The sequence below is a fragment of the Ectobacillus ponti genome (assembly GCF_024294785.1).
In the GTDB taxonomy this organism is placed as follows: Bacteria; Bacillota; Bacilli; order Bacillales; family Bacillaceae_G; genus Ectobacillus; species Ectobacillus ponti.
In genome coordinates, this window is sequence record NZ_JANCLT010000005.1 from 287866 (window position 1) to 345223 (window position 57358).

General features: G+C 50.3%; 56 protein-coding genes and 1 pseudogene (2 of these 57 running past the window's edge). 39 read left to right on the plus strand and 18 right to left on the minus strand.

All coding sequences use genetic code 11. From position 1 onward, the window contains the following. Both NK662_RS12075 and fbp read left to right on the plus strand, forming a co-directional pair. A protein-coding gene (locus NK662_RS12075) for an MFS transporter (RefSeq protein ID WP_254759186.1) crosses the window boundary here: on the plus strand, positions 1–689 show its 3' portion. The gene continues 493 nt to the left of window position 1, outside the view; 689 of the gene's 1182 nt are visible here — the last part of the coding sequence; its start codon lies off the left edge, out of view; its stop codon occupies positions 687–689. 239 nt (positions 690–928) lie between these two features. Then, positions 929–2860, plus strand: a complete 1932-nt coding sequence (fbp, locus tag NK662_RS12080) for a fructose-1,6-bisphosphatase (RefSeq protein ID WP_254759187.1) — start codon at positions 929–931, stop codon at positions 2858–2860. Positions 2861–3378: 518 nt separating this feature from the next. Here the strand turns inward: fbp and NK662_RS12085 are convergent. Further along, positions 3379–3675: a spore coat protein gene (locus NK662_RS12085; RefSeq protein WP_254759188.1), complete on the minus strand. Its 297-nt coding sequence runs from the start codon at positions 3673–3675 to the stop codon at positions 3379–3381. Then, positions 3672–3878 (minus strand): hypothetical protein, encoded by a 207-nt coding sequence (locus NK662_RS12090; protein WP_254759189.1) that lies wholly within the window; start codon positions 3876–3878, stop codon positions 3672–3674. The genes NK662_RS12085 and NK662_RS12090 overlap by 4 nt, the downstream gene beginning before the upstream one ends. A 170-nt stretch (positions 3879–4048) precedes the next feature. Between NK662_RS12090 and NK662_RS12095 the strand changes: the two genes are divergently transcribed. From NK662_RS12095 to NK662_RS12105, 3 genes are read left to right on the plus strand one after another with little or no spacing between them, the layout of a single operon-like run. After that, positions 4049–4255: a spore coat protein gene (locus tag NK662_RS12095; protein ID WP_254759190.1), complete on the plus strand. Its 207-nt coding sequence runs from the start codon at positions 4049–4051 to the stop codon at positions 4253–4255. 18 nt (positions 4256–4273) lie between these two features. Continuing rightward, a complete protein-coding gene (locus tag NK662_RS12100; RefSeq protein WP_254759191.1) occupies positions 4274–4636 on the plus strand; it encodes a spore coat protein in 363 nt (120 codons plus the stop codon). Positions 4637–4649: 13 nt separating this feature from the next. Continuing rightward, positions 4650–5786 carry a zinc-dependent alcohol dehydrogenase gene (locus NK662_RS12105; RefSeq protein ID WP_254759192.1) on the plus strand — a complete coding sequence of 379 codons (1137 nt, stop codon included), beginning with the start codon at positions 4650–4652 and terminating at the stop codon, positions 5784–5786. A gap of 56 nt (positions 5787–5842) precedes the next feature. Here the strand turns inward: NK662_RS12105 and NK662_RS12110 are convergent, their stop codons facing one another. Next, positions 5843–7024: a murein hydrolase activator EnvC family protein gene (locus NK662_RS12110; protein ID WP_254759193.1), complete on the minus strand. Its 1182-nt coding sequence runs from the start codon at positions 7022–7024 to the stop codon at positions 5843–5845. A 313-nt stretch (positions 7025–7337) separates the two neighbouring features. On the opposite strand from NK662_RS12110, the gene NK662_RS12115 reads away from it, so the two are divergent. From NK662_RS12115 to NK662_RS24400, 3 genes and pseudogenes are all read left to right on the plus strand, one after another. Beyond that, entirely contained in the window at positions 7338–9332 is a 1995-nt protein-coding gene (locus NK662_RS12115; protein WP_254759194.1) for an alpha-amylase family glycosyl hydrolase, read from the plus strand. A gap of 431 nt (positions 9333–9763) precedes the next feature. Beyond that, a complete protein-coding gene (locus NK662_RS12120) occupies positions 9764–10024 on the plus strand; it encodes a TetR-like C-terminal domain-containing protein (protein ID WP_254759195.1) in 261 nt (86 codons plus the stop codon). Positions 10025–10039: 15 nt separating this feature from the next. Further along, positions 10040–10168, plus strand: a pseudogene (locus NK662_RS24400) (TetR-like C-terminal domain-containing protein); the annotation flags it as partial. Between the two features lie 129 nt (positions 10169–10297). Here the strand turns inward: NK662_RS24400 and NK662_RS12125 are convergent. Then, positions 10298–10462 (minus strand): hypothetical protein, encoded by a 165-nt coding sequence (locus NK662_RS12125; RefSeq protein ID WP_254759196.1) that lies wholly within the window; start codon positions 10460–10462, stop codon positions 10298–10300. A gap of 35 nt (positions 10463–10497) precedes the next feature. Between NK662_RS12125 and NK662_RS12130 the strand changes: the two genes are divergently transcribed. The 3 genes from NK662_RS12130 (at position 10498) to NK662_RS12140 (ending at position 13585) form a co-directional block, all read left to right on the plus strand. Further along, entirely contained in the window at positions 10498–12069 is a 1572-nt protein-coding gene (locus NK662_RS12130; protein WP_254759197.1) for a fatty acid--CoA ligase, read from the plus strand. A gap of 262 nt (positions 12070–12331) precedes the next feature. Then, positions 12332–12526, plus strand: coding sequence for a hypothetical protein (locus NK662_RS12135; protein ID WP_254759198.1), 195 nt, complete (start codon positions 12332–12334; stop codon positions 12524–12526). Positions 12527–12682: 156 nt separating this feature from the next. Further along, entirely contained in the window at positions 12683–13585 is a 903-nt protein-coding gene (locus NK662_RS12140) for a nitroreductase family protein (protein WP_254759199.1), read from the plus strand. A 57-nt stretch (positions 13586–13642) separates the two neighbouring features. Here NK662_RS12140 and NK662_RS12145 read toward each other — a convergent pair whose 3' ends face one another. Beyond that, positions 13643–13879, minus strand: a complete 237-nt coding sequence (locus NK662_RS12145) for a hypothetical protein (RefSeq protein ID WP_438503614.1) — start codon at positions 13877–13879, stop codon at positions 13643–13645. A gap of 2 nt (positions 13880–13881) precedes the next feature. After that, positions 13882–14139 carry a hypothetical protein gene (locus tag NK662_RS12150; RefSeq protein WP_254759200.1) on the minus strand — a complete coding sequence of 86 codons (258 nt, stop codon included), beginning with the start codon at positions 14137–14139 and terminating at the stop codon, positions 13882–13884. A 75-nt stretch (positions 14140–14214) separates the two neighbouring features. Here NK662_RS12150 and NK662_RS12155 point away from each other — a divergent pair, with 75 nt between their 5' ends. After that, the gene (locus NK662_RS12155) at positions 14215–14787 is read left to right on the plus strand and encodes an Hsp20/alpha crystallin family protein (protein ID WP_254759201.1); all 573 of its coding nucleotides are present in this window, start codon (positions 14215–14217) and stop codon (positions 14785–14787) included. A gap of 2 nt (positions 14788–14789) precedes the next feature. On the opposite strand, the gene NK662_RS12160 is transcribed toward NK662_RS12155, so the two are convergent. Next, the gene (locus NK662_RS12160) at positions 14790–15014 is read right to left on the minus strand and encodes a hypothetical protein (protein ID WP_254759202.1); all 225 of its coding nucleotides are present in this window, start codon (positions 15012–15014) and stop codon (positions 14790–14792) included. A gap of 107 nt (positions 15015–15121) precedes the next feature. On the opposite strand from NK662_RS12160, the gene NK662_RS12165 reads away from it, so the two are divergent. Continuing rightward, positions 15122–15523, plus strand: coding sequence for a hypothetical protein (locus NK662_RS12165; protein WP_254759203.1), 402 nt, complete (start codon positions 15122–15124; stop codon positions 15521–15523). Here NK662_RS12165 and NK662_RS12170 read toward each other — a convergent pair. Next, positions 15520–16227, minus strand: coding sequence for a YetF domain-containing protein (locus NK662_RS12170; protein WP_254759204.1), 708 nt, complete (start codon positions 16225–16227; stop codon positions 15520–15522). The genes NK662_RS12165 and NK662_RS12170 overlap by 4 nt on opposite strands. 258 nt (positions 16228–16485) lie before the next feature. Here NK662_RS12170 and NK662_RS12175 point away from each other — a divergent pair, with 258 nt between their 5' ends. Beyond that, positions 16486–17607 carry an MGDG synthase family glycosyltransferase gene (locus NK662_RS12175; RefSeq protein ID WP_254759205.1) on the plus strand — a complete coding sequence of 374 codons (1122 nt, stop codon included), beginning with the start codon at positions 16486–16488 and terminating at the stop codon, positions 17605–17607. A gap of 309 nt (positions 17608–17916) precedes the next feature. Here NK662_RS12175 and NK662_RS12180 read toward each other — a convergent pair whose 3' ends face one another. The 3 genes from NK662_RS12180 to NK662_RS12190 all read right to left on the minus strand — a co-directional run bounded on the left by NK662_RS12180 (position 17917) and on the right by NK662_RS12190 (position 23700). Then, positions 17917–19317, minus strand: a complete 1401-nt coding sequence (locus NK662_RS12180; protein ID WP_254759206.1) for a HAMP domain-containing sensor histidine kinase — start codon at positions 19315–19317, stop codon at positions 17917–17919. Next, on the minus strand, positions 19314–19988 hold the full coding sequence (locus tag NK662_RS12185) for a response regulator transcription factor (RefSeq protein ID WP_254759207.1): 675 nt from the start codon (positions 19986–19988) through the stop codon (positions 19314–19316). The genes NK662_RS12180 and NK662_RS12185 overlap by 4 nt, the downstream gene beginning before the upstream one ends. 196 nt (positions 19989–20184) lie before the next feature. Further along, on the minus strand, positions 20185–23700 hold the full coding sequence (locus tag NK662_RS12190; protein WP_254759208.1) for an efflux RND transporter permease subunit: 3516 nt from the start codon (positions 23698–23700) through the stop codon (positions 20185–20187). A gap of 209 nt (positions 23701–23909) precedes the next feature. Here NK662_RS12190 and NK662_RS12195 point away from each other — a divergent pair, with 209 nt between their 5' ends. Continuing rightward, complete coding sequence (locus tag NK662_RS12195) at positions 23910–24752, plus strand: TetR/AcrR family transcriptional regulator (RefSeq protein ID WP_254759209.1); 843 nt, start codon at positions 23910–23912, stop codon at positions 24750–24752. 38 nt (positions 24753–24790) lie between these two features. On the opposite strand, the gene NK662_RS12200 is transcribed toward NK662_RS12195, so the two are convergent. Then, the gene (locus tag NK662_RS12200; protein WP_254759210.1) at positions 24791–25456 is read right to left on the minus strand and encodes a hypothetical protein; all 666 of its coding nucleotides are present in this window, start codon (positions 25454–25456) and stop codon (positions 24791–24793) included. A 703-nt stretch (positions 25457–26159) separates the two neighbouring features. Here NK662_RS12200 and NK662_RS12205 point away from each other — a divergent pair. The 4 genes from NK662_RS12205 (at position 26160) to gntK (NK662_RS12220) (ending at position 31258) form a co-directional block, all read left to right on the plus strand. Then, positions 26160–27542, plus strand: coding sequence for a L,D-transpeptidase family protein (locus NK662_RS12205; RefSeq protein WP_254759211.1), 1383 nt, complete (start codon positions 26160–26162; stop codon positions 27540–27542). A 157-nt stretch (positions 27543–27699) separates the two neighbouring features. Then, the gene (locus NK662_RS12210) at positions 27700–27927 is read left to right on the plus strand and encodes a hypothetical protein (RefSeq protein WP_254759212.1); all 228 of its coding nucleotides are present in this window, start codon (positions 27700–27702) and stop codon (positions 27925–27927) included. A 310-nt stretch (positions 27928–28237) separates the two neighbouring features. Continuing rightward, the gene (locus tag NK662_RS12215) at positions 28238–29557 is read left to right on the plus strand and encodes a GntT/GntP/DsdX family permease (RefSeq protein WP_254759213.1); all 1320 of its coding nucleotides are present in this window, start codon (positions 28238–28240) and stop codon (positions 29555–29557) included. 159 nt (positions 29558–29716) lie between these two features. Then, on the plus strand, positions 29717–31258 hold the full coding sequence (gene gntK, locus NK662_RS12220; RefSeq protein WP_254759214.1) for a gluconokinase: 1542 nt from the start codon (positions 29717–29719) through the stop codon (positions 31256–31258). Positions 31259–31266: 8 nt separating this feature from the next. On the opposite strand, the gene NK662_RS12225 is transcribed toward gntK (NK662_RS12220), so the two are convergent. Next, entirely contained in the window at positions 31267–32082 is an 816-nt protein-coding gene (locus NK662_RS12225) for a MurR/RpiR family transcriptional regulator (protein ID WP_254759215.1), read from the minus strand. Between the two features lie 138 nt (positions 32083–32220). Between NK662_RS12225 and gntK (NK662_RS12230) the strand changes: the two genes are divergently transcribed. From gntK (NK662_RS12230) to NK662_RS12240, 3 genes are all read left to right on the plus strand, one after another. Then, positions 32221–33753 carry a gluconokinase gene (gntK, locus tag NK662_RS12230; protein WP_254759216.1) on the plus strand — a complete coding sequence of 511 codons (1533 nt, stop codon included), beginning with the start codon at positions 32221–32223 and terminating at the stop codon, positions 33751–33753. A 146-nt stretch (positions 33754–33899) separates the two neighbouring features. Beyond that, positions 33900–34343 carry a YfmQ family protein gene (locus tag NK662_RS12235; protein WP_254759217.1) on the plus strand — a complete coding sequence of 148 codons (444 nt, stop codon included), beginning with the start codon at positions 33900–33902 and terminating at the stop codon, positions 34341–34343. A gap of 143 nt (positions 34344–34486) precedes the next feature. Then, positions 34487–35362: an NAD(P)-dependent oxidoreductase gene (locus NK662_RS12240; RefSeq protein WP_254759218.1), complete on the plus strand. Its 876-nt coding sequence runs from the start codon at positions 34487–34489 to the stop codon at positions 35360–35362. Between the two features lie 143 nt (positions 35363–35505). Here the strand turns inward: NK662_RS12240 and NK662_RS12245 are convergent, their stop codons facing one another. Beyond that, on the minus strand, positions 35506–36159 hold the full coding sequence (locus NK662_RS12245; RefSeq protein ID WP_254759219.1) for a DJ-1/PfpI family protein: 654 nt from the start codon (positions 36157–36159) through the stop codon (positions 35506–35508). 375 nt (positions 36160–36534) lie between these two features. Here NK662_RS12245 and NK662_RS12250 point away from each other — a divergent pair, with 375 nt between their 5' ends. From NK662_RS12250 to NK662_RS12260, 3 genes are all read left to right on the plus strand, one after another. After that, entirely contained in the window at positions 36535–37824 is a 1290-nt protein-coding gene (locus NK662_RS12250) for an Nramp family divalent metal transporter (protein ID WP_438503615.1), read from the plus strand. Between the two features lie 136 nt (positions 37825–37960). Beyond that, complete coding sequence (locus NK662_RS12255; protein ID WP_254759220.1) at positions 37961–39061, plus strand: NAD(P)H-dependent flavin oxidoreductase; 1101 nt, start codon at positions 37961–37963, stop codon at positions 39059–39061. 200 nt (positions 39062–39261) lie between these two features. Further along, complete coding sequence (locus NK662_RS12260; RefSeq protein WP_254759221.1) at positions 39262–41244, plus strand: penicillin-binding transpeptidase domain-containing protein; 1983 nt, start codon at positions 39262–39264, stop codon at positions 41242–41244. 41 nt (positions 41245–41285) lie between these two features. Here the strand turns inward: NK662_RS12260 and NK662_RS12265 are convergent, their stop codons facing one another. Next, positions 41286–42401: an NAD(P)/FAD-dependent oxidoreductase gene (locus NK662_RS12265; protein WP_279664407.1), complete on the minus strand. Its 1116-nt coding sequence runs from the start codon at positions 42399–42401 to the stop codon at positions 41286–41288. Between the two features lie 289 nt (positions 42402–42690). On the opposite strand from NK662_RS12265, the gene purT reads away from it, so the two are divergent. Further along, positions 42691–43875 carry a phosphoribosylglycinamide formyltransferase 2 gene (gene purT / locus NK662_RS12270; protein ID WP_254759223.1) on the plus strand — a complete coding sequence of 395 codons (1185 nt, stop codon included), beginning with the start codon at positions 42691–42693 and terminating at the stop codon, positions 43873–43875. 183 nt (positions 43876–44058) lie between these two features. After that, on the plus strand, positions 44059–44925 hold the full coding sequence (locus NK662_RS12275; RefSeq protein ID WP_254759224.1) for an EamA family transporter: 867 nt from the start codon (positions 44059–44061) through the stop codon (positions 44923–44925). Positions 44926–45067: 142 nt separating this feature from the next. Here NK662_RS12275 and NK662_RS12280 read toward each other — a convergent pair whose 3' ends face one another. The 3 genes from NK662_RS12280 to NK662_RS23750 form a co-directional block, all read right to left on the minus strand. Further along, complete coding sequence (locus NK662_RS12280; protein ID WP_254759225.1) at positions 45068–45307, minus strand: hypothetical protein; 240 nt, start codon at positions 45305–45307, stop codon at positions 45068–45070. Between the two features lie 28 nt (positions 45308–45335). Then, the gene (locus NK662_RS12285; RefSeq protein WP_254759226.1) at positions 45336–46538 is read right to left on the minus strand and encodes a hypothetical protein; all 1203 of its coding nucleotides are present in this window, start codon (positions 46536–46538) and stop codon (positions 45336–45338) included. 218 nt (positions 46539–46756) lie between these two features. After that, entirely contained in the window at positions 46757–47098 is a 342-nt protein-coding gene (locus NK662_RS23750) for a DUF192 domain-containing protein (protein ID WP_368736066.1), read from the minus strand. Positions 47099–47628: 530 nt separating this feature from the next. Here NK662_RS23750 and NK662_RS12290 point away from each other — a divergent pair. The 12 genes from NK662_RS12290 to NK662_RS12345 form a co-directional block, all read left to right on the plus strand. Continuing rightward, positions 47629–47808 carry a Flp family type IVb pilin gene (locus NK662_RS12290; protein WP_254759227.1) on the plus strand — a complete coding sequence of 60 codons (180 nt, stop codon included), beginning with the start codon at positions 47629–47631 and terminating at the stop codon, positions 47806–47808. 546 nt (positions 47809–48354) lie between these two features. After that, positions 48355–48534, plus strand: a complete 180-nt coding sequence (locus NK662_RS12295; protein ID WP_254759228.1) for a Flp family type IVb pilin — start codon at positions 48355–48357, stop codon at positions 48532–48534. Between the two features lie 83 nt (positions 48535–48617). Next, positions 48618–49121 (plus strand): A24 family peptidase, encoded by a 504-nt coding sequence (locus NK662_RS12300; protein ID WP_254759229.1) that lies wholly within the window; start codon positions 48618–48620, stop codon positions 49119–49121. After that, the gene (locus tag NK662_RS12305; RefSeq protein WP_254759230.1) at positions 49118–49492 is read left to right on the plus strand and encodes a TadE/TadG family type IV pilus assembly protein; all 375 of its coding nucleotides are present in this window, start codon (positions 49118–49120) and stop codon (positions 49490–49492) included. Before NK662_RS12300 ends, NK662_RS12305 begins: the two co-directional genes overlap by 4 nt. Further along, on the plus strand, positions 49493–50464 hold the full coding sequence (locus NK662_RS12310) for a pilus assembly protein TadG-related protein (RefSeq protein WP_254759231.1): 972 nt from the start codon (positions 49493–49495) through the stop codon (positions 50462–50464). A gap of 30 nt (positions 50465–50494) precedes the next feature. Further along, positions 50495–51103, plus strand: a complete 609-nt coding sequence (locus tag NK662_RS12315; RefSeq protein ID WP_254759232.1) for an RcpC/CpaB family pilus assembly protein — start codon at positions 50495–50497, stop codon at positions 51101–51103. Then, on the plus strand, positions 51100–52278 hold the full coding sequence (locus NK662_RS12320; RefSeq protein WP_254759233.1) for a CpaE/TadZ family protein: 1179 nt from the start codon (positions 51100–51102) through the stop codon (positions 52276–52278). The genes NK662_RS12315 and NK662_RS12320 overlap by 4 nt, the downstream gene beginning before the upstream one ends. Before the next feature lie 17 nt (positions 52279–52295). Continuing rightward, the gene (locus NK662_RS12325; protein ID WP_254759234.1) at positions 52296–53678 is read left to right on the plus strand and encodes a TadA family conjugal transfer-associated ATPase; all 1383 of its coding nucleotides are present in this window, start codon (positions 52296–52298) and stop codon (positions 53676–53678) included. Positions 53679–53685: 7 nt separating this feature from the next. Further along, the gene (locus NK662_RS12330) at positions 53686–54636 is read left to right on the plus strand and encodes a type II secretion system F family protein (protein WP_254759235.1); all 951 of its coding nucleotides are present in this window, start codon (positions 53686–53688) and stop codon (positions 54634–54636) included. Positions 54637–54639: 3 nt separating this feature from the next. Next, positions 54640–55560, plus strand: a complete 921-nt coding sequence (locus tag NK662_RS12335) for a type II secretion system F family protein (protein WP_254759236.1) — start codon at positions 54640–54642, stop codon at positions 55558–55560. A 204-nt stretch (positions 55561–55764) separates the two neighbouring features. Then, positions 55765–56823 (plus strand): DmpA family aminopeptidase, encoded by a 1059-nt coding sequence (locus tag NK662_RS12340; RefSeq protein WP_254759237.1) that lies wholly within the window; start codon positions 55765–55767, stop codon positions 56821–56823. Positions 56824–57006: 183 nt separating this feature from the next. Then, positions 57007–57358: the 5' portion of a DMT family transporter gene (locus tag NK662_RS12345; protein WP_254759238.1), read on the plus strand. 560 nt of this gene lie beyond the right edge of the window; 352 of the gene's 912 nt are visible here — the first part of the coding sequence; it begins with the start codon at positions 57007–57009; its stop codon lies beyond the right edge, outside the window.

The window sequence follows — 57358 nt, forward strand, 5'->3', positions numbered from 1 at the left end:
TTATGTTTTTGCTCAGCTTCCTCTTCGCTGCGGGAGCACTCGCAGCTGCATTCTTGATCCGGGTGCCGGAACAAAGCTCCGTACGCCCAGCCGCCAAAGCAAGTATACTTGAAATGTCCGCCCTCCGCATCTCGCTTATTGCAGCGGTATTCGCCCTTGTATACGCATCCATCCTTTCTTTTGTGTCTGTGTACGCAAAGAAAATTGGCCTGGAGTCTGTATCCAGTTACTTCTTTGTGGTGTATGCGGCGGTTCTGCTGCTGTCCCGTCCGTTCACAGGAAGATTGTATGACCGCTATGGGGCAAACAGCATCGTATATCCGGCCTTTTTTTGCTTTGCAGCCGGTATGCTGCTGCTCAGTCAGGCGGAAGCGGCAGCAGGCTTTCTGACTGCAGCCGGTTTGATTGGCCTGGGCTGGGGCACATTGTTCCCAAGCTTTCAGACCATCGCCATACAAGGTGCGTCTCCGGCCAGACGGGGAGCGGCGACTGCCACCTTCTTATCCATTTTCGACTTTGGCATCGGTATCGGCTCCTTCCTGGTTGGCTTGCTGGCGGTGCATGTTTCCTTCCGCTCCTTATACGGATATAGCGCAATCATTATCGCTGCAGGAGCAGTGATGTATGGTGTGCTGCAGGCACAAGCAAACCGCAGCAAGCGGAATTTGCAGAAAAAGCAGGCTTCGTGAGGGGGCGCGAACAGCAATCATATGTTAAAAGCGGCAGGAACAACCAGTACCTGCCGCTTTTGGCATATCTGCTGCTTTGTGTCTATATCTCAGCATCATAGGTGCGCATGCAGGCATAGAAAATAGAAATGTTGACTGATAATTATATCTTCCCGACTCACTTTCTTTTATGATATAAGTATGAGAGATATAGGTTAGCTGAAGAATGGGTGCAGGAGTTGAAAAGGGGGATACATAGCTTGAATACAAAATATCTGGATTTATTGGCCCAAAAGTATGATAGCGAGGAGAAAGTGGTCACAGAGATTATTAATTTGGAAGCGATCCTCAATTTGCCCAAAGGGACGGAGCATTTTGTCAGTGATCTGCACGGGGAGTACCAAGCCTTTCAGCATGTGCTCAGAAATGGCTCCGGAAATGTCAGAGAGAAGATCCGGGACTTGTTTCAAGATGTTTTATTTGAAAAAGAAATTAACGAATTTGCGACATTGGTGTATTATCCTGAAGAGAAGTTGCAGCTGGTAAAAAATGATTTTGGGAATGAGGAAGAATTACACCAATGGTATACAGTCATCATTGAGCGGATGATCCGTCTGATTTCACATGCCTCCTCCAAATATACACGTTCGAAGCTGCGTAAAGCACTGCCGAGCCAGTTTGTTTATATTATCGAGGAGCTGCTGTATAAGGCGAATAAGTCTACAAATAAAGAGCAGTATTACACAGAAATTGTGCAGCAGATTATCTCTTTGGGGCAAGCGGACAAGCTGATTACAGGACTCGCTTACACGACGCAGCGATTGGTTGTGGACCATCTGCATGTAGTCGGGGACATTTATGACCGCGGGCCGGAGCCGGATAAAATTATGGATACCCTAATTCATTATCATTCTGTGGATATTCAGTGGGGCAACCATGATGTACTGTGGCTGGGCGCTTTTTCCGGCTCGATGGTTTGCCTTGCGAATATTATTCGTATTTGTGCCAGATATGACAACTTGGATATTATTGAAGATGTATATGGAATTAATCTGAGGCCGCTGCTGAATCTGGCGGAGAGATACTATGGGGACAACCCGGCTTTCAGACCTAAGGCCCATGCAGACAAACAGCTGACCGATCATGAAAAGCTGCAAATTACAAAAATTCACCAGGCTATTGCGATGATACAGTTCAAGCTGGAAATGCCGATTATAAAGAGACGTCCGTACTTCAATATGTCTGAAAGGCTCTTGCTTGAAAAAATTGATTATGAGAAGAACGAGATTACGCTTCGCGGGAAGACATATCCGTTGGAAAACAGCTGCTTTGCAACAGTGAATCCGCAACAGCCTGACCAATTATTGGAGGAAGAACAGCAGGTGATGGAACGGCTGCTGTTTGCGGTCCAGCATTCGGAGAAATTGGCCAGACATATGAATTTCCTGATGAAGAAAGGGAGCCTGTATCTGAAATACAACGGGAACTTGTTGATACACGGCTGTATTCCCCTGGATGAGGAAGGGAATATGGAAAAAATGACAATCGAGGGTAAAACGTATTCGGGCCGTGATTTGCTTGATATTTTCGAGCGTTACCTGCGGCATTCCTTCGCACATCCCGAAGAGACAAATGATTTGGCAACAGATATGGTCTGGTACTTATGGACCGGAGAATATTCTTCGCTCTTTGGAAAAAGAGAAATGACAACCTTTGAGAGATACTTTATCAAGGATAAGAAAACACATAAAGAAATCAAGAATCCATACTACCATTTGCGCGAAAAGGAAGAAATCTGCCGCAAAATCCTGGCTGAATTTGAGCTGAATCCAGATCAGGGCCATATCATAAACGGTCATACGCCGGTTAAGGAAATTGATGGGGAAAATCCGGTAAAGGCAAATGGAAAGATGATTGTAATTGATGGCGGGTTTTCCAAGGCCTATCAATCGACAACCGGCATAGCTGGCTATACCCTTCTCTACAATTCCTACGGCATGCAGTTGGTTGCCCATAAGCATTTTAATTCGAAGGAAGACGTTTTGCGTGACGGAACGGATGTTTTATCGGTCAAAAGACTGGTGGATCAGGAAGTAAAGAGAAAAAAGGTTAGAGAAACGAATATCGGCGAGGAGCTATTGCAGGAAATTTCGATTCTCAATCGTTTGCGGGAATACCGCTACATGAATTGATGCAGCCAGATTGCCTGCAATGGGCTCCTGCGGCATTGGTGTGCGGTTTCAATAAGAAAGCGGAAGCTAAGGATGAGTCAGTGGCAATCCTTAGCTTTTTTATGTAGGGAAGGGGCTGCTTGTGGACGCAGCTGTTGGCGGCCCGCTCTGCAATAGGGGTATTGGCAGCGTCCCCCTGTTGCAGAGCATGCGGGCGGGGATGGGAATCAGCTCATTATTGGAATAAGTCTGCAAAAGCACGTGTAATGGCAAAGGCTTGATAGCTGAATACAGAGGCAGCGGAAGCGCTGAACAAATACACCATAATATGATTGAACATTGTAATAAGTCCCCCTTTATTTTACATTGTAAATTCTTAACTATATTAAATATAAGGCAAAGTACCTTGTAAGTAAATGGCAATGAATTGAAGGTAAGGGATTACAACGTGCAAAACAGGAAAACTGCCGGAAAAGGATGAGGGAATCAGCAGCGGCAATGAAGACCCCTGAAGAAGAGCAGGGGTCTTGTTTGTGCAATTAATCTGCCAGGAGGATTGCTGTTTCTGCAGCCTGCAAATTGACCTGCAGCTGCTCGTTTGGATCATACGGATGATAATAGCCTTTTGCCTCCATATATTTGCTGATGGTTTCATGTGTTGCGACTGCATCCCGCAGCTGCTGGCGGAGCACAGCCTTGAGCTCAGGATTTCCCACTTCGGTCACAGCAAACGCCAAATTTCTTACGCCGGATTTGGCGGTAATCAAAAAGTCAGAGGCGATGACTTGGTCTGTCATACTGCCCATACCCGCAATTTTTTGTAATAAATTGGTCATTTGTGTCCCTCCTGTGCTGTCAGCAAGTCGCGCAGCTGCTCAATATGCTTCTTTCCCAGTGTCGCATCCGCTGAGAGAATGAGTTTGAGTTCCTCATCCTGCACCAGCTTGTCCATCGTCGCAGATTTCGTCACACAAACATTTTTGAAATTCAAAATCTCTTGTGCCTCTAGCATTTCGTGCTGTCCTAAAGGATGAATCATAGCTTTCGCCCCTTGTGAATGGATGTATGCACTTATGTTACCTGTTTCCCAATATATTATGCACTGCCGGCCCGGTGTCAGCAGCAGAAACCCTGTTGTCCGAATAAAAAAGAAGATTTCGGGGGAGATTGCGTGTAGTGAGATTTTATTAAACGGATGGGGGCAGAGTAATGGAACGAGACGGATTAGCATACCACGAGACGATGGATGCGCATGAAATGGTAAATATAAAAACCATCGGTCTGATGAAAGCAAAGCTGATGCAAGGTCTTTGCTTTGACAATGACCTGAAAGCTTTGATGGAAAAAGACGTACAGCAATCCACCGCAGCGTTGAAGGAACTGAAAGAGCTGTATTTGAAGGCGCGGACATTGTAATAAGGAGGAGATGGCAGGATGAATGAAGATTATTTGGATCCGAAATATGCAGAAGGAATGCCAAAGCTGGCTGACGCTGCCATTGCAATGGAGTTTTTGATTTCTGTCAAAACAACAGCCCGGAACTATGCTGTTGCACTGACAGAAACAACAAGTGCAGATCTGCGGCACGTGCTGAGCAAACAAATGGAGGAAGCACTGAATCTGCATGAGGAGCTGTCGCAGCTCATGATGAAAAAAGGGTGGCTGTACCCAAATGATTTGGGCAAGCAAATTGAGTTGGATTTGAAATCCATGGAGGTTGCACTCGGCATTGCCGAAATGAATCTATATCCAAACGATACAGACAGGCTGGGCATGTTTGCAACACCTGATAAATGAGGAGGGATGAGGCATGAAGGCAGTTACATATCAAGGAATTAAAAATGTACAGGTCAAAGAGGTGAAGGATCCCTCCATTAAGAACGCAGATGATATCATCATCAAGGTTACATCATCCGCCATCTGCGGATCGGACTTGCACCTCCTCCACGCGATGATTCCGAACCTGCCTACAGATTATGTAATTGGGCATGAGCCGATGGGCATTGTGGAAGAGGTCGGTCCGGAGGTGACAAAGCTAAAGCGCGGGGACCGGGTGATTATCCCATTCAATGTCAGCTGTGGCCATTGCTGGTATTGCACCCATGACTTGACGAGTCAGTGCGACAACTCCAATCCGCACGGGGAAATGGGCGGGTTTTTTGGATATTCGGAAACAACGGGCGGTTACGCGGGCGGACAGGCTGAATTTATGCGTATCCCATATGGAAACTTCACGCCATTTAAAATTCCGGATAATTGCGAAGTGGAGGATGAAAAGCTTGTGCTGCTTGCTGATGCAGCCTCCACTGCATATTGGAGCGTAGAGAATTCAGGCATGAAGCCGGGAGATACAGTCGTCATTCTCGGCTGCGGTCCTGTCGGGCTGTTGGCGCAGAAGTTTGCCTGGTTTAAGGGTGCCAAGCGGGTCATTGCAGTGGACTACATTGACTACCGGTTAGAGCATGCCAGACGGACAAACAAGGTGGAGACAGTGGACTTTGGCAGAATTGAAGATGCCGGGGAGCAGATTAAGGAAATGACCCAGGGCGGCGCGGATATTGTCATTGACTGCTCGGGCATGAGCGGAAAGATGACACCGATGGAGTTCTTGGCGGTGGGGATGAAACTGCAAGGCGGCGCCATGGGCGGGCTTGTCATCGCTTCGCAGGCAGTGCGCAAAGGCGGAACCATCCAAGTGACAGGTGTATACGGCGGGCGCTATAACGCCTTCCCGATGGGGGACATTTTCCAGCGCAATGTGAACATCAGAACAGGGCAGGCGCCGGTTATTCCTTATATGCCATATTTGTATGAGTTAATCAATGAAGGGAAAATTGATCCGAGCGATGTGGTGACACATGTTCTTCCGCTTCAGGAGGCGAAGCGCGGGTATGAAGTATTCGACACGAGAACAGATGGCTGCATCAAGGTAGTGTTAAAACCGTAATGGTTAAATGGGAGAAAAGGGTATCCCGGGCTTTGCCCGAGGTACCCTTTTCTTTATCAGGGGAGATACTTGCGCGGATCCACGGCATTGGACTTTGCCAAATTCCAATCTCCCTCGTGTACTTCAAAATGAAGGTGCTGCCCCTCTGACATACCCGTATTCCCCATGATGCCGATTTGTTGGCCCTGTGACACAGATTGTCCGGCTGAAACCGTTCTTGTGCGCATATGAGCATACACTGTCGTGTATGCTTGGCCATGGATCCGATGCGAGATAAACACGACATTGCCGTAGCTGGCTGAATAATAGGACCGGATGACCGTGCCCGCGGCGGCGGCGGCAATCGGGACTGTGCCTGAAGCCGCAATGTCCAAGCCTTTATGATTGCCGTCACTGCGCGAACCGAAGCCGGAGGAGTACGCGCCCGCTGCCGGCTTTATAAAGCCGGCAGAAGCAGAAGGTGAGGCTGCTTGCGGTGCAACTGGAGCCGGGCTGACTGTTAAGGTGCGCTTTTGTTTTGCTTCTCTGGCCAAAGCAGCGGCTGCTGCTGCCTGTGCTTGCAGCACTTGCTTCTCTTCTTCTGCACTCATCATCTCCGAAACCGTCTGCTGAAACTGCTGCAGCAGGGTTTGCAGGACAGCTTCCTTCTGCTTCTGATTCTCTTCAAGCTGTGTTTGCTTTGCTTGCAGGTCTGATTTCAGTGAGCGGAGGACGGTCTTCTTTTCTTCCACACTTTTCATTTGCTGCCCGAGCAGCGTCTGGTCTTCCTGCTGTTGGTTTAAAATTTGCTGATCTGATTGGAAAATTAAGTTTACGGAATACAGCTTGTCCAGCAGATCTGCAAAGCTTTTTGTTTCCAAAAGTATATCAGTGACCATACTTGTCCTTGGCTGGGTTTGTAAGGCGGCCAGTCTTTTTTTGAGAACATCCTGCCGTTGTTCTATTTTTATTTGCAGCTGTTGTATGCTCTGTTTCTTTTCGGCAATTGCATCTTCAGTTGCATGCATTTCATTTTGAATATGCTCCAGTTCAAGCTGGTTCTTTTCCATTGCAAGGTCAAATTGCTGTACCTGCTCCTTTAATTGATCCATTTGCTCCTGCAGCACTTGCTTTTCAGCAGCTTTTTGCCGGATCGTCTGCTCGATGGAGCCTGCGCTTTCTGCCTGTGCGCTTGGCATGGCTGCCGGCGTAAGCAGCAATCCTGCCGCCAAAGCAATATGTAATCTTCGTCCCTTCATTCTTGGTGACCTCCCCGTGTTCTTCACATCAGTTATAACACGCAGGAGCTTCACCGGTTGTGATGTAATGGAAGTGTAATGGGAATGTAAAAGACCGGCAGTTTTTGTCGTAATTTCTGTATGTATGCCGCGGCGGGACTATAACGAAGAAATCGGCTGTTCCTCTCAAGTGAGAGGAAGCCGTCTTGTTTTGAAGAAAATTGGAAAAAATTAGAGATGGAGTTGCTTATTGGGGGGCAGAAAGCAGTAGGGCAATCCTGCTGAATGATATTCTGAAGCATTCAATTTTTTATTAAGGAAAGGAGGCTGCATCATGAATCAGGAATACCGAATTTTACAAATAGATCCATATTTGAAATCGTTTGCTGCTGACATTGCACTGCGGATGAACCGCTACAAAACGCACAGACGCCGTCTTGTTGAAGACGGCCAATCGATTTCTTCCTTTGCCAACGGCCATCTGTATTTCGGTTTTCATGCTACAGAAGCCGGCTGGGCATACAGAGAGTGGGCTCCCAATGCGCAAGCCATTTCCCTCATTGGAGATTTCAACGAATGGAATCCTGAAAATCATCGGCTGAAGCGGCTGGAAAATGGCGTGTGGGAGCTGCTCGTTACAGGAGACTTGCCCCATGGTTCAAGGGTTAGACTGAAGCTGAAAGCCAACGGACATACATACGACCGCATCCCGCTGTATTGTAAAAGAGTGGTGCAGGACCCAGATTCAAACGTATTTGACGGGATGATCTGGAGTCCGCCTCTTCCCTATGAGTGGCGGCATGAAGCGTTTTTGCCGCAGCGGCCGCTTTATATTTATGAATGCCATATTGGCATGTCCGGCGAAAAAGAGGGGGTATCCTCTTTTTTGGAGTTCGCGGATCACGTGTTGCCCCGCATTCACAAGCTGGGCTATACAGCAATTCAAATCATGGCAATCATGGAGCATCCCTATTATGGCTCCTTTGGATATCAGGTTTCCAACTTCTTTGCCGTATCCTCCCGCTTCGGCACACCTGAGGAATTCAAGCTGCTTGTAGACCGGGCCCACAGCATGGGAATCGCAGTCATTATGGATTTAGTACACTCACATACTGTGAAAAATACAGTGGAGGGATTGGCGGAGTTTGATGGAACTGACTATCAATTTTGCCATCAAGGGAACAGGGGGCATCATCCTGATTGGCATACACGCTTATTTAATTATGGGAAGCCGGAGGTGCAGCATTTTTTATTGTCCAATGTGAAATATTGGCTGACGGAATACCGCTTGGACGGCTTTCGTTTTGATGGTGTGACCTCTATGCTGTATCATCACCGGGGGAGAGGAGTTTCATTCGATGCCTATCATAAATACTTTTCCATGAACGCCGATTTGGAGGCCATTGCATATTTGCAGCTGGCTGCGGAGCTTGCAAAGGAAATCAACCCGAATTGCATGCTGATTGCGGAAGATATGAGCGGGATGCCGGGGATGTGTCTGCCTATTGCGGATGGGGGCATCGGCTTTGATTATCGTCTTGGCATGGGGCTGCCTGACCTGCTTATTAAAATGATGAGAATAAAGGATGAGCACTGGCATTTGGGATCATTGTGGCATGAATTAACAAACCGCCGGCCACTGGAAAAAGTGATTGGCTATACCGAGTCGCATGACCAAGCCATTGTGGGCGACAAGACGCTGATGCACTGGCTGGCAGATCAAGATGTATATTGGCATATGAGCAAGGGCGACCATCATGAGAGAACGGAGAGGGCTATATCCTTGCATAAACTCCTGCGCTTTATTACCTGTACGGCGGGCGGCGAGGGATATCTCAACTTTATGGGAAATGAATTTGGCCACCCTGAATGGATTGATTTTCCGCGTGAGGGCAATGGCTGGAGCTACAAATATGCAAGACGGCAATGGAGTCTGGCGGATGATGCAGGTCTGAAGTACGAGTATCTTGCACACTTTGATGCAGCTATGCTGAGTTTCTTGAAGAGAGAGGGGCTGCATCAAGAGCCTGCGCAGCTTCTATATATTCATGAGTCCGATAAAATAGTGGCATTCATCAAGGGGCGGTATACCTTTTTGTTCAATTTCCATGCGGAAAACAGCTATGTACATAAGCTGGAGGATCCGTCCTCGTTTCAGCTTGTATTTCATAGCGCCTGGCAGCAGTTCGGCGGCTTTGTGGATGATGCACTGAACACTGGCTTGCTTCGTGAGGATGGGGCAGTGGTGGACCGGCGGACGGCAGTGGTGCTGGAGAAAGTGCAGAAGGGACTGCAGTATCCAAGGGAGAATCATGTATTTCCTGCCTAAGTTATGTAATGATGCAGAAGGTCATGAATAGAATTTTCATATATTTTCCGTATATAAAGATAGTTAAGTGGTACATTACATGAGTTTCTTGATAAAATATAGCCATACAGAGAACAGTGGAACAGCAGTCTGTTTCTTGCAACAATCTATGTGTCCTGTTGCCGGAAGGCTGTGTAACCGGTACGGCAGCCGGTTTTTAAAGCAGGCTATGAAGGAAGCAGAATTATAAATGCCGGCCAGGGAGTCTGAGGGAATAAAAAGCCGGCGGAACCGCCGGCTTTTTATGGGATATACAGATGAGTGATCATACGTTTTACAGCAACACGCTTGATGATTGGATAAGGTTAATATGCAGTCCATCCGGCATCTGCTGTAATCACAGTTCCGTTTACAAACACTATCAATATAAAGAAGATTTGCTGGAGGGGCTTATGGAAGATGTGCTTGCGGATTTGGCTGTTTCATACCGGGAACCGTACAGAAACCAGGCTCACTTGGAAATCGGCAAGCTGACAGCCTCTGCCATTAAAATCTTTGAACATGTAGAGAGGCATGCCAAGCTCTATACACTAGTCATAGAAGCACGGGCTCTGCCTGGTTTTCAAAATCGGATTGGAGATGTGCTGAGAGATTTAATTCTGCAGGACTTACATAGCTATTCTCTGCCTGCCAAAATGAATCGTGAATTGTAAGGAAGCTATCATGCCTACTCCATTTTAGGCATGATTACAGAGTGGGTGGAAGGCGGATTTAGATACAGCACCGCATATATGGCAGAACAGCTGTTGGAAATTCTTAAAATAAGCCCGGCAACCGCATCATCTGTTGCAAAGTAGATTTGTAGTGCAGTGCAATTATGATAGAGCAATAGAAAAAAAGAGCGAAACGAGGGTGGGCTTTGTAGAAATTCCTGCTTCTTTGTCATCTATCTCAGGCTGGAATATTTATGGAATAGGATGGTACAATTAATAAAAGCTATCATTCAGATTTTTCAGAAAGAAACGGTGGGACAGCCAGTCTGAAGATAGGAACAACGAGTCAGAACTGGAGGATGGATTGCGCTTCAGATTGGAGAAGACCAGTGTTATAAGGCGGTGCAGGCGAGGCGGGTTCATCAGCTCCTGCTTCATCACAGCACCGCCCCACTTGAGAAGGGGGAAGGCAAATGGGCATAACGATTGGCAAAATCTTTGATCTCACGGTGAAAAGGTACCCGCAGAAGGAAGCGCTTTATGATGTCCGGAAAAACGTCCGCTTCACCTACAGCGAGTGGAGCAGAGAGGTGAACAAGCTGGCCAATGCCCTCCTGCAAGAGGGAGTCGGCAAAGGGGACCGGGTTTCCACCTTCTTGTTTAATACAGAGGAACTGGCAACAGTGTTTCTTGCCTGCGCCAAAATCGGAGCCGTGTTCAATCCAATTAACTTTCGCCTGATGGGGGAGGAGGTGGCCTATATTCTGGCGGATGCCGAGCCGAAGGTGGTTCTGTTTGAAAAAGCGCTTGAGCCGGTCGTCTCCAGCATTGAAAGCCGGTTTCCCCGCACCGCATTTTGGTTTATTGATGAGGCAGCGCCTGCTTATGCGGCAAGCTATCGTGAAAAGGTGGAAGCAGCTTCAGACCAGGACATGTCTGCCAAGGTGCACGAGGATGACCTGTATGCCATCATGTATACGAGCGGAACAACAGGCCGGCCGAAGGGAGTGATGCATCTGCATCGGGACATGCTGGAGCAAAGCGTACTCCTCATCAATGCCACAAAGCTGCACCGGGATGACGTTGGCCTTGTGGCAGCTCCGATGTTTCATTGCGCCGAGCTTCATTGCGCCTTTTTGCCGCGTGTGCATGTGGGCGCAAAGCATGTGATTCTGCATCAGTTTGAACCGAAACAAGCACTGCAGGCCATTGAATCAGAAGGAGTGACAAAGCTGTTTGCCGCTCCTACAATGTGGAATATGCTGCTTCAGGAGGATTTGGGCAGCTATCGGCTAAACAGCTTGAAGCTTGGCCTCTACGGGGCAGCCCCAATGGCGCCTGCCTTGGTCCGTGCCTGCCGTGACCAGCTGGGCATTTCTCTTGTGCAGGCCTACGGGATGACAGAAATGGGGCCTGCCATCACCTTGTTGTCCGAGGAAGACCAGCTGACGAGGGCTGGTTCCGCCGGCCAAGCCTGTCTGAACCATGAAATCAGGGTGGTCCGTCCACGGGAGGATGGCCCGTCAGATCCGGATGATATTCTGCCGCCTGGAGAGAACGGGGAAATTATCGTTCAAGGCCCGTGTATGATGACCGGTTATTTTAACCGCAGGGAAGCGACGGAGAAAGCGATGTTTAAAGGCTGGTACCATTCCGGGGATATCGGATATTTGGATGAAGACGGCTATCTTTGGGTCAAGGATAGAGTAGATGATATGATTATTTCGGGAGGAGAAAACATCTATCCGCGCGAAGTGGAGGACGTCCTGTACGAGCATAAGGGCGTTTTGGATGTTGCCATTATCGGGGAGCCTGATGACAGATGGGGCGAGCGTGTGACGGCGTTTGTCGTCTTAAAAGACCCGTCCGTGACGGAACAGGAGCTGGATGAGCTCTGTAAGAACAGCGACAGGCTTGCGAACTACAAGCGTCCGCGGAAATATATGTTTGTGGAAGCGCTTCCGAGGAATGCGAGCGGAAAAATCCAGAAGTTTATGCTGAGACAGAAGCTGGAGGAACTGAGAAGCGGCGGATGGCGCGCTTGAGGGCGGATGCAGCGGAATCAAGTAACAGCTGTCAGGAGGGCAAAATATGCCCTTTTTTTTCTGCCCCCCTAGATGTAATGAAGCATCTGCTGTTGGCCGGAGTATTGTGCAGAACCCATAAGGTCTGTCTGTTGATTCTAAAACAAGCCCGCACCTGTTCTCCTTTTCTGTGATAAAATGAAGGAAAAGCGCTGCAGCATTTGAGCGGCCGGCGCATCTCAAATAAGTGGAACAGGGAAAAGGTTTCAGGGGGAGAAGAGAAATGAAATTTGCTCTTGTATTGGTCGTGATCATCGGCGTGGTTTCACTCGTGAGCACAATTCTTGTGGCGAACCGGGTAGAGGCGGAATACAGCAAGTCTGTAAAGCGAAATCTCACCAATCTGACTCTTATGTATGTGCTGTTGTTTCTGGTGCTTTCTGTCGGCATTGTATGGTACATAGTTGGAGTCAGGTAACTGCTTTGCAGCAACAGACAGCCTTGCAGAATTCCATTGCCGGGAATACATTTGAAGAGGGGCAGCCCGTACCGGCAAGCAGGTTGTCGGTAAACGGGACATAATAGTCGAGAGAGGCTCCATGTTGCATTGTGCAGGAAAAGGACGTGTGGATGTATGATAGAAGTATTTACAGTGCCATTGGCAGAAGTCGTACGGGCAAGGTCATCAGTCCGGGCTTACCATCGTGAGCCAATTGCGAAAGAGGTGCTGCATCAGCTGGAGACTTATATGGAGCAGGCGCGCGGCAAAGTGAAAGCCGGCATTCGTCTGGAGATGATTGATGTTCCCAGCCTGGAGCAGGAGAAGGGTGTGAAACTCGGCACATACGGAGTGATTCGCGGCACTTCCACCTTTATTGTTCCCGCAGTACAACGGGCCGAAATGGATTTGGAGCATATGGGCTATATCATGGAGCATGCTGTTTTGTATGCTGCGTCCCTTGGACTGGGAACGTGCTGGCTCGGGGGGACGTTCACGCGAAGTGAGTTCGGGAAGGCATTGGAAATTCGTGAGGGAGAGTACATCCCGGCCATCATCGCACTGGGCTACCCGCGCGGGGGGCGGGATCTTCTCGGATCGCTGATGCGGGCCGCGGCAGGCTCAAAGTCACGCAAGCCATGGCAGGATGTATTTTTCGACCGCGCCTTCACCCATCCGCTCACTCCAGAGGAAGCGGGAGCATTTGCCCAAGTGCTGGAGCTGGTGCGGTTGGCGCCGTCTGGCTCAAACAAGCAGCCGTGGCGCATCGTGCGGGATCGAGACCGGTATCATTTCTATTTGGCCCACACAAAGGGCTACTCCTCTTCGCGCGGCTTCAGCCCGCAGCGCATTGATATCGGCATTGCCATGTGCCATTTCGAGCTGGCAGCGGAGGAGCTGGGAGAGCAGGGAAGGTGGGTGCGGCAGGAGCCCCATGGAGCTATGGCACCCCCGGATACAGAATATGTCATCAGCTGGATGCAGGAGGGTCCCGAAGGTCCGCCAGCGGCCGTTAAGCAGCAATCCCTGCAAAAATAAACCAAACAAAAGCATCACCTGCCGTTTTGGATAGGTGATGCTTTTGTGTTTCAGCATTTATATCACACTCGCCTTAGAGGAAGGAGAATCCAGAACATCGGGATCGGTCACTGTAGAAATCGGGATGTTGATCAGCACAAAGTCACCGTTCTCCTCACCGAAGCCATAGTTGCGTTTTTCTGATACGAACGAATCCACCTGCAGGTAAGGACCGACTACGGCAGAGGAATCGTGGTCCACTACATTAATCTTCATGCCTAAAAAGTTGACAATCATTGGCGCGAAATTCAACATGGTCACTTCCTCCCCACATGTGGCGCATTGGATTCAAAGGATGCCAGAGAATCCAGCTGATCGCGGTCATCCACAGCGCTCCGTGTTGCAACAAAGTCGCTGCCATCTCCAAAGTTTTGGCCGTAGCCTTGATTCTTTTTATCGGAATTATGCCAATCGGCCAGCAAATTTTGTCCGATGTTCACTGCCGAAGCATTTTCAAAGGAATTTATCTTCAACAGAAAAATATTAATATTAACGTAAGGTACTGGTGCAGGCATCGAAAGGCCCACCTCCTTTTTTATCTTCAAGTATATGTCTCTCTGTGAAATTTATGATGGATGAGGAGGGAAGCTGTGGACACGGAAAAAATAAAGCAACTGATGGACTTGGCATCAAACATATACGGAACGAGCTTTTGGAAGGATATCTTTGAACCGGGCGCCATGAATTCTTTTATGGGTGACGGAGCAGAGAAGCTGGAGGCGTTAAAGAACATGATGGGCAGCACCTCTCCACAGGGGCAGGCACCTGAGGCCGGCCAACGGGCATATCAAGGATCGGCTTCAGAACCAAGCACAGCTCCAGCGCCGGCTTTGGAGAACACTCCGCAGTTCCCGCTGGCAGATATCATTAAAAAAGACGGGAAGGTCATCGTCCTGATTGACCTGCCCGGCATCAATAAAGAAGATGTGCAGCTGATGATGAACCGAAATCATTTGGTGATAAAAGGGACTCCAAAATCAAAAGTAAAGGAAAGTGATGTGGAAATTGTGCTGTATGAAAGAAAGCATGGGCCGTTTGAGCGCCGCATCCTGCTGCCGGAACCGACAGACGGCAGCAACATTACAGCGAAATTTCATAATGGCGTCCTTCAGGTAAGCTATCCCATTATGGAGCAAACGGGCGAGATCATTCCCATTGATTGAAGCTATTTTTTCAAGCTCAGGCTATCCGCCATGTCGGTATCGTCGACAAACGAGATGGGGATGTGGATCTCTACGCTGTCGGCATTTTGTTCGCCAAACCCTTCGTTTTTATGGGTGCTGTTGTTCCGGTTCAGAATCATGTTTGAGCCTGTGGATAGATTGCTGCCGTGTTCCATCGTATTCACTTTTATATACTTCAGGTTGATGACTGAAGGGATAAAAAACATGCTGCCTTCCTCCTTCCTTTTGGCTGTTGATGAGAATCATGGACATGTTCCGGGGGAGCGGACATATACTGAATAACAGAAACTGTCCATAGAAGCGGGGACTTACTATGCTATTTAAAAAAATATTCTCTTCCTCCCAGGAAGATGACAAATACAGCAAGCTTGAACAGAAGCTGCAGGCACTGGAGCTGGAGCTGCAAAAGCTGCAGCTCTTGGAGGAGAAGTGGGAGACAAAGGAGGAGAAGACTGTGCAGCCTCCTGTTGTCATTGAAAGAGTCCATATTGATAAAGTGGTATTTGATAAATTCGAACTGAATAATAATTTTGGCCAGCTTGGCATTAAGGAGCTGAAGGGAAAGCTGAATATTGGCGCAACCTATGGCAGTGATATGTTCCAGCCTGAAGAAGAGGCTAAGCCGCAGCAGGAGAAAAGCAAAGAGAAAGCAGAGAAGCCCGCAAAAGACGGGCCTGCCGTTAACATCCGGTCAAGAGGGACAAGTTTCACCTAGCGGCTTTCATGCAGCAGGTCTTGGCGTCTATCAACGTATAGTGTGCCATCCTGTTGCACTTCTGCATAAAACACATCTGCCAGGGACAGAATCCCGATTTGGCGCAACTGCTGCTCCAGCCACTCCTTTGTAATGTGCAGTCTGCCTGCATTTTCTTGGTTCAGTGTGCCGTCTGAAACAATTTCAAGTGCAACAGGAAGCACATGCTGCTTAATGCCGCTGATATGTATACTTGGCGCCGGAGCAGTCTCTTGATTTTCCTTTTTCACTACAGAAAGCTTGCCGTCCACCTCAAGAATGGCATAGGAAACATCAGAAAATGAAAACACATCCTTTTCCCGCAACAGCACAGTGAGAGCGTCAAGATCCAAGCGCAGCTTACGCAAGGCGCCTTCCAGTATCTTTCCGTCCTTCATTACGACTACAGGCTCTCCTTCCAACAGCTTTCTGGCTCCCCTGGATTTAATATGCAGGAACCCCATGGCAATAGTGACGATGCTCCAGCCAATCAAAGCCAGAAGCCCATCCCGTAGGTTAAGGCTGGGGTCTATCACTACAGCTCCCCCGATTGCGCCAAGCGTAATTGCCGAAACAAAATTAAAAAAGGTTAACTGGCTAATTTCTTTTCTCCCCATGATTCGCGTAAGTGCCAACAAAATCAAGAAGGTAAGAACGACTCTGGCGGCTAACTCGAATATATTCATACAAGCTGAAACCTGCCTTTCCTGCGGATTTAACCACCCTGTATCTTCATTTTGCTCTCTTTATCGCAAGACATGCGCAGCCTCTGCATAGATTTCCTGTTTAAAAACAGATGAGAAGGGAGGGCGCAGGAAAGATGAGAAAATTCTCATGCTGTTTTCATTCATTCTATGGCAAGAGGCTTTATGATAAGCATATACAAAAGAAATCCCGGACAGAGCAATATGCAATCAAGGTAGGGAAAGGCGGATGAGGGAAAGATGAGACAGCCAAAGGTGTTATTGATTACTGCCAGCTTTGGAAACGGGCACAATCAGGTGTCACGTGTCCTAAAGCACGCTTTTGAAGAATTCGGCATCGGAAATGTAGAGGTTTGCGACTTATATGCGGAAGCCTATCCGCATTGGAATGAGATCGCAAAATTTCTTTACAAGCAGGCGTTTACGATTGGGCCTTCTTTGTACAAGAAGTTTTTTTATTTTATGGATAAACGGTATGGAACAACGGCCACCAAGTGGTACATGAGACTGGGTGAAAAGAAGCTGGAGCATATCCTTGAAGAAAAGAAGCCGGATATTATCATCACGACTTTCCCGGTCGGTACAGTGCCGGAGCTCCGCAAAACAAAATCGTATAAGTTTCAGCTGTATACGGTGGTGACGGATTATTGTCTGCACCGTACCTGGGTACACGAGGAGATAGATAGATATTATGTGGCGACGGAAGCGGTAAAGCAGAAGCTATGTATGAATGGAGTGCCAGCGGAAAATATTCGAGTCAGCGGCATTCCCATCCGCAAAGAATTTGAATATGCCCGCAGCCGCAGCCGTATTATGGAGAAATATAAGATTTCCCCTGATTATAAAAAGGTGCTGATTGTGGCCGGAGCGCAGGGAGTTGTCAAGCATATTGGATGGATTGCGGAACGGTTATTGGAGGACCCTGCCGTACAGCTGCTGATTGTATGCGGGCGCAATGAAAAGCTGTACCAGCAGCTGGCGGTGCTGCAGCCATTCTATGGCAGCCGATTGCAGGTGTTTGCCTATGTGGAGAAGATCCATGAGCTGTATGAGGCGGCAGATATCATGATTACAAAGCCGGGGGGCATCACCTTGTCCGAAGCAGTGGCCAAGAAGCTGCCGACCGTATTATATAAGCCTGTGCCGGGACAGGAGCAGGAGAATTCCGTATTCTTCAATCAGGCGGGAGCAGCAGTTGTGCTGCGGAATAAAGAAGAAGTGGTAAGAGAAACTCTATCGCTTCTGCATCATACAAATAGATTGCAAAACATGAAATATGCTTTAGAGGACTTGCATAAGGCGGGCAGCTCTGTCCTCATTACATCGGACATCCTGCAGTTCTTTCGGCATGCCCATGTATAAAGCAGTCTATGCGGAAAGATGAAGTCATCTGGAGTGGGTGGCTTCATTTTTATTGGCAAAGGCTTTATTGCTGCGTGCATACAGGGAAGTGCTTCCTCCTTTGCGGGCAGCAAGCTTTTAGAAAAGGGTTGTTGTCTGTACCGGCACAGGAGATTTGCACGGCTGCACGTGCATCAGCAGGCTATCAGGCGCTTCCATCTCGAATTTTACAGTTGCACAAACGGGAGGGTTTGATGAACCGCTTAAATTGCTCCCATATCTGTCAAAGTGGAGGTGGTGCGCATGATGAGAGGGCATCTGACGGATTCATCAGATGCCCGTATAAGCAGGGAAGGTGAGAGATACAGTTGTGCCTGCTCCCTCAGTGCTTCGCAGTGAAATCGTTCCGCTGTATGCCTCAACAAGACGTTTGGCGATGGCAAGGCCAAGCCCATTGCCGCCCAGCTTGCGTGAACGGGCTTTGTCAACCCGGTAGAAGCGATTGAGCACAAAGGGCAGATCCTCAGCCGGTATCCCCATTCCCCGATCCTCGACATGAATAGCTATCATTCCATCCTCCTTTGCAGTACGAACTGCAATGCTTGGCTGCTCTGTCGGGGAGTACTTGATGGCATTGTCCAGGAGAATGATGAGAGTCTGCTCCAGATAGCGTGCCGGCATGGCAATCCGGGCATCCTCCGGAAAAAGCTGCTGCTGCAGGGAAATATGCGGGTGCAGCACTTGAAAGTGGTTGGAGACAAGTGTTGCCACCTCATTGACCAGAGAAGGCTCCAGTCCTTCTGCCGGCAGCTGTTCTGACTCAGCTCTTGAGAGTGTCAGCAGCTCTGCCACAAGCGCATTCAAGCGTTCCACTTCCTTCAAGCTGGCCTGCAAGGACTTCTCAAGCACCTCCGGATCGCGTTTTCCCCACCGGTTCAGCATGGACAGATGGCCTTGAATAATGGTGAGCGGTGTCCGCAATTCGTGGGATGCATCCTCAATAAATTGCTTTTGCTGGACAAAGGATTGCTCCAGGTCATCCATCACTTCATTGAACAATATGCCAAGCTGGGCGATTTCATCCTTGCTGTCCGGAACAGGAACACGCTCCTTCATGCCATTTTTCCGAATGCGATGCATGGTATCTGTTACAACCTGTATTTTGCTTAGCAGCTGCCTGGCGATAAAGGTGCCGCCAAAAAAGCTCAGCACGAGTCCGCCCGCACCGGCGGCAAGCATAATGCCAAAGATCATATCCATAAATTTTTCGAAAATATCCATCACCTGCATGACTTCAATCGTGCCGGTAAACGAAGGGGTTTTGACGGGTGTGCGTACGATGAGGGCCTTATCTTCCCAATGCTCCGTGGCGGCCGAGCCCTCTTCCCGCGCCAGGCCCTTGGGTATTTCGCGGCTGGCAGAAGCAAGCACATTGCCGTTTTTGTCCAGAATCCGGATGAGCTGATGCTTCTCGGCTATCCCCTGCAAAAAGGCAGTGATACTGGCGGCATTTTGCGGGGAAAAGTCCATTTTGGGGTTAGCAATGTAGGCTTCAACCCCCTTGGCATAATGTTCCAGCTGCGCTGTCTCGTATTTGTCAGTCCAATGGTCCATAATGATGTATTGGACAACACTATAGGAGGCAACCAGCACAAAAATGAGAGCGGTTGACCATAATGTCAGCTTCCACTTAATCGGTATGCTTTGCAGTAGGCTTCGCAGATGACTCATCGCATGACATATCCTGCGCCGCGGATGGTTTGAATATACTTGTCTTTGTCGGAATCATGCAGTTTATTGCGCAGATAGCGCACATATACATCAACAACGTTCGTCTCAACAGCAGAATCATAGCCCCATACGTGTTCAAGCAAGATATCCCGCGTGAGCACACGGTTTACATTTCTCATAAACATGACCAATAACTCAAACTCCTTATTCGTCAGTTCAACCGCAGAGGGTCCCTTTTTCAGGATTCGCGATTCAACGTCCAATTCTAAATCCTTAAAGGACAGTACAAGCTTTTTTTCTTCTTTTTGTTTTTGTTCTCTCCTGGCGATCACCCGCATGCGGGCAAGCAACTCTTCAATGGCAAAAGGCTTGGCTACATAATCGTCGGCCCCGCTGTCCAAGCCGGTGACACGGTCCATTACACTGTCACGGGCTGTGAGCATAATAATCGGGGTATCCTTCGCAGCGCGCAGCCGGCGGCAGACCTCCAAGCCGTTGAGGCCCGGGAGCATGAGGTCCAGTAAAATGAGGTCATAGTCTTGCTGCAGCGCAGCTTCCAGGCCAGCGCGCCCGTCGTGTACAACATCCACAGCGTAGCCTTCATATCTAAGCTCCAATATAAGGAAGTCTGCCAAGCTTTCTTCATCCTCCACAATCAAGATGTGCTGCATCTGTAATCCCTCCTTGCTGTCATGAAAGGAACCGGGCAAACAGCTCTTCATGTTTTTTTCTATTTTACAAGCATCACATGAAATGAAGCAAAAGAATGCGTGAGAACAGGATGATAAGGGAATGAGAAATTTCTCATTTCATTGCTTGGGCCATTGCAAACAGGATGCCCCGCATCTTGCAGGGCATCCTGTTCTGTTATGCTGCGTCATTCATGGCTGCTTCGCGTTTTCGATCTTTCCGGTGCAAAAGCTCATAGACAACCGGAACAACAATCAGCGTCAGCAGGGTGGAAGTGGTCAACCCGCCAATTACGACGATGGCCAATGACTGTGAAAGCAGGGCGCCTTCAGATAAGCCGAAGGACATCGGCAGCAGGGCACACACCGTGGCAATGGCAGTCATCAGGATCGGGCGCAGACGGGTGGAGCCTGCTTCAATCAGGGCATCGCGGATGCCCATTCCGTTTTTGCGCTGCTGCTGCACACGGTCAATGAGCACAATTGCGTTTGTTACTACGATGCCGACAAGCATCAGAGCGCCGATCATGGCCGGCATGTCAAGCACCTTGTGGGTGAGGAACAAACCAACCAGACCGCCAATGATGGCCAACGGCAGGGAGAACAGAATCGCAAATGGCGCCCGTGCGCCGCCAAAAGCGATGACCATGACGAGGTATACTGCTCCGATGGCTACAAGCAGGGCCATGCCAAGCTGGGAGAAGCCCTCATTCATTTGCTGCGTCGCTCCGCCAATGGAGGCCTTCACGCCGCTTGGGAGCTTGGCCGCATTCAGCTTTTGCGTCACGTCCTTTGTAATGGCGCCTACATTATTTGTTTTCGCTGCCAGTGTGATTGTTGCATATTGGTCGCCGTCCTTCTCTTGGATGCTGACAGGACCCTGCACTTCCTTCACATCTGCCACATCAGAGAGGGCAATTGTTTTGCCCATCGGTGTCTTCAGCTGCAGGCCGGAAATATCTTCAAGCTTTGTCGGCGCGTCCAGCTTCAGGCCCAGGTTGACGTTTACTTCATCCTTGCCGATTTTGAAAGAAGTCACCTTCTGCTCTGTCAGCAGCTCCCGGATGGAGCCCATGATTTGCGCTGCAGACACCCCTTGCTGGGCAGCGGCATCCTGCTTGACTTTAATGTCAATCTGCGGCTTTTCTTCGCTGAGATTGTTCTTGATATCTCCAACGTTTTTAACATCCTTGAATTGCTTCATCAGGGTGTCCGTGGCAGCCTTCACATCATCGAGCTTGGAGCCGGTGACAGTGACTTCCACATTGTTGCTGGTGCCGCCATTTGTGTTTGTTTTGGATACTTCAATTTTTTCCTTGCCGGTAATCAGCGGCTTCACATCGTTCTGCAGTTGCTTTACGACTGCTGCTGTATCCGCATCCTCCTTCAGCTGGATAAAGATGCTTCCGGAGTTGGAGCCGGTGATGGCGCCGCTTGTATTCAGAGAGCCTTTTGCTGAGCCGATGCTCGTTTGATAGAAGCTGATGCTCTTTTCCTTCGTAAGCAGGGCCTCTACCTTTCTGACACCTTCGTCAGTTGCCTTCAGTGTCGTACCGCTTGGGTATGTTACATTCACGGATACGTACTTCTCCTTGGACTCCGGAATGAAGCCCGTACCGATAAACGGAACGAGGGCAAAGCTGCCGACCAACATGAGCAAGGAAATCAGAGACACCATCAGCTTATGGTTCAGCGCCCAGCGCAACACGCGCTGATACAGTTCCACGCTGCGTCCTGTTCCTTCTTCTTCGTGCTTCAGGTTTTTCTGCTTCAGCAGGAACAGTTTGGCAAGCAGCGGCACGATGGTCACTGCCACAATGAGCGATGCCAGAAGCGAGAACACGACTGTCAAAGCGAATGGCAGGAAAATTTTACCGATAATGCCGCTCACGAAACCAAGGGGCAGGAACACTGCCATGGTCGTCAGCGTGCTGGATGTAATCGCTGCCGCGACCTCTTTCACGCCAACCAAAATGACATTGGTAGGGCGCTCTTTGGATTGTGTGATATGGCGGTACGTATTTTCAATGACAACGATACTGTCATCCACAACCCGCCCTACGGCAACCGCAAGGCCGCCCAGTGTCATCACGTTCAGCGTGATGTTGAATTGCTTCAGGAACAGCATTGCAATCAAAATGGAAAGCGGAATGGAAATGACTGAAATTAAGGTGGAGCGTACGTTGCGCAGGAACAGCAAAATTACGACGCAGGCAAAAATCGCACCGAGCAGCCCTTCTTTTAGCATGCCATTGATGGATTGCTTGACCGCAACGGATTGGTCAAAGACAACTGTCAAATCTGTGCCCTTTGGCAGCTGGGCTTTCAGCTTATCCAGCTGGTCTTTTACAGCCTGTGCTGCATCTACCGTATTTGCATCCTGTGTTTTCACGATATCCAAGACGACACTCGGTGCCCCGTTTGTGCGGGAAACCGCAGTCGCTTCCTCGCTGCCGGAGGTGACTTCGGCAATGTCCTTCAACGCCACCAGCTGGATGGACTGGTCAGTGGAGGCGGAAGAATTGCCCGGTGCCGCAGCCTTTGCCGGCTGCTTCGCCGGCGCGCCTTGCGCCGTTTGGGCCTTGCTCATGGCCTCCTGGATGGCTTTCAGCTTTTCCTGCATGGAAGCCAGCGCCGTTTGGCCGATTTGAATCTGCTGTGTCAGCTGGGCGATGGTTGCCTGTGCTTTTGTTTTTTCCTCAGCAGTTGCCATCGGGTTTGCCAGCACCATGTTTTGCTGCGCGAGTGCCAGCTTGGCATCGCTCAGCTGGCTTTGTGTTTGGCTGATGGCGGCAACAAGCTGAATTTGGCCATTCAGCGCCTGGTTCATGCCAGCCATGCCTTGTCCAAGCTGTCCGACTGCCTGGCCGATTTGTCCGACTGCCTGCCCGAGATTGGCCATGCCCTGGCCAATTTGGGAGAAGCTGCTTGTCATCGCCTTTTGCGTATCCGGGAAAACCGGAATCATCAGGTTTTTCACATCATCAACGGAGGTGATTTTACCGGATAGGCGCACGGGCTTCGACTGATCGCCGATGTTCAGCGACGTAATCGGGAAGGACAGGTTATTGCCCTGCAGCTGCTGTTGCACCTGTGTCAGGGTCAGTCCTTTTTCCTTCAGCTTGTCCGGCAGCAGGCGCACATACACGCCGCTGTCCTTTTGGGTGGAGACGTTCACCTGCCCGACGCCGGCGACTGTTGTCAGGTTTGGCAGGATGTTGGCGCGCACCTGCTGCTCCAAGTCTGCATCTGACAGATTTTTGTTGGATAAAGAGACCTTCAAGATTGGGAAGGAGCCAAAGCTGATCCGTGTGATTTGGGGATCAACCACACCGTCCGGAAGCTTGACCTTCTTTACAGCATCCTCAATCTTGCTTTTCGCCGCGTCCAAATCGGCGGAGAAATCAAACTGTGCGACAATTGCGGAAATATTGTCCGTGGATGTGGTGTTTACATCCTTTAACCCGGGAATGCCGGACAATGCCTTCGCAAGCGGTTCGGAAACCAAATCGCGCACATCTGCCGGTGCTGCACCCGGATAGGGGGTAATGACAGCAATGATCGGGATATTCACATCGGGCATCGTTTCCTTCTTCAAGCCCAATGCGGAATATGTCCCGCCGGCGGCGATCAGCAGCGTAATAATTAAAATTGCCGCTGTATTGCGTAGGGAGAATCTGGTTAACCAGTTCATGAGAACCTCCTGTTTCAATTGAGATACGCTTGACCGATTGGTCATATAGCTACTATAAAGGTACGTTTCTCTGTTTGCAACAAATAAGATTTACAGGCCAGCTAACAATTATGCTGGTCAGATTGCAGATTTGCGCAAGGGGGGCCGCTCCGCTACAATAGAAAGAAATGACTGAGTGGTCACGACGCGAAGGAAGGGAGCGGCGGATGTTGGACGAACGGAAACAAAACATGCTGGAAGCAGCGCTGGCGCTGTTTGCGAAAAAGGGCTATCATGCAACCTCCATTCAGGAAATCACGCAGGCATGGGGGATTTCCAAAGGGGCTTTTTATAATAACTTCTCCTCCAAAGAGGAATTAATGTTCCATATCTTAAAATTTTACAGCGATCTCGCTTTTCAGGAGGTGCAGAGCGTAACGGAGGGAGAAACGGAAAAGGAAAACTTTGTTGCGCAAATTTGCATGCAGTTTTCTATTATCGAATCGCACAAAGAATTCATCCGGATGTATCTGACAGAGCAGCCGCAGCAGATGACAGGGGAGCTGCAGCGCTATATGCTGGAAATCCGGGCGCGTGATTTCCGCTGGTATGCCAAGCGGCTGCTTGAAGTATACGGGGCTGGAATTGAAAAGCATGTGATGGACTGCGTGCTGCTGTTTATATCCATGATGCAGGGCTACATCAGCCTGATGATTCTGGATCAGAAGGAGCTGCCATTTGACAAAACAGCCCGCTTCCTGGTGAAGCGCCTCGACAGCATCATTGTGAACCTGGAGGATGAGCCGCTGCTGACGCGGGAAATGATGCAGGGACTTTGGCAGGAGGGGGAAGAGCAGGCGGGAGAGATGCAGGAATGCTTGGCTGCACTGCGCGGGACGGTGTCCGGAGAGGAGCAGCTGGCGGCCGTCCGCACGCTGGAGGCGGAGCTTTCCCGGGAGAGGCCCCGGATGTATATGGTGGACAGTCTGCTGCTGTACCTGGAGAAGCAGATGGGTGACACAGCGCTGCAAGGCTTGAAGGAGGCAGTAGCCGCAGCCTTTGCTTCCCATTAGACGCCAAACGTGATTGCCAAGCAAAAAAGCAAGTGGGATCAGGCCACTTGCTTTTTTGCGATGGTTTGTCGCTCTACGATTTCCAGCAGAATCCAAAGACCAATGGTCACCCCGACACAGGCTCCGAAGAAGCCGCCGGCATGAAGGGCAAGTGCAATGAGCCAGGCAAAGGACATCAGCTTGTGCACCTGTCTTGTCCACTTGTTTTTAAACTTGCGGATGACATATCCGTAGCCTGCCAGAGTCAAGAGAATTAGGCCGGCAGCAATGCCGGACAGCTGGTCGCGGTCACCCAGTTTTTTGGTATACAAGAAGTATGCAGCATGCACAGCTGTCAAAACCAAAGCGGTCCATCCCGCGAAATTATGTACTTTATACAAATATTTTGCGGCTTTCTTTACCCATGGCAGCGGGGACTTGAGCTTCCTCCTGAAGCGGAACCACCAGAAGGAAACTGCGCCAAAGAAGATGGATACGTTCCCAACCTGCGTCATCCAGTCCTTCCAGCCACCGCCTTCCCCCTTTCCTCTCATCTCCTTCATTTGCTCGATTGTGAGCTTTTGTCCGTTGTTGGCTGCGTCCTGCATTTTTTGCTTCAAATCATCAGGCATTTGCTTTCCTGTTGTGGCTTGATAGATGAGAAGCGCGGCTGCAATCAGAACAACAATGACAGCCGGCAAATACGTTTTCACTTTTTGGTTCATGCCAGTGTATTTCCTCCTTTGTTTTTGGTGCAAAAGCTTGCTGGCGCACATTTCCTCCGCTTATCGCTGAAATGAGAGTATAGGAAATAGCTTCCCGCGGCTCTTGTGCGCCTATGCATCCCGGCCTGTATTTCGAAAACAGGGATGTCCCATTCAGGCTTCCTTGAATAACAAACTGCATCTGCAGGAGACTTCTTCAAGGATAAGCAGCGGAGATTGTTTCTCACAGCAGGTTTTGCGGATGAGTTGTATTTCATCATATATTGTATCACGGATTTCAGGCGTGCCGACTATGAGGAAGGTGAGCAATGTGACATTTAAAATGGAAATATGCTCCTCTTTTTGAAAGGAATTTAAGAGAAAGTTAAGGAGGATTCTATATATTCAATGCTGCAGGCCACAGCGAAAACACGGACAAGGTGTATGGCTAATGTTTCCTGTCTGTTGGCACATAGGAGACGCTCCCATCTCTTGTTTTTTATTATATAAAGATTTTGGCGAAAGTGAATCCAGTTTGAAGGGAGGATGTAATTGTTGTATATTAGGATATATTCCCATGTATGTCTGTGAGCATGCGCAGGTGTGCTGTCAGGTGCAAACTATGAATCTAGGTTCTTTCACTTCTGGTAAGAGTGTCCAGGAATGAAGGGGAATGTGTAACGCAGGAACGAATTGTAAAAATTATTCTTTGAGGTGAAGGATCTTGGATAAAAGAAAATTCCTTTTCATAGGCAGCGCAGTTCTCATCCCGGCGCTTATACTCGGTGGAATCAGCTACTATCAGGCAATACACTTTAACGCGCATATTACTATTAATGACACAGATGTCAGCGGCTTGACTGCAGACCAAGCACTTGCAAAATTGGAAGCATCTGTTCTGAAGAACGAAGTGTATGTCGGGAAGGACCGTGTTCTAGATGAGGCGGATACGAAGGCAGGCTTTTCCAATGAAGATTTGCCGCGTGTGGAAAAGCTGTTAAAAAGCCAGTGGACTTTCTTTCCTTCCTCAAAAGCAGCCTCTTATTCATTAGAACCGGGCAAGGAAGATGCGGCCCACGGGCGGGCGATGAAACAGCTTCTTGCGGACAAGCTGACAGCCATGAATCAAAGCCTGACAGCGCCCAAGGATGCACAAGCGCGCCTTGAGCAAGGGAAAGTTATCATTGCGGAGAGTGTGAAGGGAACGCAGTACGACGTTCCGGCTTTGCTGAAGGAGTTTGAGAAGCAGGGCGCACGCAGTGAGGTCCACCTGGATGCCAAGTACATAGAACCTCTCGCGGCGGACAGTCCGGCCGTCAAGAAGGAAGAGAGCATGCTGCAGGAGCTGGCGCAGCGAACGGTTGAGTATAAGGTACAGGACAAAATCTATTCTTTACAAGCGAGTGAGCTCATTCCGAATGCGACTGTGTCGAAGGACATGAAGTATCAAATTGACCCGGCCGTTATTAAGAATAAAATTTCTGAAATTAATGCAGCTCAATCCACGTTGAATAAGAATTTCACATTTCAAACACACACGGGGGCCGTGGTGGCAGTAAAAGGACAATCCTATGGCTGGTCCCTTGATGTTGCCAAAGAGGCTGTGCTGCTGCAGCAGGCCTTTGAAAAAGGGGATAAGTCTCTTGCCGCTACAAACATTTATGGTGCCGGCTATAATAGAAAAGGTGTCGGCTATCAGACAACGGCCAATAATGGCATCGGGACTACGTACGCTGAGGTTTCCATTGCAGAACAGCGGGCATGGTTTTATAAAAATGGACAATTGGTGTTCACGACCAATGTGGTGACAGGCAGACATAATACCGGCGAAGATACACCGACCGGGGTGTGGTATGTGATGTATAAGGAATCACCATCCATCCTGGAAGGCAGCAGTGTCGGCCACCCGAATTATTCGGTAAAGGTAAACTTCTGGGCTCCGTTCACAAACAGCGGGTGCGGCTTCCATGATGCCAGTTGGCGGACAAACTGGGCAAGCACAGCCTATTTGACGCAGGGGTCGGCGGGATGTGTCAATACACCCCCGGGCGTCATGCAGACGGTGTATCAAAATCTCAGCCAGAATGAACCGGTTGTTATTTATTAGGCACAACGCCATACATATGTGTAACCTGCGAAACCAGCGTTTGTCGCTGGTTTCTATTTTTACGGCGTGGCTTTTTCATTGGATGGTCTTGAACAGGAGGAGTCTGCCTACATAGAATACAGGAGTACTGGATGCTGATGAAAAAGGAGGTGATATTGTGGATATTCTGCCATTTCATCATCCGCGTTCCTTCACAACGGGGACAGCAATTGCTTTGAACTCTCTGCAGGATACGCTGCACAGCTTGCATTCATCTGGCATGTCGCCCGTTTCAGTATATCCCGGCACGATGCCGCCATACTACTATCTGCCTGCCACGCCGTACAATCCATTCATGTTTTTCAGCCCCATTCAATATATGCCACCCGCTTACCTCAGGTATTAGCAGGTACGTTTCGATGAAAGGCAGAAGAAGTTTAGGAAACCAGCGCTTGTGCTGGTTTTCTTTATGACTTTGTATCCATGGAGTAGCTTGTTTTGCGGAGGCAGAGAGCAAAAATATAGCGGGAGGGCTTGCAAAAAAACAATCAATGAGCAGAGACTTCTCAACTAAAAAGAAATAAATTTTCTTTTTAGTTATTGATGAAAGAAATTTTCTTTAGTATAATAAGCTCATGAATTGAAAGTGCTTTCATTGAGATTTGCGGAAAGCCTAAGAGTAAACTCACAGTTTCAAGGAAAAAGGGGGAAATGTAATGACTCATTTAGTTGTAGCACTACTTGCAATTATTATCGTTATCGTGGGTGTTTCCGTATTTAAATGGCATGCCTTCATCAGCTTGACCGTCGCTACACTGTTCTTGGCAGTATTTTCAGGGCTGTCCTTGGACAAGATTGTCGGCGGCATTGAAACAGGGGTGGGAGGAACGCTGGGCCACTTAGTCGGGATTTTGGCTTTGGGGACCATTTTAGGAAAGCTAATGGCAGAATCCGGCGCCGGGGTTCAAGTTGCGAACTTCTTTGTCCGCACCTTCGGCATTAAAAGGCTGCCTTGGGCTATGCTGCTTGCAGGCTTCATCGTCGGGATTCCGGTCTTTTTTGAAGTAGGAATTCTCATCGTGCTCCCGCTGGTGATTTCTTTGCAGAAAACATCCAAGCAAAACCTGCTGCTGATCGGCTTGCCGGCAATTGCAGGCTTGTCCATCGCCCATGGTTTGATTCCGCCGCACCCAGGCGCTGTTGCAGCTATTGGCATTTATAATGCCAACATGGGAAAGGTTCTGCTGTATTCTTTAATTATTGCCATTCCATCTGCTATTTTGGCGGGACCGGTATTTGCAAAATGGATTACGAAGCGGGTTACTCCGGAAGGGCAGCCTGAGTTGATTAAGATTGCCGATGCACATAAAAATTTGCCGGGAACAGGCATCTCCTTCTTTGTCATCCTGCTTCCTGTCATTCTGATGGTATTCTCAGCACTTGTTCCATTCTTGGGCTTAACGGGTGTCATGAAAAGCTTTTTCGTCTTTATCGGCAGTCCGCTCATTGCACTTTTGATTTCTGTCTTTACGGCTATGTATTTCCTTGGATTCCGCCAAGGTGTGGATAGAAAACGCATGAAAGCACTGGTGGAAGATTGCTTCCTGCCGGTCGGTTCGATCCTGGCTATTATCGGAGCGGGCGGCGGCTTTAAGCAAATTCTCATCGACAGCGGCGTAGGCAAAACAATTGGCGAAATGTCACAGCACTTCTCGCTGTCTCCGTTGGTTCTTGCATTTCTGATTGCGGGCTTGATCCGCATCGCAACAGGCTCCGCGACAGTAGCCCTGACAACGGCGGCAGGGATTGTGGCGCCAATCGTTCAAAATATGACAGGCGTGAATCTGGAGCTGCTTGTCATCGCAACCGGTGCCGGTTCCCTTATGTTCTCGCATGTGAATGACGCAGGATTCTGGATGGTAAAGGAATATTTAGGCCTGAGCGTGCCGGAAACCTTTAAAACATGGACTGTTTTGGAAACCATTCTTTCCTTTGCGGCATTCGCGCTTGCATTGGTGCTGGATGTATTTGTATAAGGATGTGCATGCTGGCTGAGGGGGTCAACCTGAAGCCAGTTTCTTTATTGGGGATGAAAAAAATTTTTTTCAGAGGTAATGAGGGGAGAATGACTCTGATTGAATACAGGCAGTATACTGCCGAAAATGCTTTGGAACGGGAAAAGGAGGGACAAGAAAATGAGTGCGAGCTATGTGATTGGTGTTGATATTGGAACGACCAGTACAAAATCCGTGTTATTTTCTGATAAAGGGGCTATTATTTCAAGTCACGCAATAGAATATCCGCTGTATTCGCCAACCCCTGATACAGCAGTGCAAGACCCGGAGGAAATCATGCATGCTGTGGTGCATACAATTCAGGCGGTTGTCACAGCCGGCGGAGTTTCTTCCGCTGACATTCTATGTGTGTCTTTCAGCTCCGCCATGCACAGTGTGATTGCGGTTGACAGGGAAGGAATCCCTTTGTCTCCCTGCATTACCTGGGCGGACAACCGCAGCGCCAAATGGGCGGATCACATTCAGGAGGAACGGAACGGCCATCAAATCTATTTGCGCACCGGCACGCCAATTCATCCCATGTCGCCGCTTTCGAAGCTGCTGTGGCTCAAGAATGAGGAGCCTGAGCTGTTTGGCAAGGCTGCCAAGTTTATCTCCATTAAGGAGTTTGTTTTCTATAAGCTGTTCGGCCGGTTTGTGGTGGACTACTCGATTGCTTCGGCAACCGGGATGTTCAATTTGCAGGAGCTCGCGTGGGACAACGAGGCGCTGCAGATAGCCGGGGTTACACCGGAGCAGCTGTCAAAGCCTGTACCGACCACCTTTTATATGACTGGACTTCATCCCGTGCATGCTGAGAAAATGGGTCTGTCCGAAAGCATGCCATTTGTGGTCGGGGCCAGTGACGGCGTGCTGTCCAATCTGGGGCTGAATGCGATTGAACCCGGCTCCCTGGCGGTTACAATCGGCACAAGCGGAGCGATTCGGACTGTGACAGACAAGCCCATTACGGATCCAAAGGGACGAACCTTCTGTTATGCGTTGACGGAGAAGCACTGGGTGATTGGCGGGCCGGTGAATAATGGGGGCATGATTTTCCGCTGGGTGAAGGACCAGATTGGCGCTGCTGAGGTGGAAGCGGCTGAAAGATTGGGAAGGAGCCCCTATGAGCTGCTGACTGAGCTGGCAGCCCAGGTGAAGCCGGGGGCGGATGGATTGCTGTTTCATCCATATCTGGCCGGCGAGCGGGCGCCGCTGTGGAATGCCAATGCCAGAGGCTCCTTCTTCGGGCTGGGGCTGCATCATAAGAGAGAGCATCTGGTCCGGGCGGTGCTGGAGGGGGTTATTTTTAACCTGTATACAGTACTGCTGGCACTGCAGGAGCTGATTGGTGAGCCCAACAAGATTCAAGCCACCGGCGGCTTCGCCCGGTCCGGGCTGTGGCGGCAAATGATGGCTGATATCTTTAATCAAGAACTGTCTGTGCCGGAGAGTCTGGAAAGCTCCTGCCTGGGAGCGGCCATTTTGGGCTTGTACAGTCTCGGAATTGTGGATTCTCTTCATGTTGTGTCCGAGATGGTCGGAGAGAGCCACTATCACCGGCCCATTGAAGAGCATGTGCAGGTGTATCAGGAGCTCGCACCCATTTATATCGGTGTTTCACGTTCCCTGCATGACGACTATCAGAGAATTGCTGCCTTTCAGAAGAAGTGGGTACACTGAAGAAAACCTCACCTGGTTGGGTGAGGTTTTGCTGCGCCCGCGGATGTATGTTGCAGAAGCGAAACGGTATGGGCATAGAGAGCGTCAAGCAGGACAAGCTGCGCGCTTCGCATGGCAAGCATTCCGGTTTCGTCCGCCCATGCGGCAAAGGAATATAATGCGATGTCCGACTGCAGGCTGAGCGGAGACTGGGGAGCGGATGTCACCGCAATGACAGCAGCACCCGTCTTTTGGATGCAGTCAAGCAGAGCAAGAGTTGCGCTGCTGCCGCCCGATTGCGAGATGATTACCGCAATATCATGCTCCGTCAGCTGAGCGGCTGTAAGAAGCTGAAGTTGTGTCTCGAGAAAGGCAAGGGCAGGCAGACCGGCTTTTGCAAATCTTTGAAAGGCATCCAAAGCAAGAACAGCGGAAGTGCCGGCACCGAAAAATTGCACCTTATGTGCTCCAAGAATCATGGAGGCTGCTTTTGCGAGGGAGAGTTGGTCCAATTGCTCATGTGTCTTTTCCAGTGAGGCAATGGCTGCCTGAAACAGTAAATCAGCCGGACTTGCAGCAGCCTTTTTTTCCTGTTTTGCCTTCGGCCCGGCGTCCATAATCTCTGAAGCAAGCGCAATTTTCATGGCTTGAAAGCCCTTAAAACCGAGCCGTTTTGAGAAGCGGAACACTGTGGCATCGGCCAGCTGCAGGTGGGCGGCAACCTCGTTAATGGCCTGATGAATGACAGCTTCCGGCTGTTCGAGAATATAGTCGGCTATTTTTTTTTCCTTTTCACTCAATTTGGAATAGATGGACCGGATCGTCCCTAAACAATTCTGCTTCATTGCTACGTCCCTTTCTGGTGTTCCTGCATTCAGTATAGCATAATTAGAGAGTGAAAAAAATTCACTTGTAACCGTTTGCCATGAGAGAATACCGTATTGAATTTTGCATTGTAATGGTTGTGTAAGGAGGGCATCAGGATGAAATATGTCATCGGAGTTGATATTGGAACGACCAGCGCCAAGGCAGTGCTGTTTGCACAGGACGGTGCAGTCGTCTCCCACCACAGTGTGGAATATCCCATGTACTCACCGACGCCGCAAACAGCGGAGCAGGACCCGGAGGAAATTTTCAGGGCAGTAGTGGATTCCATCAGAAAGACGATACAAAAAAGCAGTGTCCCACAGCAGGACATCAAATGTGTATCCTTTAGTTCGGTTATGCACAGCTTGATCGCAGTGGACCAAACCGGAAAGCCTCTGACAGAATGTATCACTTGGGCCGACAACCGCAGCTCGGAGTGGGTGGAAGCCATAAAAACAGAGATGAACGGGCATGAGATATACCATCGTACAGGCACGCCGATCCATCCGATGTCGCCGCTTGTCAAGCTTGTCTGGCTGCGGCATGAATTCGGTGAATTATTTCATCATGCTCATAAATTTATTTCGATTAAGGAGTACGTGTTCTTCAAGCTGTTCGGCCAATATGTTGTGGATTATTCCATTGCCTCAGCCACGGGTCTATTCAACATACATACGCTGTCTTGGGATGATGAAGCGCTGGCTGCAGCGGGTTTAGCTGCAGAGAAGCTTTCTGAACCTGTCCCGGCTACCCACCAAATGCAGGGACTGAAGGAACTGTATGCGAGGGAAATGAATCTTCTGTCGTCCACCCCGTTTGTTGTAGGGGCAGGGGACGGCGTACTGTCGAGTCTTGGAGTGAACGCCATTCAACCGGGTGTGGTTGCTGTGTCCATCGGCACAAGCGGGGCCATTCGCACGGTGGTGGACCATCCTGTGACAGACCCAAAGGGCCGGATTTTTTGCTATTGCCTGACTGAGAAGCATTGGGTAATTGGCGGAGCGGTCAATGGCGGCGGGATGATTTTCCGGTGGGTCCGGGACCAGCTGGGCGATGCCGAAGTGGCAACGGCCAACCGGCTCGGCAAGGATCCTTATGAGCTTCTGGCGGAGATTGCCGATCGAGTGACACCCGGATCGGACGGGCTGCTCTTTCATCCGTATTTAGCCGGTGAACGGGCCCCGCTTTGGAACTTCAATGCCCGCGGCTCCTTTTTCGGGCTGGGCATTCATCATAAGAAGGAGCATTTAATCAGGGCAGCGCTGGAGGGTGTCATCTTCAATTTGCATACTGTGCTGTTGGCCCTTTCTGAGCTGATCGGCGAGCCGAAGAAGATTCATGCTACCGGCGGCTTTGCGCGGTCGGAGCTGTGGCGGCAGATGATGGCTGACATCTTTAATCATGAAGTCTACATTCCAGAGAGCTTTGAGAGCTCCTGTTTGGGCGCGGCCATTCTGGGCTTGTACAGTCTGGGGGAGATTGAATCCCTGCATGCAGTAGAGCACATGGTTGGAGCAGTTCATCATCATGCACCCAGCTATGAGAATGCCGTTATCTATCGGGACTTAATTCCAATCTATATCCGGCTGTCCCGGCTGCTGGAGGAGGAGTATGAGAGTATTGCGGCATTTCAGCGGAAGTGGGTATAGCAGGCATCCTGAAGAAGGCCAATCAAATAGCTGACGAATGGGTATCTTATTTTGTGACGAAATAGTGAAAGTTCGTGGCAGTGGTCTATTTTGCGAACAGAAGCCTTGTATAATGGTGTGACAAGATGTATGGGAGATGGTGATGCATGACATGGACTGTTCTTGTGCCAATGATCCTGTTTGGGATTTTTAAGATTGTGGTGTCTTCGCTTCCGAGCGGAGCGGTGGATTGGATTCAGAAAAAGGTGGAGACGCATCAAAAGCTTGACGCGAATCTGGTGGAGATACAGGTGAATGGCGAGAGTCTCGGCCATGAGGAGAAAATGAGGGTGATAGAAGCTTTTAACGAGGCAGCCTTCCTGGAACAGTACGCTGTCTTCCCTGGGTATGAGCAGGCCTATCTGGATCCGGAGAGGGGCGGAACTCCCTTTGTTCTCCATGTGCAGAGAGGGCGTAAGAGGATCAGAATGTTTTTATACTGCTATACTGACCGTGTGGACGTGGTAAAGCAGCACAAAAAGAAGATTACGGCGTACAAGCTCCGTTCAAACTACCTGCAGCAGCGCAGGGCGGCAGCTGCGGCTACATGAGAAACAGGCGGTCTAGACCGTCTGTTTCTTCTGTTTTCCCGTATCTCTGTACAGACAGGGCGCCGTATTTGTGAGAAGAAAATAGAATCATGTACAATACAAGTGATACATAGATGAATGAGCATACAGAAGGAGGAATTCAGATGAAAGAAGTGGGCTTTATCGGACTTGGCAGTATGGGTGTGCCGATGGTTCAAAATCTGCTGAAGGAAGGATTTAGGGTGAAGGTGTACAATCGGACACCGGAAAAAGCGAGCGGGCTTGTTGAAGCGGGGGCACAGCAGGTGTATCATCCGTCCGAAGCAGCGGCTGCCGGAGGAATTGTCATTACAATGGTATCCAATGATCAGGCGCTGCAGGAGGTAACGCATGCATTCGCGGATCAGCTGGGGGCCGGGGGTGTTCACTTGTCAATGAGCACTGTATCTCCGGAAACATCCCGGCAGCTTGCCTTATACCATCAGGAGCGCGGCAGTGAGTATGTTGCCTCTCCGGTATTCGGCCGGCCGGAAGCTGCCGCGGCCCAAAAGCTGTTCATTTTGTCATCCGGCCCGCGTGAAGCGAAAGAGCGGGTGCAGCCGCTGCAGGAAGCATTGGGACAACGGGTGTTTGACATCAGCGAAGAGCCGGGCGGTGCCAATGTGATCAAGCTCGGCGGCAACTTTATGATCATGGCGGCCATGGAGGCGATGGCAGAGGCCTTCAATTTGGCGGAAAAGAGCGGCATTGACCGGAATCTGGCTGCTGAAGTATATGCTTCCACCTTGTTTAACTGCACGGTCTATCAGGGCTATGGCAAGATGATTGCCGGCAAGGCCTTTGAGCCGGCGGGCTTCCAGCTTGGACTCGGGCTGAAGGATTGCAATCTGGTCCTGCAGGAGGCCAACAGCCTGCAAACGCCGATGCCGTTGGCGAGCCTGCTGCATGACCGGCTCCTTGCTTCCGCGGCAAAGGGCCGCGCGCAGCAGGACTGGTCGGCCTTGGCGCGCATCGCATTAGAGGAAGCCGGGCTCGAATAAGGAAGAGCAGGACGGATGCGTTATCTGTCCTGCTCTTTTTTACTATAAAAATATTATGTAAACAATAAGGCGTCTCGTATATGAGGGGGACACAGGTGAAGAAAAAGAAATCCCCTGCAGCAGCTGCCCGCAGGGGAAGAGAATCAGCAATATTCAATATCGTTTTTGTAAAGCTCATAGGCTTCCTTATATTCCATGATGCGCGCCACCTCGGCAATAAAGTCTTCGTCATAGCCCGCTTTCCGCAGCAGATGGAAGCCCATCTCCATGCCGGAAGCAATGCCGCCTGCGGTTACGATGCGTCCGGCATCCACCACACGGGCGCGGCTGATTTTGCAGGCAGGCGCGATGTCGGCCAGGCGGTCAATCGGCACTTTGCCCACATTGGAGGCCTCCAGGCGGTCCGGCTCTTTGCGGTTTGTTGCGGACAGTCCGTCCAAAAGCCCCATGTTGCCATAAATCCAAGAGCCTGTACATACACTTGTCAGCAGTGTTGCTTCAGGCAGGGAGGAAATAAATTGCTGCAGGCGTTTGTTGTGCATCTCCTGTCGGGTGCCGAAGCCGCCGGGAATTAGGAATGCATCCATATCCGGCATATCGTTGAAGCTGTAGTTTGGCAGCACAGTGAAGCCGGCTTGCGTCTGAACCGGTCTCATTGCATCCGAAATCAAAAACGCGTCCAATTCCGGATCCAGTCTCCGGGCGACTGAAAACACGCCATGCGGAGCGGCATAATCTACAATTTCTGCATCCTTAAATACATATATCCCCAATCTGAAACCTTGTTTTTTGCTCATGCTGCTACCTCATTTCTTATGATAAAAGTTTCTTGTCAGCTCACAATACCATAAAAGCGCTTTATGTTCTATTTTTTTTGTACGCGTTCTCAGGCCCTCCTGCATTTTTTTTGCAGAATTCCAACACACGAGCTGGACGGGGCTCGGGGGCTCAAGCGGTCTGTCGTCTGGGGAGCGCGGGTTCCGTCAGAGTCTTCTCTTGCTGATTTGCTGTCACAGAGCCTGCTGTGAAGCATATTGTAATACAGGGAGAAAATTTGCGCCCGGGCAAATTTGTTTGAATGGGGCATTATGATGTGATAAAATTTGGTCTAAGGAAACATAGATGTACCAGGTAAAAATACGGGTATGCTTTAAAAGCAAGGAGGAGTACAGGTGGGCAAAGAAATCATGGCATCGAAGCGGGTTTCTTTCGCGAAAATCGATGCGCAAGCTGCTTTACCAGAGAAAACCCGCGGTCTGAAGCGACTGCTGCCCTTCTTGGGACCGGCATTTGTCGCAGCAATTGCTTATGTCGATCCGGGGAATTTTGCTACGAATATTGCGGCCGGCTCCAAATTCGGCTATTTGCTGCTTTGGGTCGTGCTGTTTTCCAATATAATCGCCACTTTAATTCAGACTATGTCTGCCAAGCTCGGCATTGCTACGGGGAAAAACCTGCCTGAGCTGGCTCGTGAGCAGTTCCCGGCCGCAGTGGCTGTTGGCCTGTGGGTTCAGGCGGAGCTGGTCATTATGGCCACAGACCTGGCGGAGTTTATCGGCGCCTCATTGGGATTATATCTGCTGTTTGGGATTCCTTTAATGCCGGCCGCCCTCATTGCGGCTGTCGGTTCCTTTGCCGTCTTGGAGCTGCAACGCCGCGGTGTGCGCTCGCTTGAAGCGGGCATTACCGGACTTTTGTTCATCGTGGTGATTGGCTTTGTTGCCCAGGTGTTCTTTGCCAAGCCGGATGCGGCGGCAGCCCTGCACGGATTGTTTGTTCCGGAGTTTCAGGGCGTGGACAGCATTCTGCTGGCAGCCGGCATTGTCGGCGCCACTGTCATGCCTCATGCCATTTATCTGCATTCTGCCCTCACGCAGCGCCGTATTGTCGGCCGGACAGAGGCAGAGCGGAAAAGTATTTTCCGCTTTGAATGTATTGATATTTTAATCGCCATGTTTATTGCCGGCGCGGTGAATATCTGCATGCTGATTGTTGCAGCTGCCCTATTTGCCAAGAACGGATTGCATGTAGAAGATTTGACGGTTGCGTTTCAGCAATTTGGCAGGCTTGCCGGTCCTGCTTCCGCCATCCTATTCGGGGTAAGCCTGCTGGCATCCGGTTTGTCCAGTTCATCCGTCGGCACGATGTCCGGCGATGTCATCATGCAGGGATTTATCAACAAGCGTGTTCCGCTGTATGTGCGCCGGCTGATTACAATGGTGCCGCCGCTTGCCATTATCATGCTGGGCGTGAATCCGTCCTATGCGCTTGTCATGAGTCAGGTTGCACTGTCCTTCGGGATTGCATTCGCCTTAATTCCGCTGATTTTGTTTACAAGCAACCGCAAGCTGATGGGCAGCTTGGTGAACAAGCGCGCAACAACCATTTTGGCATGGGCGGCAGCGGTGCTGATTATTACATTGAACATATTTTTGCTGTATCAAACATTTTTCAGTTCATAAGCAGAGAAGGTTGGTTCTGTGTGCACACAGAATCAGCCTCTTTTTGTATACTTAGGTTTCTGCTTGCTGTTCTCTCTGGAAGGAATTACTATAAATACGGAAGTGTTGAGAAGTATAGAGACTGGAGGCGGACAATATGCTGTGCAACGAGGCAACAAGGCTGCTGCAGGTGCAGTATCCAATCATACAGGCCCCCATGGCAGGCGGCGTAACAACGGCCAAGCTGGTGGCTGCGGTTTCAAATGCAGGGGGACTCGGATCCATCGGGGCTGGTTATTTACATGCTGCACAAACACGGGAGCTGATCCGGGAGGTAAGGCAGCTCACAAGGAACCCTTTCAGCGTCAACCTATTTGTCCCGAATGAGTTCCATGCTGAAGAGGAGGAAGCGGCTGCCGCCGCTCAACTGCTGCAGCCCATCTGTGAGAAGCTGGGAATATTGTATGATATGCCGCAGCGCCCCGATATAGAGGCGGTTCGGGCGGTCTTTGACGAACAGGTACAAGTCGTCATAGATGAGAAGGTTCCGATTTGCTCTTTTACCTTTGGAATTCCTTCTAACGAAATCATTGCGAAATTAAAGCGGCATAATGTTCTCTTGATTGGCACAGCCACTACGGTTGCAGAGGCGGCAGCGGTGGAGCAGGCCGGTCTCGATCTGGTCGTGCTGCAGGGAAGTGAAGCCGGGGGGCACCGGGGGAACTTTATCAGCGAGTTTCCAGAGAGCATAATTGGGCTTATGTCACTGATTCCGCAGACTGTTGACAGGGTGGGAATTCCTGTGATTGCGGCCGGCGGCATCATGGATGGCAGAGGCTTACTGGCTGCTCTTTGTCTGGGGGCAAAGGGAGTTCAAATGGGCACAGCCTTTCTGACTTGTGAGGAAAGCGGCGCTCCTGCCGTTTATAAGGCTGCTCTTTTGTCTGCAAGTGAGGAGGAAACGGTATTCACCCGGACCTTTTCAGGGAAATGGGCAAGGGGGATTCAAAACACCTTTATGAAAGAAATGCAAAAGCATGAAGGTGCAGTTCCTGCGTTTCCAATCCAAAATGCATTGACGCAGCCAATCCGGAAAGCGGCAGCCTCGCAGCAAAATCCGGCGTTTATGTCACTCTGGTCCGGTCAAAGCCCAAGGCTGGCAAAGCGGCAATCGGCAGAAGCGTTGATAAGGAGCATGGCAGCGGAAGCAGAAGGAATTGTACGCAGCATGGGAGTATCATGCCGAAGGAGCATTTGAATGCTGGGAAGAAAGGAGACGGTACAGCTGTTTCCTTTTTTCTTTAGATGCTGTTGTTCATGTTCCGCATGCTTGGAGTGGAAGGTGCTTGCTTGTTGAAACGGAATCCAGGTGCTTTATATTTGAAAGTGTAAAAAAATATGTTAAATAAAATGCTTTTTCTGTATAATTGAGTGGGAGTACATAAGGGGGGACTGCAGTTGAGAAAGCGATGGATTGCGTTGGCGGCGCTGCTATTTCTGGCGGCCTGCAGCAAGGAAGCCAAACCGGAGGAGCGTTTGCAGGAATATGTGACTGCTTGGAACAAGCAGGATTTTGCCGGTATGTACAGTATGCTTGCGAAGGAAACAAAGCAGAAGATCAGCAAGGAAGAGTTCGTGCAGCGGTACGAGAAAATCTATCATGATATTGAAGTGAAGCAGCTGCATGTAAAGGCGGAAAAAGCATCTGATTCAAAGGATGAAAAAGCGGAAGCGGTACGCCGCTACCAGTTGGATATGGAGACGATAGCCGGTCCTGTTTCGTTCCGGCAAGATGTTCACCTGGTGAAGGAAAAGGTGAAGGATGAGGATACATGGAACGTGGAGTGGGATGCCTCGCATATTTTCCCGGCCATGAAAGAAGGCGACCGGTTGGGAATAGATACGTATGAGGCAAAGCGCGGTGAAATATTGGACCGGAACGGGAATGGGCTTGCCGTGAACGGGAAAGCGCCGCAAGCCGGGATTGTCCCGGCGAAGCTGGGCGCTGATGCGGAGGGTACAAAGGCTTCTTTGGCCAAGCTGCTGCAGGTATCGGTTGCCGAAATCAACAGCAAGCTGGAGGCAAAATGGGTAAAGCCGGATTTGTTCGTGCCTATTGCTTTTCTGCCTGGCGGGGCAGATGAACAGGCGTATTTGGCGCTTCCCGGAGTGGGAATACGCAATGTGGCAGTGCGTGACTATCCGCTGGGGGAGGCGGCAGCCCATGCGGTCGGCTACATCCGGGAAGTGAGCGCGGAGGATTTGGGCAAATTGAAGGAGAAAGGCTATCAGACCGGCGATGTGGTGGGAAAAGCCGGGCTGGAGCAAGTGTATGAGGCCAAGCTGCGCGGCCAGGATGGCGCACGCCTGTATATCATAGGAGCGGACAAGCAGGAGAAGGGGCAGATTGCCAAGCGGGATGCCCGGGACGGACAAACGATTGCAGTCACACTGGACAGTAAACTGCAGCAGGAAATATATGCACAGCTTGGAGGCGAAGCTGGAGCTGCCACGGCTCTGCAGCCGCAAACGGGAGAATTGCTGGCACTCGTCAGCAGCCCATCCTACAATCCCAACAGCTTTGTCCGTGGACTGCGGCCTGAGCAATGGCAGGCATGGAATGAAAATCCGCAGAAGCCTCTCTTAAACCGCTTTACAAAAGCATATACGCCGGGCTCTGTCTTTAAGCCTGTTACAGCGGCAATCGGCATGCAGGCAGGCATAGTAAAACCGGATGAAAATAAGGCCATTACAGGGTTGAAGTGGGCGCAGGACGCATCGTGGGGCGACTACTATGTGACGCGCGTCAAGGAGGCAAGCCCGGTCAATCTGGAGCAGGCGCTTCTTTATTCTGATAACATTTATTTCGCCCAGCAGGCATTGGCGATTGGAGCCGATAAGTTTGAAGAGGGAGCAAAGGCCTTCGGATTTGGCGAAAAGCTGCCGATTTCTTATCCGTTTCAGCAGTCGCAGCTTGGGGCGCTGAAGAAGGACATCGCGTTGGCCGATACAGGCTATGGGCAGGGAGAGGTGCTGATGACGCCGCTTCATGTGGCTCTGACGTATGCGCCAATCGTCAATTCGGGCAAAATCCCTGCCCCTGTTCTTGTAAAGGGGGAAGAACAGCCGAAGGTGTGGAAAGAAGGAGCGATGACAACTGAAGAGGCCAATCTATTGAAAAGGGCGTTAACGGCAGTTGTCAACGATCCGGAAGGAACCGGCCGGGCCGCGCAGCTTCCGGGCCGTTTGCTTGCCGGGAAAACAGGCACTGCTGAGCTGAAGCAGGAAAAGGCGGAGGCAGGGAAGGAAAACGGCTGGTTTGTCGGATTTGATGCCGCCTCTCCGAATCTCATTGTAGCCATGATGGTGGAAGACGTAAAGGAGAAGGGCGGCAGCAGCCATGTTGCGGAAAAGGTGCGCCGCTTGTTTGCAATCAAATAATGTGACGACAAAGGAATACCCGGCTTCGCCGGGTATTTTTTCTATTCGCTGCATGCCTGAACCGGGTCATAGCGGCTGACATCAAGCTCTGTCGGCTCACCTAAAGCAAGCTTTGCCAGCTCCGCGCCAAGGTAAGGGCCGGCAGTCAAACCGGAGGCGCCCAAGCCATTTGCAATCAGCAAACCCTCATAATGCGGCAGCCTCCCAATGACCGGCAAGAAGCCCGGAGTGAATGGGCGAAAGCCCACCCTGGTCTCCAGCACGGCTGCATCCGCCAATCCCGGCGCAATGGCCAGTGCTTTGTCAAAGACTTCGTGCAGGCCTCCGGCTGTCACCCGTGTGTCAAAGCCGGTTTCATTTTCATGAGTTGCACCTGTTACAATGCGGCCATTTTCAAATGCCAAAATATACTGGTCATTTGGCGGCATCACAACAGGCCAATTGTCTGTGCCGGCCTCCGGCAGCTGCAGGTGCACAATTTGGGCTTTTTGGAAGGTTCCGCGAAACAGAATGCCGAGCGGCCGCAGCAGTTCATTCACCCAGGCGCCGACTGTCACAAGCACTTGATCTGCCTGCAGGATGCTGCCCGCAACTGTAACACCTGTCACCCGATTATTTTCGTATATAAGCTCTGCATCCCCCTGCAAAACAGTTGCACCGTGCTTTTGGGATGCATGTATCATGGCCAGGCGCAGGGCTGCCCCGTTCACACGCGCCGCCCCGCTTATGTAGACAGAGCCGTATTGCTCTGACAGCGGCGGAAACAGAGCCTTTGTTTCACTTGGGGACAGACGGAGAATTTTCCCGATTTCCGGTGCGTCCTTCCGCCGCAGCCGCGCCCGCTCCTCCAGCTGTTCCAGCTTTTCTTCCGTATGCAGGCAGATGGCGCCAGCCCGTTTGTAGCCGGTATCTGTCTCACCATCCTCCTCGAGCTGCGCCACAAGGGTGCTGTAATAGCGCGCTCCATTTTTCGCCAATGTATACCAGTCTTTATTGCGGCGCTGCGACAGCCACGGACAGATAATACCTGCCGCCGCATCCGTGGCACGTCCGGCATCCTGGCGGTCCACCACCGTTACGCGGGCTCCGGACCGCGCCAAATGATAGGCGGCGGAAGCCCCGAGAATCCCTGCTCCTACTACAATATACGATTGCATATGAAACACCTTTTCTTTTTTGGAATATGCATCCTATTGTACACGAATTGGAAGGCTCTGCACAGGCAACCTGCAGAACAAATGAAGCCGGTTGGGAGCTGGGGGAGGAAATGCCTGCTCCCATCACCGCGCAGGCTGGAGAGTCGTGTTTTTCGCCGAAACTCAATCATTTCAAATGGAGAAAGACCAATTTGTTGTCAAATTTAAAAAAAGACGAACAAAAATATATTTTATTTTTGTATAGTTCGTTTATAATGGTGTTGAAGAGATGTGGGGAGGAATGTCTGCTATGTATCAAGCGAAAAAAATGCTATTGCTGGGATCAGGAGAATTAGGAAAAGAGGTTGTCATTGAGGCGCAGCGCCTGGGAATTGAGACTGTTGCGGTAGACCGGTATGAGCACGCTCCGGCCATGCAGGTGGCACACCGCGGCTATGTGATTGACATGCTGGAAGCGGAACGCGTCAGAGAAATCATAGGGAAAGAGCAGCCGGATTTTATCGTGCCGGAGATTGAGGCGATTGCCACATCCGAGCTGCTGAAATTAGAGCAAGAAGGGTTCCGGGTGATTCCGACCGCGCGTGCAGCCAAGCTCACTATGGACCGCGAAGGGATCCGCCGTTTGGCTGCTGAAACGCTGCAGCTTCCAACCGCGAAATACCAGTTTGCTGATACATACGAAGAGTTTGTGCAAGGTGCGAAGGAAATCGGCTTTCCTTGTGTCATTAAGCCTCTTATGAGCTCTTCCGGGAAAGGACAAAGTGTCTGCCGTTCTGAGCAGCAGCTGGAGGAGTGCTGGAGAATTGCGATGGAGGGCGGACGCGTGCAAAACGGCAGAATCATTATAGAGGAGTTCATCCGCTTTGACTCCGAAATCACTCTCCTGACCGTACGTTCCGTGAGCGGCACATCATTCTGCGCTCCGATTGGACATGTCCAAAAGGACGGGGATTATATTGAATCTTGGCAGCCTCACTATATGACAGAGCAGCAGCTGCAGGAAGCGGAGCGTGTTGCCAAAGTCATCACAGATGAACTCGGCGGCTACGGATTGTTTGGTGTGGAGCTGTTCTTGTCAGGAGATACGGTGTATTTCAGCGAGGTGTCTCCACGGCCGCATGATACAGGACTTGTGACGCTGGTAACACAAAACCTGTCAGAGTTTGCCCTGCACGTCCGGGCTATTTTGGGGTTCCCAATTCCAGAAATTACACTGGTAACCCCAGGCGCGAGCCGCCCGTTAAAGGCGGATACAGAGCTGAATGAATACAGCATCGGCGGGCTGGAAACCGCTTTGGCCGTGGCGAATACGCAAATTCGTGTATTTGGCAAGCCTGTCACAAAAGTGGGACGCCGGGTCGCAGTTGCTCTGTCAACTGCGGATACGGCAGAAAAGGCGAGAGGGTACGCCAAAGCAGCGCTGGACCATCTGCAGGTGCAAAAGGGGGAACAGGGCTTGAGCAGCGAAGTGTAAGCTTTTTCTACTGGTAAAGGGGCATGATTCAGGAGAGGATCAGGCATACAGAAGCCATTCCGTATGCCTTGTCCTTTCTATCGGTGAGGGCATTTCCTCCCGGCGCCCTGCTTTTCATACATAAAATGCAGCCATCCACTATACAGTAAGATACATAGGCAGACACAAGAGGATGGATGAAGCATGAGTATTGGACTGGCTTTTCTGGCAGCGCTGTTCGCTGCACTTACCACGGTCTTGGCAAAAATGGGAATTCAAAATGTGGATTCCAACTTGGCTACAGCAATTCGGACGATTGTTGTCGTATGCATGGCTTCTCTCATTGTACTGGCTACCGGCCGATGGGACAGCCTGTTTGCCGTTTCAGGAACATCACTGCTATACCTTGTTTTGTCGGGCATTACAACGGGTTTGTCCTGGATATGCTTTTTCAGGGCCATTCAAATTGGCGATGTGTCGAAGGTGGTCCCCATTGATAAATTCAGTACGGTTATGACAATTCTGCTGGCATTCCTTATCTTGCATGAGCCGATTACGCCGCTGGTTTTCGTGGGAGGATTTCTCATTACAATTGGAACCCTCATGTTGATCGGGAGGAAGCCGGACGCTCCTGCGCAAAGGAAGAAAGCAACACAATCCTATCTGCTGCTGGCGGTGCTGTCGGCTTTCTTCGCAGCAGCAACAAGCATCCTGGCGAAAATCGGAATTGAAGCTGTGGATTCCAATGCGGCAACGCTGATTCGGACGGTTGTCATTCTCTTTTTTATATGGGCCATTGTTTTCTTTCAGGGCACATACCGTGAAGTGAGGAATATTACGAAAAAATCCTTTTGGTTTCTTGTGCTTTCCGGCTGTGCCACAGGACTTTCCTGGTTGTGCTACTTTGCTGCCCTTGCAATGGGAAAGGTATCCATTGTGGCGCCGATAGACAAGTTCAGCGTTGTGATTACGATGGTGCTCAGCTTTCTTGTTTTGAAGGAGAAGGCTTCCAAGCGCACCATTCTGGCAGGTGTTGTCATCACAGCAGGCACCGTTGTGCTGATTGTATAATAATGCCAATAGGAGTGGCGAATCTGCAAAGGGGCAGAGTTGGCATGTGCTCCGGGCGAGACAATTCAAAACAAGCCTCTTGTTCAATAAACCATCACAGAACATGAAACAGGGCTGCCGATTGCGGCAGCCCTGTTTCTGTTCAGGAAGAGGGGAATAAATATTTTTCAATGGTTTGCTGCATGCGGCGGGCAAACTCGTTCCAATATAATAAGGTCACTCCCGTCATTTCCTGAGACTCATTTTTCCGCAGGACATACACATAGGAGTCATCTCTTGTATAACGAATTTGTTCATTTTCCGCTAAAATGCCGCTGCTTTGAATACGCGACTGCAGCTCATCCTTTGTCAAACTGCCCCGCTCTCTTCCGCGCTGCTCCATATGAAAGGAAATCCGGGTATCAGCTGCCTTAAAGATAGCCTCGGATATGCTCTTCCACAAGGTGCAGAAAATGCAGGGACAAATCTCTTTGGATGTGGTCCCATGTCTGCAAAATACCCAGTGTCGTGGAGACATACCCTTGTTCTTGTGTTAAGCGCAGCAGCTCCTCCTTGGCTGCCGGGCTCAAGAAACCGATTGTTTCATTCAATAGACGAATGATGCGTTCGAGCTCCTTGTCATGTGCCGGGGCTTCCATTGAAAGAGCTGGCAGCACAGCGGGTTGCACTTCTGCGGGTTGCTCTACTGCTGCAGCGACAGGCGTTGCCTCTGCTGGAGCCGTCGGCTGAACCGGCATGACAGTTTGGTTTTGCGCAGCCATCTTGGAATACTGCTCCAAGAAGACACTGCTGGCTGTCCGCTGTGTCTCATTTGTCGTAATGTTCATGAAGGCGGATACAAACGCAGCCGCCTGTTCAAGACGATAGGAACGGGATTTTCCGAGTATCTTATGCTGGATAATCTCCACCTGCGGCAGCAGCATGCTGCGGAAGGTTGGGTTCTTGGACGACAGCTGCAGGAACGAAAGCAGCTGTGACTCCAGGCAGTACCATTCCTGCTGCTGGAACACAAGCAGCTTGCGGTTGCCGCAACGGAATGTCACACTGTTATCCACTTGGTCCGGAATCTCCCTGGCTTGTCGATGCTTGGCAGCATGCTTTGGCTGCGGCTTTGGCTGGGGGGCCGCCTCCGGTTGGACAGCCTGATCGGATACCTGTTGCGGCTGGGCCTCCGGTTCTGTCTGCACAGCCTGCTGCGCCTCCTCTGCAGTCTCTTGCTTTGAGATTTGCGCTGGTTCTGTTGTTTCTTCCGGCAGGGTCTTGTCCTCTGCTGCTGTATCCCGCAGAACCGCCTCTTCCACCTCTGTTGCAGAAACCTGCTCTGTTGCTGCAGTTTCAGCTTCTGCTTGCGGGGCCTCCGTCTGTGCTTGTTCCGGTGTATACCAAGCCAAGTAGGCCTGCTTTTCTGCATCGCTCCATTTGCGCATATAGCGGTAGTAAATGCTCTTTACTGTTGCGGCAGGGGCACCCGCTTGTTCTGCAACCTGCTTGTTCCATTCCTTAAAGGTTGTCTCTGCTTGTTCAGCTTGCGCGGAGCAGAGGTGAAACAGAATCTGCTGTGTATGCGGAGATAAGCGCTGAAACTTATCTGTATAGGCTGTTTCAGTCGGCATGGAAGAATCCACTCCTTTCTAGTACAAGTATACTCTCATTCTATCACGACTTGTGAGTTTACATATACTAGTTACAAAGATTGTTTGAATTACTTTTTTATCCAAATGCAAACATCTGGCAGGAAGGCCCGGATGCTACAGACCATTCCGGCCATTTACATATAGGGTGATTACAGAAAAGAAAGTCTGCACAGCTTCGCGCAGACTTCAAAGGAACGTTACAAGTGCAACGTATCACCTGTTTGTAAATGCAGCATTTCGATAGAGCCGGCCGGGAGCTCCAGAACGGAGGAGGCGGACGTGACCGGAGCTATAAACCTCCATGGCTTTACATGTGAAGCGAGCCGTACAACTCTATTGTTCTTGTCTAAGAACACTGCGTCAATTGAAAAATTCATGAAGCACATATGGATGCTGCTGCAAGGAAGGAGCCAAAGACCTTCCTGCTGCAGCGGTTGTCTCCGGAACATCAGCCCCTTGAGCCGGGATAAAAAAGTATCGGCCCGCTTAATTCGGAAGGGAATGGATTTCCCTGCTGTTTGCTGGCTGAGACGTTTCAATGAAGCACCTCCTTTTGGCGCACAGGATCATGAAAGACGGTGTAAAGCGAGGCATGCCGCAAAATAGACAGGGTACAAGGAAGAAGGGATGTGTGCAGCATACGGACGAAAAATTCTGTAACTTATTTTTTATATCCTTTAATCGTAACTATTGCATTTTACGATGGCTTAATATTATAATAACCATTAAAGAAAGTCACTCGATTTTATTTATTTTTATATTCTTTATGAAGAACGTGAGAACTGGGTTTGAATAAAAATCCGCATGGGAAATGAATAAGCTTCAGCGGTTTGAAGGAATTGCAAGCAGGGTTGCTTTATCTCGTTATCCTTTATTAAGAACAGCAGGTTTTTCTTCATTTTGTGTTTTAGACGATGTAGTGCCGTTGAAGATCTTATGCTTCCGAGCAAACATCGTTAAATTCTCATTTTGGCATAAAGTCGGTGCAAAGACGAATGCTATTGTATGAATGAGTCTTGCATTGCTTTATATATAAGCAAACAATTTAGTTTGGAGGAGGAGAAACAGCATGTGGGAGAAGACGAAACATTTCGCAGTCAATGAGGATGGACAGGGCATGACAGAGTATGGGTTGATTCTTGCTTTGGTAGCTGTTGTGGCAGCAGCAGCCTTGACGCCGCTGGGAACTGCCATCAAGGCCAAGTTTAACGATGTCGTAACACACCTTGGCGGTACACCTGCACCATAACAGACTCTCTTTAAAAAGGGGCACTCGCGGGTCTGAAACAGCAGGGTTCTCATTCCAGCAAAAGATGAAGGTGTACAGGTGATTATATACAGCGTGTTTGGAATGGCACTGCTGATGTTGCTTATCACAGATATAAGACAACGAAAAAATGTAAGCATTGTTAACACACCTCTCCATTTTATTCGGCCTCCTCAGTCACAATGTAACGCAAGGGCGGGAAGGGCTTTTGGTCCAGCTTTTTTTGTCGGGCCCGGCATGCTGCTTCTGGGATGAAACGGCATAATAGTAAGATAGAATATTAGAATATTAGTTTCCCGAGTAATGCTGAGTCATTGGCTGTTTCTGTCCGCTCGTTCTTTAAAAAGAATAAAACATGCGTTTTCTTGACTGGTTTCAATTGTTTTGAAGGCCCTTGCATTTTGAAATTTTTTATTGTTTCATTCTTATTTTGGTATAAAGCAAGTATAAAGACAAATATGACAAGTCAATAAGTCTTGTACTGCTTTACATACAAATACAACATTAATTTTGAGGAGGGGGAGCAACATGTTGGAGAGGGTAAAACATCTTGTGGCAGATGAAGAGGGGCAGGGCATGGCAGAGTATGGTTTGATCCTTGCTTTGGTAGCTGTTGTGGCAGCAGCAGCCTTGACGCCGCTGGGAACTGGCATCAAGGCCAAGTTCAATGAGGTCGTAACAAAACTTGGCGGTACACCTGCACCGTAACAGGCTTTCTTTAAAAAGGGGCACTCGCGGAACCCTGCTGAAACAGCGGGGTTCTCATTCCATTAAAAAATGGGGTTATATACATGATTATACAAAGCGTGCTTGGAATCACGCTGATCACGTCGCTCATCACAGATATAAGGCAACGGAAGATTCTAAACATCGTAACATTTCCTGCCATGCTGTTCGGCTTCCTCTATCATACTGCAGCGCAAGGATGGAATGGTGTTTTGTTCAGCGTGTCCGGTTTTCTGGTGGGCCTTGGTGTGCTGCTTATCCCGCATTTACTTGGGGGGATGGGGGCAGGGGACGTTAAGTTAATGGCGGCTGTCGGAGCAATGATGGGTTCTGCGTTTGTCTTTCATGCGTTTCTCTATACAGCGATAATTGGCGGAGTCATTTCAGCGGCTCTGATCATGAAGAAAAACGGTATGTGGAACACGATAAAATCTGCAATTTTCATCGTTATATTCCTACGAATGGATGTGGTTGTATCGCCGGATGGAAAAGGGCATATTACCTTTCCCTATGGGATCGCAATTGTACTTGGAACGGGTTGTACCTTTGTTTGGGGAGGTTTGGCATGAAGAAGGAAAGCGGCCAGTCGCTTGTCGAATTCGCCCTCGTTCTTCCGGTGCTGGTTCTGCTCATATTTGGCATAATTGATTTCGGACGCGTGCTTCATACATATCTGACTTTGGATCATGCGGGCCGGGAAGCGGCCAGAGCAGCTAGCATTGGAAAAACAGACGCAGATGTAAAAAGCGTTGCTGATGCAAATGCGGCAGGCTTAACGGCGAGTAAACTCACTGTAAGCATAAGTCCGTCAGGCACAAAAAAAACGGGAGATTCTGTGGAAATCACTTTGACATACCCCATTGACTTTTTAACGCCTGTTGTGGGAGAGGTTGTCGGGTCATTTTATCTAAAGGATAAAACAGTGATGAGGGTGGAGTAAATGAAGCGGCTTTGGAACAAATTCAACAGTGTTCGAAGCGAGGCCGGCAATGTGGCGGTGACTGTCGCTCTTTCAATGGTTGTTATGACTGGCATGGCCGGTCTGGCCATTGACGGGGGAAGGATGTACATGGAAAAAAGCCGGCTGCAAAAGGCGCTGGATGCAGCTGTGCTGGCTGGGGCGCAAAAGGTTGCGGTCAGCCAGACGGAAGCAATTTCTGTGGCCAAGCAGATTTCCGGACAGAACGCTTACACACTGGCAGACAGCGAGATTACAGAAATTTCAAATCAATCAATCAAGGCACAGAAAACTGTACATGTTCCGACAACCTTTGCCAATGTGCTGGGCATTGCTTCTGCTTCCGTCACCGCCAAAGCAAAGGCGGCCGTCAGCTATGTGTCCAAGATTGGAAAAGGAAATGTCGCGCCGATCGGGGTGGAAAATGTAGCGTCATATTTTGACGGCGGAAGCCACATAGTTTCCTTCCCAAAAAGCGGAAATCATCCAACAGCAGGCATGGCGGGATATGTGGACTTCGACAATCAGGGCGGAGGAGGCGGGCAAAATTTATCCGACCAAATTTCAAACGGGTACAATGGATACGTAGAAATCGGCCAAACAGTTCTTGCCCAATCAGGCAGTCCGACGCCGGCACTGACAGCATTAAAGGACCTCGTTGCTCTGGATGCCGGAAAAGCTTATTGCCAGCAGCCATCCACAGCCGACCACACATGTGCGCGCGTGATCTATGTTCCCATTCTGAATTCATGGTCAGGATTAAAAATTGTGGGCTTTGGCGCTTTCTGGATTGATACTGTTCAGAGTGGAGGAAATGGCAAGGGCGGTGGAACTGGCAATAACGCAGACAGGCTGACGGGGCAGTTTTTAAAGCTGGTGGCACCAGGGGACGTCGGAGTCGGGGCAGGCGGAGGCATAAATTCCGGCTTGAGCACAATTAAATTGGTGGAATAGCAAGCTCTTTTGAAATGGTGGGAGGAACACATGAAAACAAGACAAATTTGGGTATGGTCTGCGCTATTCGGGGCAATTGTAGCGGTTCTCCTATATATATCTATATTTTCGAAGCAGTCTGATTCTGCAGCCGCCAATCTCAATGGGGCAAAGACAAGCGAGAACGGCAGCGGAAGACAGGACGGGGAAGGCAATGCAGCAAAAGTGGATGAGGAACGGCAAACCAAGCGCGAAATCAGCAACAAAATGCTGGAGGTGGCAGAGGGCAAACGCGCGATTTCCTTAAAGGCGGAACTGGCTCCGGGAGTATCCGGGTATGTGGAGCCGGGGGCCAAAGTGGATATCATTGCCTATGACATGACAAAGGATGAGAAAACAAATAAGCAATATATAGGGTCGGAGCTGGTGCTGCAAAACGTGAAGGTGTTGGCATCCGGAAAGTCCGTTGACAAGGGGGCGGAAGCACTTCGCTACGAAACGATTACAGTGGAGGTCACCCCGGAAGAGGGAGTACTGCTGAGTCTGGCTGCCAAAGAGAAAAACGGGTTCTATTTTATGCTGCGCAACGGGAAGGATGACGGTTTCAAGCAAAATACGCATATACAGCGCGAAATCGTGAAAGAGGGGGGCAGCTCATGAAGGTGAAATGGTATTTATATGCAGACATTGATACCCAGGATCAGCGCATCCGTGAACTGTTTTCCTTCAGGCAGTACCCACTACAGGAGGTGCCGCCGGAAGAGGACCTGCGTGAGCATCTGGCCCAAACAGCTTCTGGTGTGGTATTGATTCAAGGCAGTACAGACCGTGTGTACGAGGTCTGCCAGAATGTGTCTGTGCTGTATCCGCACATTTATATTATTTTGCTTGTTCCTGATTCTGTGAAAGGCATCCGTAAAGCGATGCGGGCCGGCGCCTCTGATATTTTGTCAGAGGATTGCCGGATGCAGGATTTGGAGAATGCCATTGAGCAGGCTGAGCATTACGTGAAGCAGCGCAGCGAAAAGGGATTGATGCCGCCGGTCAGTATCCGCGAGAATAAGGAAATTGTCATGTCTGTCTGCAGCATGAAGGGAGGCACCGGCCGTACAGTGCTTGCGGTGAACCTGGCGGCGGGATTTGCCCAAAGGGGCTGGAGAGTAGCTGTTATCGATGCAAACTTTCAATTTGGTGACATAGCCGTACAATACAATCTGAGGCCGAAGCGGACCATTTATGAGTGGGTTAAGGAGGGGTATGAGAGTGGCGGGTCTGATATTGAAGAGTATATGACCAAGCATGCATCAGGCGTTTCCGTTCTGGCCGCCCCGCCCCGTCCGGAATTTTTTGAAGTGATTGATGAAAAGCATGTGCAGGCGGCAATTGCTGCCTGCAAGGACATCTTTGACTTAACGATCATTGATACGCCCTCATACTTATCCGACATTCATATCACTTGCCTGGAGCAGTCCGACCATCTGTTGCTTGTGACGACAGGCGACCTGCCGGCAGTCCGCAGCAGTGCCTTGTACGTGGACACCCTATCATCCATGCAACTGAAGGAGAAGCTGAAGGTTATTTCAAACCGGGAGCTGAAAAAACAGCCCCTTAGCGCGAAGCGGGTGGAAGAACTGCTTGGTGTGCCGGTATACGCTGCTTTGCCGGAGCACCCGGCTGTCCCTGACTCCATTAATATGGGAATTCCATACATCGTTGCGAAGCCGAAAACACCCGTGGCAAAAGCGACTTTGGAGCTTGTGGAAAGGCTTGCCGTCAAAGATGCAGGACAGCCTGAACAGGTCAAGAAAAAAAGCTGGTCACTACTACGCAAATAAAGGGGGCCGAGTGAGCCATGTCAATTTTCAGACGCGCAGCTGCTGATAAGAAGGAGAAAACCGGGGAGTCTCAAAGCATCCCAAAAGAAATTTCCGCAGCTGTTCAGACGGAGGCAACGCCTGTGGTGAAACCCTCTGCGAGAAAGAAAGAGTTTCTGGATATACAAGCACAGATGCATGCATACTTGATGGATGAAATTAAAAAATATGCCGCCAGCGGAGAGCAGGAGCGGACAAAGGTCAGGGAGCTCGGCCAGGCATACCTGGACGAGGAAGGAAGCCGGCTGACCTTTGAAGAGAAGCAGGAGGTACTCCAGCTGGTGGAGCACGAGCTGCTTGCTTACGGGCCCATTACGCCTCTTCTTGAGGATCCGCAGGTGACAGAGATTATGGTGAATGGCCCATCTCAAATTTATTATGAGAAGCGGGGAAAGCTGTATGGGAGCGAGGCATCATTTCAAGATCATGCCCACGTCCTGCGAGTCATTGAACGGATTGTGGCGCCGATTGGCCGCCGCGTGGATGAAAGTTCTCCAATGGTGGATGCGCGTTTGCCGGATGGCTCACGTGTCAACGTCATTATCCCGCCGCTTTCGTTAAAGGGCCCGTCCATCACAATCCGTAAATTTTCGGCACGGGCACTGGAAGTCGAGGATTTAATCCGGTATGGAACCTTAAGTGAGGAAATGTCCCAGTTTCTGAACGCATGCGTAAAATCCCGTCTGAATATTTTTATCAGCGGAGGGACGGGCGCTGGCAAAACAACCCTGCTGAATGTCATGTCCTCTTTTATACCCCATGATGAACGGATTATTACAATTGAGGATGCGGCAGAGTTGCGCCTGTCGCAAGAGCATGTGCTCCCTCTGGAGGCAAGGCCTGCCAATATTGAAGGGCGCGGACAAGTCACAATCCGCGAACTGGTGCGAAATGCCCTGCGGATGCGCCCGGACCGCATTGTTGTCGGTGAGGTTCGCGGCGCAGAGACATTGGATATGCTGCAAGCCATGAATACGGGACATGACGGCAGCTTGAGCACAGGCCACGCCAATTCGCCGCGCGACATGCTGTCGCGCTTGGAAACAATGGTGCTGATGGCCGGCATTGAACTGCCGGTGCGGGCAATCCGTGAACAAATTGCCAGTGCGATCGATATCATTGTACATCAATCACGGATGAAGGATGGGGCGCGCCGTGTCACCCATATCACGGAAGTGCTGGGTATGGAGGGTGACACAATTGTTCTGCAGGATTTGTTCCTGTTTGAGGAAACAGGCCGCACAGCGGACGGCGCGGTGACAGGCGCATTCGTGTCTGCGGGCATCCGGCCGAAAATTGCCGACCAGCTTGAACTGAACGGCTTTAAGCTTCCGGCATCCTGGTTTATGAGGCAGTGGTAGCATGGATATGACAATGAAGTTAGTGATCATTTGGGCTGTCACCACAGCACTCTTTTATACAGCTGCGGCCTCTATGCGGAGAAAGGCGTATATGAAGCAGCGGGTTGAATTGCTTTTGGCTGCTTCTGCCACACCGGAGGAGATACAGAAGGAGCAGCAGATTCAAAAACGCAAAAGTGTGATGGCCGGGCTGTCAAAGGTATTTTACGGCATGTCGTTCCGAAGGACAGAAGTGCTTTTGGAGCAGGCGGGGAGCACGCTGCTCCCGGAAGAGTTTTTCGCTTGGCGGATTGTCGTTGCGGGAAGCGCGTTGCTCTGTTTCCTGTTGGCGGGCTTTTCCTGGTATCTCAACGCGGCAGCTGCGGCTGCAGCCTTTTTTGTACCTGTTTTGTATATGAAGCGCAGGCGGCATAAACGGCTGCAGGCGCTGTCGGGCCAGCTGATTGAAGCACTGGGCACCATGGCCAACTCCATGCGGGCGGGCTTCAGCTTTATGCAGGCCATGCAGCTCTCCGGCAAGGAAATGCCAAAGCCGATCGGGCCTGAGTTTGCAAGGGCCGTACAGGAAATCGGGCTGGGCATTCCGGTGGAGGAAGCACTGCAAAGCTTGGTGTCCCGCTTGCCAAACCGGGATTTGGACGTGGTTGTGCAAGCTATTCTGGCGCAGCGGTCCAGTGGCGGCAATCTGGCGGAGCTGCTGGAAACAATCGAAGAAACTATTCGCGGCCGTGTCCGTGTGGCAGAGGAAATGCGGACCTTAACGGCACAGGGGCGCATGTCGGCTTTAGTTGTAACACTGCTTCCGGTTGGCTTGGCATTATATTTGGCCACAGCCAGTCCGGAGTATTTTGGACCCATGCTCCACCATCCGATTGGCCGAATCATGCTTGGCGCCGCGGGTGTTTCCATTGCAATCGGCTGGTTTGTCATTCGAAAAATGATCCGAATTGAGGTGTAGAGCTTGCTTTCTTTTACCTTGCTTATCACGGCAGCCATCTTCTTCACCCTCGTCATGGCAGGTCTCTTATTTACTATTTATGCCAAGAATCTTTCCTTCACTGAACGGGTGCGTGTGTACTTCAGTGATGCTGCGTTTGCCAAGCCGGAAGTAGGGGGAGTGAAAGAGAAGCGCGCCCGATTGGCGTTTCTGCGCCCTTATTGGGAGATGGGCCTTAAGCAAACCAGCCAGTACTTGTCTCCTGCAAAGCGAAAAGAGCTGGATTCAATGCTTCGTGATGCTGGCTATTGGCGCATGTCAGCTATGGAGTTTCGCTTGCTGCAGCTTGTTCTCAGCATCGGTGCCATAATTCTCGCGCTGGTGTTGTTCACTCCTTCCAGGGAGTTGTCCAATGTATGGATTATAGCCATCGCCATGGGAGTGCTGGCTTATCGTTATCCCTTCTTTCATTTGGGGCGCAGAAAAGCAATGCGAATGAAGGCGATTCAGCGAAGCTTGCCGGACTTTTTCGATACGGTAAATTTGCTTCTTGAGGCCGGGCTGGGACTTGATGCAGCTATTGCAACTGTGTGCAGAAGGAGTGAAGGGCCGCTCTCCGAAGAGTTCTTGCTTGTACTGGAGGATATGAAGCTTGGAAAATCCAGGAGAGAAGCCTTCTATGACTTGCGAAAGCGCGTGCCGTCTTCAGGCTTCCAGGGGGTGATTACCTCCCTCATTCAAGCGGACCAGCTGGGGATCGGAATGGCGAAGGTACTGAAGACGCTGACGGTGCGCATCCGGGAGCAGCAGCGGGAAGCTGCCCGTGAGCAGGCGATGAAGGCGCCGGTGAAGATGCTGCTCCCCATGGTGTTTTTGATTTTTCCATCTCTGTTTATTGTTATATTGGGTCCTTTTGTCATTAAGCTTATTACGCAGGGGCTGTAAAATGGCCGGCCGCAGGCAGCGGCCGGTTTCTTTTTGTTCAGGTCTTTTGGATGGGGGCAGGGTTTTATATAATAATGAATATATATGTTGCCGGCACAATAAAGGACAGCCTTCCGCATATTCTTTGGGTGCCTTTTTTGTTAGATGGTGAATTTGATAAACTACATATCCTGCTGCAGCAGGAGCAGAGAGAGGGGAATCAGCATGGGGAAAAGGATTCGGGAGTACGGGGCGGAAATTGGGAGGCTGGAGCCCGGGAGCGGCAACTCCATTACGGATGTGGCAGGAGTCACTGTGGGGCATGTAACACTGAGCGAGGGTCGCATGCAAACGGGTGTGACGGCCATATTGCCGCATCAGGGCGATATGTTTCAGGAAAAGCTTCTCGCGGCTGCCCATGTGATAAATGGGTTTGGGAAAACCATGGGGCTGATGCAAATCAATGAACTGGGGACACTGGAAACGCCCATCATTTTGACAAATACCTTAAGCATCGGAACAGCGGCAGATGCTTTAATCGAATATATGCTGGAGCGGAATCCGGAAATTGGGCGCACCACCGGCACGGTGAATCCGGTGGTGTGTGAATGCAACGATATGTTTTTGAATGATGTGCGGGCAAGGTATGTGACGAAAGACCATGTCCTGCAAGCCCTGCGCCAAGCTTCGGATACATGTGCAGAGGGGGCGGTGGGAGCCGGAACAGGCATGCTTTGTTATTCCTTGAAGGGCGGCATCGGCACGTCCTCCCGGCTGATGGTGATGGAGCACGGAACGTACATGATGGGCGCGCTTGTGCTTACCAACTTTGGCTCGCTGGGTGATCTGCGGATCAATGGGAAGGCTGTCGGGCAGGAGCTTTGCGAAGCCATGGAGCAGACGCGGCAGGAGAGAGACCAGGGCTCTGTTATTATCATCCTTGCAACAGACCTGCCGGTATCCGAGCGGCAGCTGAACCGGATCGTCAAACGGTCTGTTACAGGTTTGGCCCGCACCGGCTCCATAGTTGCGACGGGGAGCGGCGAGGTTGTGATTGGCTTTTCAACTGCAACCCGGATTCCACACAGGAAAACGTCAGCCTGTCTCTCTCTTTCCGTCATCCATGAGGAGGACATCGACATAGCATTCCGGGCCGCCGGCGAAGTGGTGGAGGAAGCTGTTCTGAACGCAATGGCAGCGGCTGAGCCGGTCACCGGGCGGGACGGAGAACGGCGCCCGGCTTTGGGGGAACTGCTGGAGCGCTTTCGGGTTCAGCTTGTGTAGGAAAGAGGGGCGGTCCTTGGCTGCTCCGCCCTCTCCTATTTACTAGGATGTATAAAAGATAAATGTGCTGAATTTTCGTTTTATTGGCAGGGGGATTCTGATATGATTATACGAGTAAATACAATCTGGCTATTCAACGAATTCAGTAATTGTAAATGACATATATAGAGGTGGGGGAGCGAAATGAATTCAGAAGGTGTTGTCGCGTCATATACCAAATCAAAAGGAGTGGCGCTCGTATTGACATCAGCCTCTTTATGGGGGATTTCCGGCACGGTTGCCCAGTATTTGTTTCAGCAGCAGGGCTTTACGCCCGAGTGGCTCGTTGTCATCAGGCTGCTGTTATCTGGAGTGCTCCTCTTGGGGTTTGCCCGTGTCAAAGGAAAGCAAAGCATTTGGGGTGTCTGGCGGCATAAGAAGGATTGGCCCCAGCTCGTTCTGTTCGGCTTAGCCGGCATGCTGACCGTACAATACACGTATTTTGCCGCCATTAAGCACGGCAATGCGGCAACAGCCACGCTGCTGCAATATACAG

Coding starts and splice junctions, on each gene's coding strand:
- NK662_RS12235 (WP_254759217.1), top strand. CDS start 33,900: ATGACATGGACTGTTCTTGTGCCAATGATCCTGTTTGGGATTTTTAAG.
- NK662_RS12150 (WP_254759200.1), bottom strand. CDS start 14,139: ATGCCTGCACCAGTACCTTACGTTAATATTAATATTTTTCTGTTGAAG.
- NK662_RS12180 (WP_254759206.1), bottom strand. CDS start 19,317: ATGAGTCATCTGCGAAGCCTACTGCAAAGCATACCGATTAAGTGGAAG.
- NK662_RS12325 (WP_254759234.1), top strand. CDS start 52,296: ATGTCAATTTTCAGACGCGCAGCTGCTGATAAGAAGGAGAAAACCGGG.
- NK662_RS12170 (WP_254759204.1), bottom strand. CDS start 16,227: ATGAATATATTCGAGTTAGCCGCCAGAGTCGTTCTTACCTTCTTGATT.
- NK662_RS12200 (WP_254759210.1), bottom strand. CDS start 25,456: ATGAACCAAAAAGTGAAAACGTATTTGCCGGCTGTCATTGTTGTTCTG.
- NK662_RS12215 (WP_254759213.1), top strand. CDS start 28,238: ATGACTCATTTAGTTGTAGCACTACTTGCAATTATTATCGTTATCGTG.
- NK662_RS12095 (WP_254759190.1), top strand. CDS start 4,049: ATGGAACGAGACGGATTAGCATACCACGAGACGATGGATGCGCATGAA.
- NK662_RS12295 (WP_254759228.1), top strand. CDS start 48,355: ATGTTGGAGAGGGTAAAACATCTTGTGGCAGATGAAGAGGGGCAGGGC.
- NK662_RS12145 (WP_438503614.1), bottom strand. CDS start 13,879: ATGTTGAATTTCGCGCCAATGATTGTCAACTTTTTAGGCATGAAGATT.
- NK662_RS12105 (WP_254759192.1), top strand. CDS start 4,650: ATGAAGGCAGTTACATATCAAGGAATTAAAAATGTACAGGTCAAAGAG.
- NK662_RS12185 (WP_254759207.1), bottom strand. CDS start 19,988: ATGCAGCACATCTTGATTGTGGAGGATGAAGAAAGCTTGGCAGACTTC.
- NK662_RS12140 (WP_254759199.1), top strand. CDS start 12,683: ATGATAGAAGTATTTACAGTGCCATTGGCAGAAGTCGTACGGGCAAGG.
- gntK (WP_254759214.1), top strand. CDS start 29,717: ATGAGTGCGAGCTATGTGATTGGTGTTGATATTGGAACGACCAGTACA.
- NK662_RS12120 (WP_254759195.1), top strand. CDS start 9,764: ATGGAAGATGTGCTTGCGGATTTGGCTGTTTCATACCGGGAACCGTAC.
- NK662_RS12165 (WP_254759203.1), top strand. CDS start 15,122: ATGCTATTTAAAAAAATATTCTCTTCCTCCCAGGAAGATGACAAATAC.
- NK662_RS12085 (WP_254759188.1), bottom strand. CDS start 3,675: ATGACCAATTTATTACAAAAAATTGCGGGTATGGGCAGTATGACAGAC.
- NK662_RS12190 (WP_254759208.1), bottom strand. CDS start 23,700: ATGAACTGGTTAACCAGATTCTCCCTACGCAATACAGCGGCAATTTTA.
- NK662_RS12305 (WP_254759230.1), top strand. CDS start 49,118: ATGAAGAAGGAAAGCGGCCAGTCGCTTGTCGAATTCGCCCTCGTTCTT.
- NK662_RS12125 (WP_254759196.1), bottom strand. CDS start 10,462: ATGAAGCAGGAGCTGATGAACCCGCCTCGCCTGCACCGCCTTATAACA.
- NK662_RS12225 (WP_254759215.1), bottom strand. CDS start 32,082: ATGAAGCAGAATTGTTTAGGGACGATCCGGTCCATCTATTCCAAATTG.
- NK662_RS12290 (WP_254759227.1), top strand. CDS start 47,629: ATGTGGGAGAAGACGAAACATTTCGCAGTCAATGAGGATGGACAGGGC.
- NK662_RS12310 (WP_254759231.1), top strand. CDS start 49,493: ATGAAGCGGCTTTGGAACAAATTCAACAGTGTTCGAAGCGAGGCCGGC.
- NK662_RS12265 (WP_279664407.1), bottom strand. CDS start 42,401: ATGCAATCGTATATTGTAGTAGGAGCAGGGATTCTCGGGGCTTCCGCC.
- NK662_RS12135 (WP_254759198.1), top strand. CDS start 12,332: ATGAAATTTGCTCTTGTATTGGTCGTGATCATCGGCGTGGTTTCACTC.
- NK662_RS12300 (WP_254759229.1), top strand. CDS start 48,618: ATGATTATACAAAGCGTGCTTGGAATCACGCTGATCACGTCGCTCATC.
- NK662_RS12110 (WP_254759193.1), bottom strand. CDS start 7,024: ATGAAGGGACGAAGATTACATATTGCTTTGGCGGCAGGATTGCTGCTT.
- NK662_RS12320 (WP_254759233.1), top strand. CDS start 51,100: ATGAAGGTGAAATGGTATTTATATGCAGACATTGATACCCAGGATCAG.
- NK662_RS12285 (WP_254759226.1), bottom strand. CDS start 46,538: ATGCCGACTGAAACAGCCTATACAGATAAGTTTCAGCGCTTATCTCCG.
- NK662_RS12100 (WP_254759191.1), top strand. CDS start 4,274: ATGAATGAAGATTATTTGGATCCGAAATATGCAGAAGGAATGCCAAAG.
- NK662_RS12090 (WP_254759189.1), bottom strand. CDS start 3,878: ATGATTCATCCTTTAGGACAGCACGAAATGCTAGAGGCACAAGAGATT.
- NK662_RS12130 (WP_254759197.1), top strand. CDS start 10,498: ATGGGCATAACGATTGGCAAAATCTTTGATCTCACGGTGAAAAGGTAC.
- gntK (WP_254759216.1), top strand. CDS start 32,221: ATGAAATATGTCATCGGAGTTGATATTGGAACGACCAGCGCCAAGGCA.
- NK662_RS12280 (WP_254759225.1), bottom strand. CDS start 45,307: ATGGAGCAGCGCGGAAGAGAGCGGGGCAGTTTGACAAAGGATGAGCTG.
- NK662_RS12275 (WP_254759224.1), top strand. CDS start 44,059: ATGAGTATTGGACTGGCTTTTCTGGCAGCGCTGTTCGCTGCACTTACC.
- NK662_RS12160 (WP_254759202.1), bottom strand. CDS start 15,014: ATGTTTTTTATCCCTTCAGTCATCAACCTGAAGTATATAAAAGTGAAT.
- NK662_RS12115 (WP_254759194.1), top strand. CDS start 7,338: ATGAATCAGGAATACCGAATTTTACAAATAGATCCATATTTGAAATCG.
- purT (WP_254759223.1), top strand. CDS start 42,691: ATGTATCAAGCGAAAAAAATGCTATTGCTGGGATCAGGAGAATTAGGA.
- NK662_RS12175 (WP_254759205.1), top strand. CDS start 16,486: ATGAGACAGCCAAAGGTGTTATTGATTACTGCCAGCTTTGGAAACGGG.
- NK662_RS12340 (WP_254759237.1), top strand. CDS start 55,765: ATGGGGAAAAGGATTCGGGAGTACGGGGCGGAAATTGGGAGGCTGGAG.
- NK662_RS12245 (WP_254759219.1), bottom strand. CDS start 36,159: ATGAGCAAAAAACAAGGTTTCAGATTGGGGATATATGTATTTAAGGAT.
- NK662_RS12255 (WP_254759220.1), top strand. CDS start 37,961: ATGCTGTGCAACGAGGCAACAAGGCTGCTGCAGGTGCAGTATCCAATC.
- NK662_RS12330 (WP_254759235.1), top strand. CDS start 53,686: ATGACAATGAAGTTAGTGATCATTTGGGCTGTCACCACAGCACTCTTT.
- NK662_RS12315 (WP_254759232.1), top strand. CDS start 50,495: ATGAAAACAAGACAAATTTGGGTATGGTCTGCGCTATTCGGGGCAATT.
- NK662_RS12240 (WP_254759218.1), top strand. CDS start 34,487: ATGAAAGAAGTGGGCTTTATCGGACTTGGCAGTATGGGTGTGCCGATG.